This window comes from Neisseria flava (assembly GCF_982712965.1).
In genome coordinates this window covers 57,421-108,819 of the sequence record NZ_CEXQBZ010000109.1, presented here as the reverse complement: position 1 = coordinate 108,819, position 51,399 = coordinate 57,421, and the positions used below count along the sequence as shown (strand labels likewise).

Here is a 51,399-nt window from a genome sequence, read left to right as displayed (position 1 = left end):
GCAAACAAAATGCGCCGCTGCACGGGCTTTTGACCGTCTGAAACTTCAGGCAGCGCGCGGCCTTTGACCACGCTCATGGCGTATTCGAGATAGGCGCGTTCGGCGTACTGGCCTAACAGCAGGTAGTCTTCGCCGACGGGAGAGGGGACGGAAACGTGTTCGTTCATAAGGAAGCTGGAATGAAAGATAAAGGGCGATATTGTAAAATAAAAATGGGGTTTCTGTTAGAGAAGGACAGTTCGTACTGAGTTTTGATTGGGTATCGGCGGGAAGTTTGTAGAATTTTAGACATTAAGGGTCGTCTGAAAATTTTCAGACGACCCTTAATGTACAGTAGTAGTCAGTATTTCAGTACGGGTCAAACCGGTTTGTTAGCTTCGTGTCCGTATGTTTGGATGTAAATGCTTTGTTGGATTGGAGAAAGTATTTTCAGATGACATAGAAGGTCGTCTGAAAAGCTTTGGTTTGTTGTAAAAAGTAGGTGTCGGTATTCTATAAACCTGCATAGTTTCGAACATGCAACAGTTATTCGTACACAATGCCTGCAATTATCTCATGTTCGTTTAGTCCGCCGTATTGTTGTTCCCAATCGTGTGAGGCTTCGAGTGTATCGCATTCTTGGGCAACGGATAATTGGATACCGTCCATTTTGTCGGAGGCCATTCCGCTAAGGCGGTCGCACATCTCGGCAGAGAGATTTTGTTCGGAAGATTGATGGGCTTCTGAATAACTGAAAGGAAATGCCAAAAATCCTAAAACGAAGGCAGCAACGGCGAGCCATGCATTTTTACGGTAACGGTTCATTATATCCTCCAATCAAATAAAACTAAGATTTTTCTTACTTGCTTGTGTCAAACAGTCTTTGCTTCATGAAAATCTGATTACAATCATCGTAATGCGAGCCATGTTTTTACCTGATTATGGCTGAAGAAGGTTTGGTTTGTTTGAAGCGTTGGAAGAATCATACTAAGCAAAAACAAAAAATGCAATACTTTTTCTTAATTCAACTAATATTTTTCTTACATTTTTAATAAAACTAAGGTAAAATAAACTCAAGTGCTTCATTGTAGGAGGCGCATTTCAGCTTGAGGATTGATATGGATACATTTAAAGACAGATTGGTGTTTTTGTGGAAAGACGAGGCGCGTCAAGCCAAAATTGCCGCAGACATTGATATGACTATTGCGGGATTTAGTAGGATTTGGAACGAAGGTGGATTGCCGAAATCGGAAACTCTAAAAAAAATCAAACAACTGAAAGGTTGCAGTATTGACTGGCTGTTGACTGGGGAGGGGAGTCCGTTCCCTAATGCGCAAGTTCCGTCTTCTACTGCAGTTGCTTATGATACATTGGGCAATCCGGTTGATATCGACGAGTTTGTCTTCGTTCCTCGTTATGATATTCAGGCTGCCGCCGGACATGGGCGGTTAGTAGGTGATGAAAAACCTGTTTTTACCATGGCATTCCGTCGGTATTGGGTAGAAAATTATGTTACCCGTGATACTAAAAACCTTTCCGTTATTTCGGTCAAGGGGGATTCTATGGAAGGGGTTTTGAATGATGGGGATACTATTTTAATCAATCATGCTGAGACTGCGCCGAAGGATGGGCTGTACGTTTTGAGGCTTAATGAGAATTTGTTGGTAAAACGATTACAGCTGATGCCAGGCGGGGTGGTGAATGTGATTTCCGCCAATGAGGCTTATCCGACTTTTGAAATTGATTTGAATAATTTGACTGACGATGTTGCCATTATCGGGCGTGTCGAGTGGTTCGGGCGAAATATTTGAATGGTGTAGTCCTTGTATTTTCAGACGACTTGTTAAGTAGTGGTTTATGGTTTTTATCTCTATTGATAAATATAGAAGTGGACTCCATCTTGCATGGAGAAGTCCGTGAAGCTGCAACTCTTGATGCCGGTCAATCTGAGGGCAGACTTGCTTTAGGTTAAGGTTTGCAGGACAATATCGAAAATATTCATATAAAAGGAAACACATCATGTCAGACGAAAGTCCAATTATTTTCACTGATAGCTGCTGTACCAAGGTTGCCGATTTGATTGCAGAAGAAAACAATCCCGATTTGAAATTACGCGTGTTTGTTAATGGCGGAGGTTGTTCGGGATTCCAGTATGGTTTTACTTTTGATGAAATCAAAAATGATGACGATTTTGAAATTCAGAAAAACGGCCTGACTTTCTTGGTGGACCCGATGAGCTACCAATATTTGGTTGGTGCGGAAATTGATTACACTGAAAGTTTGCAAGGATCGCAATTTGTTATTCGTAATCCGAATGCGGAAACGACTTGCGGTTGTGGTTCATCCTTCTCAGTTTGAACCATATGTAGATAAAAAAAGGCCGTTTGTTTATACAAACGGCCTTTCGTTTGTAATTGCTTTCCAATAAAAATCATCTGTCTTATAATCTATAATTCCCTTTGGGAATATTTACTCATGTACTATTATGTTGTCTGTTATTTGATTTGCATCTGGTTTTTTGCCGATAGGGTTGTTTATCTAAAGGGATAACTATCAGATATTTGAGTAATTTAATAAATTTCGGGAGTGGTGTCTAAGTCAGATGATAAGTTGACGGATCGCTGCCGTGTATTATGGTATAGGAAAATCAAGCCGGTTTCCGTGAATGGGATTAAAAGTTCGGTTTGTTCTAGGATAACAATGAAAAACTCTGACAAACTTTACGATGTCTATGTTTCTTATCCGCCAGATGTCGATCATGAGCGTATCAATGCATGCCTATATGATAACTTGCCGGAAAAAGAAGCAGAAGATTTGGTTCAGGCACTTTCTGAACGTCCGCAAGCGATTATTGCCGAGAATTGTACACAGGACGAGCGCGAGAATGCGCAGCAGTATTTCAACTACTTGGGGCTTGATGTTATTGTGCGTCAATCCATGGAGTTGCAGGTAAGCGAGACTGAAGGTGACAATGAGGAGACCTCTTTAAAGCAATGTCCCGTTTGTATGACGATTACTGAGGATGTGGCAGCGGATGAATGTGCCGTCTGCCATTTCCATTTTGCCAGTGCAACCGAACAAATTATCCAACGCAAACGCATAGAATGGCAGGAAAAGGTTGCGTTCGAACATAAAAAACAAGCTGAAATCGCTCATAAATTGCAACTTGAAAAAGAGCGGGAAGAGAAGTTGATGCGGAAAGAGATCCGTGCCGAACTTGAAAGCAAATTGCGGCAGGAGTTGGGACAGGATCCTAGACTGGAGGCCCTTACTTCCAAGCGCAACATGATTGTTCTAGTTTCTGTTTTGGGTGTGTTGGCTATATTCGGCTTGGTAGCGGCAGGATATTTGGCAGCTAAATACCTTTGATGAATGCTTTAAATTTGAATATATCGTAGACCGGATTTCATTTTGAAATCCGGTTTTTATTATTGTGATGTCCTGCTATGAAGAGTTGTATTGATTTTGTGGGGATACTGTATCGTGTCTATTGAAACGGATTGTCCAATGTACCATAATCCGACTGTTCTATTCCTATTAAAACAATAAAGGTCAAAATTATGTGCCAACTGCTCGGCATGAACTGTAATACCCCAACGGACATTATGTTTTCCTTCGAGGGTTTCCGCCGCCGCGGCGGCATTACCGACCATCACGCCGATGGATTCGGTATCGGTTTCTTTGAAGGGAAAGGTGTACGATTGTTTCACGATGATAAGCCCAGCGCAAATTCTCCGGTTGCCGACTTGGTTCGCGCCTATCAAATTAAATCTGAAAACGTCATCGCCCACATCCGTAAAGCCTCGCAAGGGCAGACTTCTTTGGCCAATACCCATCCTTTTATGCGCGAAATGTGGGGCGAATATTGGCTCTTTGCGCATAACGGGCATTTGATTGATTTTTATCCGGAACAAGGCGAGTATTACCATGCTGTCGGTACGACCGACTCCGAACGTGCATTTTGTTATATCCTCAACCGGCTTCGCAGCCGTTTTGCTGAGAAACCTGATTCCGATACTTTGTTTGATGCCGTTGCTGCGCTAACTCACGAAATTCGCCGCTTTGGATTGTTCAATTTTGTGATGTCCAACGGCGACTGCCTGTTTGCACATGCCAGCACGCTGCTGCACTATATCGTGCGCAAAGCTCCTTTCGGCAAGGCACGGCTTTTGGATGATGACGTGATGGTCGATTTTTCCGCAGTTACCACCCCGAATGACAAAGTCTCCGTTATTGCCACACTGCCCTTGACCCGAGACGAAACTTGGTCGCAATTAGCTGTTGATGAATTAGTCATGTTCCGAGACGGCGATATTGTCCGCAGCGACCGCCCTGAAAGCCCTGTTTACATGAGCGCGGAAGAGGGGTTGGCAATTGCCCGCGCAGTCGGCGTGTCCGTATAAATATGAAAGGTCGTCTGAAAAATGTTCAGACGACCTTTTTCATGCTGGTCGTATCAATAATTGGTCGAGCAGAACTGCTCACGCTTGTCCGCATCGGCGGCATAACACGTCAAGCCCATGCCTGCCGCGTTGCTGTTGTTCGCCTTCGCTCCCGGTTTTTTGTTCACCAAAACTTTGCCGTTTTTCCCGATTTCCACGGTTACGCCTTTACCGTTTTTCAGCTTCCATTTCAACACCTGCGCATCGGCATTCTGACACTTGTTGACCGAACAGCCGCCTTCAGTCGCCACATTGCCGTTTTTATAAATCACACACTGCTGCTGGCTGTCGGCGCAAGCCGCATAGGCAGCAACGGAAAAACAGGAAATCAGTGCGGCAAACAAAACAGGTTTCATAGTTTGGACTCCTTGGGTGGTGATGATGGGTTTGCAATATCTCAAACTATACGCTTGTTCGTATCGATAAGCCATCGGGCGTCAGGTAAGCAATATATTGATTCGATATTGGGTAAGTTTCAAATGTTATTAATCAGTTGGTAATAAAATATTCATCAGCGCGATATTGATATAGTAGTTGCTTCTGCCTATCTTTTCTTTGTGCAGGAATCCGCCTTCTGTCAGTTCGTCCAGGTATTTGGCGGCACTGGGGCGGGAAACTTTCAGCGTTTTCATCAGGAAATCGATTTTTGTGTAGGGATGATTGAACAGGTGGTTAATCAGGTCTTGGCTGTAGAAGTTGAAGTTTTCCCTGATGCGGTGTTTGTAGTCCAGCATCGCCTGATGGATCTGCTGCACGGTATCGATGCCGTCCTTGGCGGTTTGTTCCACAGCTTCCAGCATATACAGCAGCCAGCCTTCCCATTCACCCGTATCGCGTACGTGTTGCAGCAGGCGGTAATATTCGCTTTTGTTCCGTACTAGATAGCGGCTGAGGTATAAGACTGGAATATCCAGCAATCCGGTTAAAACCAGATACAGCACATTGATAATCCTGCCTGTTCTGCCGTTGCCGTCGTAAAACGGGTGAATGCTTTCAAACTGGTGATGGAGCAGCGCCATGCGGATAAGCGGGTCGATAGGTTTTTCCGTGTTGTCGTCGTTGATAAATGCTTCCAATCTGCTCATCAGGCGGATGATGTCGTCCGTATGTTGCGGCGGCGTATAGACGGTTTCGCCGGTACGGTCGTTTCTCAGCATCGTCCCCGACTGTTTACGGAATCCGGCACGGTTCTTTTCCAACTCGGCCTGTATCGTCAAAATATGATTGTTGGTCAGCATTCCGTGTTTTTGGATAAGGTCGAAGCCGCAATGCAGCGCTGAAGCATAATTTTGCACTTCTTTGATGGTAGGACTGGATGGACTTGCCGATATTCCTGCACGGAACAGTTCGTCATGGGTGGTAATGATATTTTCGATTTCCGAACTGTCTTTGGCTTCCTGCAAAGACAGCGTGTTAATCAGAATGCCTTGGTTGGGAATGTTGCGGCAGATACCTTTTAATTCGGCCAGATAACGATGTGCGGAATTCAGTTTTTTCAAGACAGGGACCGTTTCGAGGTCTGCTTCGGGAGGGAATTGTTCGATCGAGTACATTTTAGGTTTTCGGTTAATTAATAAAAAAATCCCATTTTTTTGCTATATCGCTTCGATATGATAAAAAAACGGGATTTTTTTTACAATTTAATTTTATTTATTTGTTTCAAAACGGTTTTACTTTAAATAGCACTTCAGACTAATGTTACCGCTTCAACTTCGCAAACGCATCCGCCATCGCCGAATTGGTCGGGGTGCGGTCGTTGCGTTGGGGTTTGCGGTCGCGGCGTTCCTGATGTCGGGTTTCAGACGACCTGTTGCCTTTGGTTGCGCCGCCTGGTTCGTCATCCAAGCGCATGGTGAGCGCGATACGTTTTCTGGCGGCATCGACTTCCAGCACTTTCACTTTCACCACGTCGCCGGCTTTCACCACTTCGCGCGGGTCTTGGACAAATTTATTAGACAGGGCGGAGATGTGCACCAAGCCGTCCTGATGGACGCCGATGTCCACGAATGCGCCGAAGTTGGCGACGTTGGAAACTACGCCTTCGAGTATCATGCCGACTTGCAAGTCGCTGATTTCGTGGATGCCTTCGGCGAAGGAGGCTGTCTGAAACTCGCCGCGCGGGTCGCGGCCGGGTTTTTCCAGTTCGGACAGGATGTCCAAAATGGTCGGCAGGCCGAAGCGTTCGTCGGTAAAGTCGGACGCTTTGATTTGCTTCACGCGCTCGCGGTTGCCGATGAGTTCGGCGGCGGTAATGCCTTGTTGCGCCAGCATTTTGGCGACGACGGGATAGGCTTCGGGGTGGACGGCGCTTGCGTCCAGCGGCTCTTTGCCGCCGTTAATCCGCAAAAAGCCCGCCGCCTGCTCGAAGGTTTTTTCGCCCAAACGCGGTACTTTCAGCAATTTTTTGCGGCTGTCGAACGCGCCGTTTTCATCGCGGTAGGCGACGATGTTTTGGGCAAGGGTTTGATTCAAACCGGAAATCCGCGCCAAGAGCGGGGCGGAGGCGGTGTTCACGTCCACGCCGACGGCATTCACGCAGTCTTCGACCACCGCGTCCAGTGATTTGGCGAGCTGGCTTTGGTTCACGTCGTGCTGATACTGGCCCACGCCGATGGATTTGGGGTCGATTTTGACCAGTTCGGCGAGCGGGTCTTGCAGCCTGCGGGCGATGGACACCGCGCCGCGCAGGGAAACGTCCAAGTCTGGGAACTCGCGTGCCGCCAGTTCGGACGCGGAATAAATCGACGCGCCGGCTTCGGACACGACGATTTTGTGCAGCCCCATTTCCGGCATTCCGCGCACCAGTTCGCCCGCGATTTTGTCGGTTTCGCGGCTGGCGGTGCCATTGCCGATGGCGATGAGCTTCACGCCGTGCTGTTTAATCAGGCGCGACAGTGTTGCCAACATATTGTTTTCTTGGTGTAAATAGACGATGACGGTATCCAGCAGCTTGCCCGTGTCATCTACCACGGCGCATTTCACGCCGTTGCGGTAGCCCGGGTCGAGACCCAAAGTGGTCAGCCGTCCGGCAGGCGCAGCGAGCAGCAAGTCTTTGAGATTGCGGGCGAACACGGTAATCGCGTCGGTGTCGGCGGCTTCTTTCAGACGACCTAAGGCTTCAAGTTCCAGCGACAAAAAGATTTTTGCACGCCAAGTCAGGCGCACGGTGTCGCGCAGCCATTTGTGGCCGTCTGAAACCTTGAAACGGCGGGCGATGAGTTGCTCGTATTCGCTTTGCTGCGTAATCGGCGTGTCGTCGGGCTGGTATTTGAGCGCGATGTTCAACACGCCTTCGTTGCGGCCGCGCAAAACCGCCAGCGCGCGGTGGCTGGGCATGGCGCGGACGGGTTCGCGGTGGTCGAAATAATCGCTGAATTTTTCGCCTTCGGTTTCTTTGCCTTCAACGACTTGCGCGTGGATTTCGGCTTCGTTCCACAGCTTGTCGCGCAGCGTGCCGATGAGTTCCGCGTCTTCGGCAAACTGCTCCATCAGAATCGCGCGCGCGCCGTCCAATGCGGCTTTGGCGTCGGGGACGTTTTCGTTCAGGTAACCTTGCGCGGCGGCTTCCACGTTCTGTGGCTGCTCGGCAAGCAACACGTCTGCCAGCGGCTGCAACCCGTGTTCGCGCGCGATTTGCGCCTTGGTGCGGCGTTTGGGCTTGTAGGGCAGATACAGGTCTTCCAGCGCGGTTTTGTTGTCGGCGGCTTCGATTTGCGCCCTGAGGTCGTCTGAAAGTTTGCCTTGCTCTTCAATGCTTTTTAAAACAACGGCTTTGCGCTCTTCCAGCTCGCGCAGGTATTGCAGCCGCTCGGCAAGCTGGCGCAACTGCGTATCGTCCAGCCCGCCCGTGGCTTCTTTGCGGTAACGGGCGATAAACGGCACGGTCGCACCGTCGTCCAAAAGGTCGACGGCGGCGGTGATTTGGGCGGCGGTGGCGGAGAGTTCTTGAGAGAGGATTTGGGTGATGTTCATGAGGAAAGGTCGTCTGAAAAAGTGATCATTATATCAATGGAAGAGGAGGGAGGAGGAGGCGTCTGAAAATGGAAATCGGTTTGAAATACATGTCAAATCGGTTTCAGACAACTTTTATTGTGAGGCATTAGGCTGTCGTTTTCTTTTTCTGTTTTTTTAGCCAGTTCTTTCCTAACAAGATGCCGATGGTGGCGCAGAAGAGGGCGGCAAACCACAGGTAGAATGAATGTGGGTTGGCTTGAATATGTTACAAAACGTCGTCTGAAAACCCTCAATACAGTTTTCAGACGACGTTTTATTTTTACTTGCCTTAAATCTCACTGCCACCGACGGTCAGTCCCGAATCAATCCGCAAGGTCGGTTGCCCGACGCCGACAGGAACACTCTGCCCATCTTTGCCGCACACGCCGACACCGCTATCCAACGCAGTATCGTTACCTATCATGGAGACGTGTTTCAACACTTCAGGGCCGTTGCCGATGATGGTTGCGCCTTTGACGGGATATTGCAGTTTGCCGCCTTCGACCCACCACGCTTCGGATGCGCTGAAGACGAATTTGCCACTGGTGATGTCCACCTGTCCGCCGCCGAAATTGACGGCGTAAATGCCTTTGTCGATAGACGCGATGATTTCGTCGGGTTCGTAGCCGCCGTTTTCCATGAAAGTATTGGTCATGCGCGGCATGGGGGCGGAGGCGTAACTTTCGCGGCGGCCGTTGCCAGTGGATTGCGTACCCATCAGGCGAGCGTTGGTTTCGTCCTGCATATAGCCGACCAAGATGCCGTCTTCAATCAATACGGTGCGGCGTGTTTCGTTGCCTTCGTCGTCGATATTGAGCGAACCGCGTCTGTCGGCGATGTCGCCTTGGTCAACGACGGTCACGCCTTTGGCGGCAACGCGCTCGCCGATTCTACCTGAAAAGACACTGGTTTCTTTGCGGTTGAAATCGCCTTCCAAGCCGTGTCCGACGGCTTCATGCAGCAACACGCCCGGCCAGCCGTTGCCCAAGACAACGGTCATTTCGCCCGCGGGTGCAGGGCGGGATTCAAGATTAATCAGGGCTTGTTTGACGGCTGAATCGACAAACTGCCGCACCAAAGTTTCATCGAAATAAGCCAAGTCATAGCGTCCGCCACCGCCCGCGCTGCCCTGTTCGCGCCTGTCGCCCTGTTTGGCGATGACGGTAACGTTCAGGCGTACCATCGGACGGATGTCGGCGGCGTGTCGGCCGTCGAGGCGGGCGATGTAAATCATGTCGTATTCGCAGGTCAGCCCCGCCATCACTTGCACAATGCGCGGATCGGCGGCTTTGGCAAGCGTTTCTACTTTGTTTAACAAAGCAACTTTGGCAGCGGAGTCGAGACCGATAATGGGATTCAGCGTCGCATGAACGGATTTGCCGTATGCAGCGGACGGTACTTTGACAGAAGCTTCGCCGCCTGCCGCACCGATAACGCGGACGGCTTGGGCGGAACGGTTGATCGAATCGATACACAAACTGTCCGCATAGGCAAAAGCGGTTTTTTCGCCCGAAACAGCGCGCACGCCCACACCCTGATCGATTTGGAAACTGCCCGATTTGACGATACCCTCTTCCAAGTGCCAGCTTTCAAAAGCAGTGCGCTGGCAGTAGATGTCGGCGTAATCGACGTGATGCGCGCCGATGATGCTCAGGCTTTTGGCGAGCAGCTCGGGAGAAAGGTGATTGGCTTCGAGCAAATCGCGCTGTACGGTAGCGTAAGTTGAGTGCATGGTTTTCAGACGACCTTCAGGGCTGGGGAAACTTGGGGCTTGATTATACGGCATTTGTTATGACTTTGGATATGTCGATTGTTTGTATTTATAAGGGGTTAGGGTCGTCTGAAAACAAGGGGCGGATAGGGATGATTGCTCAGATGGGCCGGTATTTACATAATTAAACTGTTTTGAACATTGCATCTTGTCATTTCATTCTGTACATTTGTATTCAAATGAATACAAAACAAATCAAACGAATATGAATGCGACAAACCGTATCCCCGTTAGCGTGCGAATCACTCAGGAAGACGCTGATTTTATTGCCGAATTAAAAATCGAAGGCGCGAATACGCCGTCTGAAAAAATCCGCGAGCTGCTCAAGCAGGCGCGTTTGGCGCATACGCAGACGCGCGATTACGGTTCCGCGCTGACGGCGCAGGAGCAGTTTTTCCAAGCGGCGAAACATGATGTATTGCACGCGGAAAAGCAGGCGGGGGCGCATTCGCATATCGTGGCGCGTTTGTTTGAGCAGCTGCCCGACTTAGGCGCGACGCTCGCCGCCGACCTGCCCGAAGAAGCCGACCTCGACGATTTGAAAAAATACGAACGCGAACTGATGTGGCGCATCGTCCGCCTGACCGACAGCATCTTGCAGCTCGCCGTAACCGGCAAAGGCGCGGCATACGACGATACCGTACTGCAACAGCTTGAGAACACTTTGAAACTGGCGAAAATTGTGCAGCAGGCGGGTGAGGTTTAAAGCTTGAGCGAAAGGCTGACTGAAATATGGGGTACAGATGACATGGTTTTAATGAGTAAATTTGATTATCAAGAAGCTGTCTGACATCTCTTTTCAGGCTACTGTTCCCATTTTTAAGGAATACTTAATGAAACCCTACCCCTATTTGTTATTTTTTTCCCTATTTTTGTCAGCCTGCACGCAGGTTGAACCCAAACCGTCCGGCAGCGTCCCTGTTTCCGTCCGCAGCGTCAATTACAACGCCGATAGGGGCGTTACCTTCAGCCTTTATTACGTGGGCGGTAAAGCTGATCCGCAAATCAAGGAGAATTCGAACAGTCCCATCTATATGGACGGTTATTATCCTGTTGGCGGTGATAACCTGACCGCACTTGCGGGAGGCGGCATTAATTGTTGCGCGAACCTTCCCGTCAAGTGGCATCCGGATCTGAAATATACCGTTTTATGGCAGGAGGGGTCGGGGGCGATTGACGACGAGACGACGTACCGTTATACGGCGCAGTTGCCTGAATATACGAAACCCGAAGACATTACGGTGGCGTTTTATCCGAACCATCAGGTGGAATTCGTATTAGGTAGCGCAATGGCTGGCGGGGCAGGATGGAAAGGGCGTGAGAAGGCAGATCCGTTGACGGCATGTATGGCAAAGAACGAGAAGAAGTTCTGCTATATGTATTTGCCACATTATGAGAATGTGGATGATCAGTTTGTAGAATGGATTAGGAAAGATTGTCGCCATGTATTAGAGGGTCACCCGGAAAAAGTAGTTACTGTTTCTTCAAGTAAACAGGAATGTTTAGACTGGGAGAAAAAATGTTTGGCAGGTCTTGAATATCCAGAAGTTTCCAATAAGGAAATGTGTAGAATCAACTGGCGTTCGCCTGAATATGGAGAGTAAAACCAGATGGCAAAAATGGCTGAGAAATGCAGAGAGCAACCTTTTGTATTAAGACCAAATGAGTTAAAGAATATCAATACATGAAGCGTAAATAAAAGGCTGATTGAAAAATGAAAATCCACCATTGGCTTCTGACCGGTATGTTCATCTATCCTTCTTTGGCTGCGAGCGCGGACGGCGGCGCACAACCTGTTACCGAGCAACAAGTCCTGCGGCTGACCGAAATTTATGTGACGCAGCATTACGGTGAACAAACCGCTCAAGCGCAAAAGCCGTATCGGGTGAAAAAAGACGGGGAACATTGGATTATCAGCGGCAAACCACCTAAAGCATTGGGCGGCAATTTCCGCGCCGTTATTGGAGCAAACGGTCGGCTGGAAGAAATCACGCATAGCAAGTAGTGTAAGGTTTGAGGTCGTCTGAAACCCGCTTCCCTTTCATTCCTAAACATTCATATCGGACATCAAAGACAGAGGCAAACAGATGGAAAAATGGATAGCAGAAGCATACGAACTATTTGCACCTTACAGCGTGCGCTTCCCGCTGAATATCTGCACTTGCAATAGCTGCTCTCCCGAAGATTTCCAACAGGCGTTGTTGGAATATCCGTTGCGCGAGATTCCTACCGATATGTTGCAGGCGTATTTGGGCAGCGTGCCTTTGGACAAAGGAGCTGCGACGGCTTTAGACATGAAACATTTTCTGCCGCGTATTTTGCAGGCTTTGGTCAACGAGGAAGATGTCCGATCGCTTGATGAAACGTTGCTCGATAAGTTGCGTTGCAATTTGCCTGAATGCTGGAAAAAAGAAGAAATCGATTGGTTAAAACGTTTCGCCGCCGCTTGGTTTGACTCGCAACTGACCGCGCCACGCTATGAAGGCTGCTTGGTCGTTTGGCTGAATATGTTTCAATTCGCCGGATTGGATGTTGTCGACGAACTGCTGGCAGTGTGGACGGAGCAGGCGGATAAAACGGCAGCTTTACGCGAATTTGTCGACTTGTATTTAGAAATTCCGTATGGAAGCGACGAGCCGGATTGGCACAAAGTCTGCTATCTGCCCGAGCATTGTCCGAATAGAACGCAATTCGCTGCCCGACTGTCGGCTTGGTTTGCCCACCTGGATACCCGCGCCACATTCAGACGAGCTTTAGAACAAGCCCTGCTGGAAGGCAAAGAAGACGAAAACGAAACATTGTCATGGGAGCAATGTTACGACTGGTTGGCACAATCAAATGCCCGCTAAACACAATATTTCTCATGATTTTATAAAGAAAGGAAAATCCAAATGAGCGAAACCCTATCCCGCAGAGTGGGCCGTCTGGTAAGCGGCGGTTTTCATGCCCTGATTGATGCGGCGGAGAACCTTGCGCCCGAAGCAGTAATGAACGAGAGCATCCGCGAAATCGAGCGGGCGGTGGACGAAGTGCGTGCCGAATTGGGCAAAGTGTTGGCGCAGAAACACCTTGCCGCCAAGAAAATGGCGGACGAGAGCAACCGCCACGAAGCCATCGATGCCAACCTGCAAGCCGCCGTAGCGGCGGGGCGCGACGATCTTGCCGAGGCGGGTATCGCCGAACAAATGGACATCGAAGCGCGTCTGCCTGTTTTGGAAAACACCATCGCCGACTGCGCCGCGCAGGAAAAAGAACTTGAAGGCTTTATCGCCGCATTGCAGGCGAAAAAACGCGAGATGCAGCAGCAGTTGCAAGACTGGCGTGCCGCGCAGCAAAGCACGGGCGCAGGCAAAGCGGCAGGTGGCAGCGACCTCAACCGCATCGCCCGTGATGCCGAAAAAAGCGGCAACGCTTTCGACCGCGTGATGGGTCGTCAAAACGCGGTACACAGCAGTACCGATGCGGCGCAGTTGGCAAAATTGAAGGAATTGGAAGACTTGAGCCGCAACAACCGTATTGCTGAAAGATTGGCGGCGTTGAAGGCTGGAAAATAAGTTTTCAGACGACCTCCTTTGTCGGAAAGGTCGTCTGAAAAGAAAAACGCCGCGCGAAGCTTGTCCTTGCGGCGTGTGGCGGAACGGATTAATCGAATTAATAGTCGATGTGTTCGCTGATGATGCGCAAATCCGGCCATGAGAAAACGATGTCGTATTCGCGTCCGTTTTTGAAGGCTTCAGCTTTCAATACGGGGCGGCCGCGGCGGTCATCGGCTTCGATTTCGTGAACTTGGTAGCCGCGTCGTTCGAGAATCCGCATCACTTGTGCGCGTTTTTGCTCGAAAGACGGATCGCTGTAAATTTGGTGTTCGATGTAGTCGTCATCGTAATACTTGCCGTCGCGGTAACGGTAGTCGTCATAACGGTCGTCATCGCGATCATAACGATCATCATAACGATCATCATAGCGGTCATCGTAACGGTCATAACGCTGCTCGTAGCGGTCGGTACGATAGTCGTCATCGTAATAGTCGTAAGGATAAGGGGCGGCGCATGCGGTCAGTGCGATACTGCCTAAGAGTAATGCCGGTAAGAGTTTTTTCATGTCGTATCCTTTCGGGACGTGGGGTAAGTCAAATCAAGAATATTTGGAAGCGGATTATAAATCGACGCGTTCTACGAGAATGTTCAAATCGGGATAAGACATCACGATTTTGTATTCCAAGCTGCCTTTGTAGGCCTCAAATTCCAAAACGGGTCTTGCCCAATGCAGGTCGGTGTCGGAATCGTGGACTTCGTAGCCTCTGCTGTGCAGGATGGACAAAGCACGGTCGTGGTGTTGTGCGAACGCCGGGTCTGTCTCCATACGGTATTGGGCGTAGTCTTCGTAAAGGTCGAAACCTTCTGCTGCAAGAAAAATGGCGCAAACAGCGGCGACAGGAAGCAGCAATTTTTTCAAAAGCGGTTTGGGCGGTTTTGTATATTGCGACTGAGAATGTTTCATTTCGTTCCCTTTGCGTCTGTTGTCGGTATAGACATTTAAACACGCAGGACTTAGGGAAAAGTTAGGAGCGGTTTCAGACGACCTTTCTTTACGATACGCACAGGTCGTCTGAAAAACAGGGGATTTTGATGATTTTTGCCATTTTGATCGGCTTGCTAACCGCCGTCTTGCTTTACTTTGTGATGTTTAAGGATTGGGAAGAATTTGTCGAATGCGTCGAATTCTGTTGCACACCCGACATTATCAGCGCGCTGCGGGGGCGGTATTGGGATGACGTATGGGCGGAGACCAAAATCCTGCTGTGGCTGAGCATCAGCGTGATGGCTGGCGTATCTGCCTATTTCTGGCTCAACTAGAACCAGCGTTTTAAGGCGGATACCGTCTTTATTGCCGCGAACAGTAAATGATTGAAAGGAATGTCAAAATGAGCAAAAAACACACTTACCGCACCACTACAACATGGACGGGCAATCTCGGCAAAGGCACATCATCCTACACCGCTTATTTGCGCAACTTTACCGTTTCCGCCGAGGGCAAGCCCGACTTACACGGTTCCGCTGACCCGGCTTTCCGCGGCGATGCGGGCCGCTGGAACCCCGAAGAAATGCTGCTGGCCGCCGTTTCTGCCTGCCACAAACTATGGTACCTGCACCTGTGTGCCGACGCGGGCATCTGCGTTACCGCCTACACCGATCATGCCGAAGCGGTGATGGACGAAGGCGGGAATGGGAGCGCGGGGCGTTTCGTCTCCGCCGTGTTGAAGCCGCGCGTTACCATCGCCGCAGGAGGCGACCACGCCAGGGCTTTGGAACTGCATCACGAAGCGCACCGCCTGTGTTTCATCGCCAACTCGGTCAACTTTCCGATTGAATGTCGCGCCGAAATTGAGAGCGGAGAGGTCGTCTGAAAACCGAATGTCTGTTTGGGATGCACGGATAGGTCAAATTCAAATAAGGCATACCTAATGCCGTCATTCCCGCGCAGGCGGGAATCCAGACCTCGATTCTTCAGAAGTATTATTTGAAGATTGCCGTAATCGCAAACTTCTGGATTCCCACCTGCGCGGGAATGACGGCAGTCAAACATTCAAATTTTCGCAAGCAGTCTACTTAAGGTCGTCTGAAAGTTGACAGAACAAGGAACGGAATATGTGGAATTTAATCAACGCCCCCGAGACGGAAATCTTCGGCATCGCCATCGCGCTGATGGTTTTGCTCGGCGTATTGGAAGTCATCTCTATGCTGGCGGGCGGCATCAGCGACTGGCTGGACAACCTGCTGCCCGACAGCCTGACCGAAACCGCGCATACCGAAGTCGGGCTGGACGCGGCGGACGCAGGCGTGTTCGTCAGGTTTCTGAGCTGGCTGTATGTCGGACGCGTGCCGGTGTTGATGCTGATGGTCGTGTTCCTTGCCGTGTACGGACTGACGGGCTATCTCTTTCAGACGACCTTTGCCGCCGTGTTCGGCAGCTATCTGAATGGATGGCTGGCGGCAGTCGCCGTGTGGTTCATTTCGCTGCCGCTGGTGCGCCTGACGGCGGGCGGACTGTACAAAATCATGCCCAAAGACGAAACCACCGCCGTTTCGCAGGAAAGCCTAATCGGACGCATCGGCACAGTGGTGCTGGGCGAGGCGCGGGCAGGCAGCGCGGCGCAGGTGCGGGTGAAGGATGTGTATGGTCAACAGCATTATGTGATGGCAGAACCGGATTCTGACGAAGTGTTGAAACAGGGCGACTCGGTGTTGCTGGTGTCGCTGGAGGGAAATACGTTTAAGGCAATTTTGAATCCGAGCGGGAGCTTGGTGGATTGAGGTCGTCTGAAAAGATAAACGCCGGTTTGCAATGAATCACCATTTATCAATTAATTAGAAAAACAAAACGGGGATAGATATGGATTATTTGGCGCAGTCCGAGCGCGATATGCAATCCCGCATCGAAGCGTTGAAAAACAAGCTGCCACGAGGAGTCATCGTTGTCGGCGACGGACTACTGTTTCAGCATTCGTTATTCAGAGGTTTGTTGTTTCAACCCTTGGTTGCTTTCTTGTTCGGTCTCATCGGCGTAGGCGGTCTCTGGTCGAAGATGGTGAAATGGATGGATCCATCGTTTTCAAGCAATATGACTTGGCTGCTGGCTATTATGCTCACGCTGTTTTGGTTGTGGCGCGTGGAACGTTGGTGGTGCGGGCTGACGACCCGGAAATCGATTTATATTGATCGCGAAAAATTGATTATTTACGGTGCATTCGGACGCATCCGTTATCAAGGCGGACATGACGGGGCTTACAGGAAGTTTGACCGTATACATATGCGGGACATCGTCGGAGTCAGTCTGATTACCGAACGCAGAGGAACAACAGTCATCGGCGGGTTGCTGGGCTTAGGAAGACACAATATTTGTACAACAGCTTCCCAAAACGAATTTATTGAATTAACAGGTTGGCAGTGGAATTCAAGGTAAGATACCCAGCTATCAGACTGCGAAAAAAGAAACACCCAAGAATATTGATAAAACACAAAACAATAATCAAGAAAACAAATTTGTATGGATAACTCTCTTAACAACGAGCCAAGTTTGGAAAAGTCCAACTCGGCAGCATTATGGCTGAAATGGACAGCGGCCTTAATATTGTGGCTTGCCGCGTTTCTGTCGGGTGTAACGGCTTTGTATGGTCTGACCAGAGCGGGCAGTGAACCTGCAAATCTGATACTCGTCGCCTTATTGTCGGCAGGGGCGTGGTACGGTATCTATTTCGGCGGACGACTGACAGGCTGGTTCAGGTCGTCTGAAAACCCGCAAATCCGCTACCCCGCCATTCATTGGGCAATATGGACGCTTGAAACATTTTTCGCCTTATTTTTTGCAAGCATCATTTTTGATAAACAAAACATAGGATTGGTGGTTTTTTGCCTGATTTTTAGCGGCTTGGCGGGCGTGTCTGCATATTTGCGCGGCAAACGGCTGATTGCCGATTACCGGCTACGGAAAAATACCGAAGTCCGTGCAACGGTATGGCGGCTGATATGGAGCTTTATTTTTGCACTGTTATGGTCGGCAACCATCTTGCTCTGCCTGTATGCGCTTCTGCGCCAAATGGCATTGCCTGAAGGAATTGAGCCTGCTACTTTCTGCTTTATCTTCATCCTAACCGTACTGTCGGGATGTGCTGCATATTACTGCTGGAATGGGTTGGCAAAATTGTTCCAAAAATATGCACAACAACAGAAAACGTGGTAGGTCAGATTCAAGAATCCGACGAATCGTTCCGCTTCAAGCCGTATTGCACATAACCCAAATTGTCGGATTCAAGAATCCGAGTACCTTTAAAACCCCAGATTTTTAACCTTTTCAGACGACCCCAAACCCTAAAAAAACCGTCTGAACCCACGCCCCTCAAGGATATATCGACAACAAGAAAGGAAAACCCATGAACTTAGTTTCCATCGGCATCATCGCCGGCGTCATACTCGTCGCGCTGTTCGTACTCGGCCTTATCCTCACCCGCCTGTACCGCCGCGCCAGCAAAGAAGTCTCCTTCGTCCGCACCGGCTTCGGCGGCGAAAAAGTCATCATGAACGGCGGCGCGATGGTGCTGCCCGTGCTGCACGAAATCATTCCCGTTAACATGAACACATTGCGTCTCGAAGTGCGCCGCGCGGCGCAGCAGGCGTTGATTACCCGCGACCGGATGCGCGTTGACGTGATGGCGGAGTTTTATGTCCGTGTCAAACCCAGCGCCGAGAGCATTGCCACCGCCGCGCAAACGCTGGGTATGAAAACCATGTCGCCCGACGAATTGAAAGACCTCGTCGAAGGTAAATTCGTCGATGCCCTGCGCGCCGTCGCCGCCGAAATGGCGATGGAAGAGCTGCACGAAAAACGTGTTGATTTCGTTCAGAAAGTGCAACAAGTCGTGAGCGAAGATTTGTTTAAAAACGGCCTCGAACTCGAAACCGTCTCCCTGACCGGCCTCGACCAAACCAGCTTCGAGTTTTTCAACCCGCAAAACGCCTTTGACGCGGAAGGTCTGACCAAACTGACCGAAACCATCGAAGGCCGCCGCAAAAAACGCAACGAAATCGAACAAGACACCGATTTGGCGATTAAAACCAAAAACCTCGAAGCCGAGCAGCAACGCCTGAAAATCTCGCGCGAAGAAGAATACGCCAAACTCGAGCAAGAACGAGAAATCGCCGTGCGCCGCGCCGAACAGGAAGCTAGCATCGCCGAGCAGGAAGCACAGAAAAAACGCGAAGCGGAAGAAGCCAAAATCGCCGCCGAGCGCGAAGTGGATTTGAAACGCATTGCCGCCGAACGCGACATTAAAAACGAAGACATCCGCAAAGCCCAAGCCGTCGAGCAGGCGGAGGTCGAGCGCCGCAAAGCTATCGAGCTTGCCGAACAAGACCGCGCCATTGCCGTTGCCGAGAAATCGCGTGCCGAATCCGAAGCCAAAGCCGAGGCCGACAAAGCCCGTGCCGCCGCCGTGCGTGAAGAAGAGAGCGTGATTACCGTACGCGAAACCGAACGCGCCGAGCGTGCCAAAGCGGTTGAACTGATTGCCGCCGAAGAAGCCGCACAAAAAGACGCGATTTCGCTCACCGTCGCCGCCGAAGCCGAGAAACAGGCCGCGCAAGACCGCGCCGAAGCCGTGCGCATCGCCGCGGAAGCCGAAGCCGAGAAACAACGCCTGCAAGCCAAAGGTGAAGCCGATGCCAAAGTCCTGTTGGCACAAGCGCAAGAGCAGCAATACAAAGTCGATGCCGAAGGTACCCGCGCCGTCAACGAAGCCGCCAACGTCCTGAGCGTCGAGCAAGTCGAAATGCAAGTGCGCCTCGCCCTGTTGAAACACCTGCCCGACATCATCCGCGAATCCGTGCGCCCGATGGAAAACATCGACGACATCAAGATTCTGCAAGTCAACGGCTTGGGCGGGTTCAGCGGCGCTGCCAACAGCTCCGAAGGCGTGTCGGACGGCCAAACCACACAAGCCAGCCTCGCCGACCAAATGGTCAACAGCGCCCTGCGCTACCGCAGCCAAGCCCCGCTGGTTGACGGTCTCTTGAAAGAATTGGGTCTGAACGGCGGCGACATCAACGGTCTGACGCAAGGGCTGGATAAAGGCATCGGCAAAGAATAAGCCGCGCCGTTAAGAAAGTCTGAAAGCAAAGGTCGTCTGAAACCTCGAAACAGGGTTTCAGACGACCTTTTGTCAGATGTTTTAGTATAAAATCCCACTTTATTTTTTTTCTCCCCGTCCTTATCCCATGCGCCTGACCCACATCAAACTCTCCGGCTTCAAATCTTTTACCGATCCGACCACGATTCATGTTCCGGGGCAGCTTGTTGCGGTTATCGGGCCGAACGGCTGCGGCAAGTCGAATGTGATTGACGCGGTGCGTTGGGTGTTGGGCGAGGCTTCAGCGAAGCAGCTTCGCGGTGAGAGTATGCAGGACGTGATTTTTAACGGTGCGGCGACGCGCCGTCCTGCGCCGAGGGCTTCGGTGGAGCTGGTGTTTGACAACAGCGACCACAGTTTGCAGGGGGCGTGGGGGCAGTATGCCGAGGTGAGTATCAAGCGGCAGCTGACGCGTCAGGGCGAATCGACGTATTTCATCAACAATCAGACCGTGCGCCGCCGCGACATTACCGATTTGTTTCTGGGTACGGGCGTGGGCGCGCGCGGTTATGCCGTTATCGAGCAGGGGATGATTTCGCGCATCATTGAAGCGCGGCCGGAGGAGTTGCGCGCCTATATCGAGGAGGCGGCGGGCGTGTCCAAATATAAGGAACGCCGCAAGGAGACGGAAGGTCGTCTGAAAGACACGCGCGAGCATTTGCAGCGTTTGGGCGATTTGCAGAATGAGTTGGCGCGTCAGGTGGAAAAGCTGGAGAAACAGGCGGAAACCGCCGAACGCTACAAATCCCTGACCGCGCAGTTGAACCAACAACAGGATTTGCTCGATTACGCCCAATGGCAGCAATCGCTTGCCGCCGCCGATAAAGCGACCGCGCAGCATCAATCTTTGCAGGCGCAACAGGACGAAACTGCTGCACAAGTTCAGGCGTTAAACGACGAAATACACGCCTTGCAGACCGCCGAGCAGTCGCAGCAGCAGGCGGTGCACGAACTGAGCAACAAACGCGGCGTGTTGCGCGAACAGATTGCCCGTTTGGAAGAGCAAATCCGCCATCAGCAAAACCTGCACCAACGCATCGAACGCGACAAGCAGGCGGCACAGGCGCAGATGCAGCGCATCCATCAGGAGCAGCAGCAAATCCGCGTGCAGCTTGAAGAAAACGAGTTGCAGGCCGAAGAAAAACAAACCGAATTGGCGGAATGGGCGATGCAGGTTGCCGAACACGAAGAGCGCCTGCCCGAATTGGAAGAAGCCCAAGCCACGCTTAACGCCGCCTTCCAAACCCAGCAGGACGAAGCAAACCGCATCCGCCGCGAACTGGCGTTGAAGCAGCAGCAGCTTGCCCATGCCGAACAAACCGTTGCCAAGCATGAAGAGCGCAAAGGTCGTCTGAAACAGGAAAACCAAGCCCTGAACCTGCCCGACGAAGCCGAAACCGCCGCCGCGCAGGAAGCCGCCGCCTTGTTGCAAAGCCAGCAAGAGCATTACGAAGAACAAATCATCGCCGCCGAAGAAGCCTTACACGCCGCCCGCGAGGCGTTTCAGACGGCCTCAAACCGCTTCCAAAGCCTGAAGCAACAACACATCACCTTGCAGGCGCAGCAGCAGGCGTTGTCGCAAATCCTGTCTCAACAGCAGGAAGCCGCCGACTTCTGGCAGGCAACCGACCACGCCGCCGCGCCGCAACTGTGGCAACACATCACCGCGCCCGCCGAGTGGCAGCACGCCTTGTCCGTCATCCTTGCCGAACGCCTGCACGCCCGCGCTGTGCCGCAAGGCTTCGTTCCCCCCGCGCCTTTGCCGCAGGGGCAGGCAGCATGGCTTTCAGACGACCTCTCCGGCGGCATCAAAAAATCCCTGCCCGTACAGGCATTGCTGAACCAAATCCAAGCGCAGCCGCCGTTTCAGACGGCATTGCACCACTGGCTCGACGGCGTATTGTGCGCACCCGATTTGAGCTACGCCCTCGCGCATCAAAGCGATTTGGGCGCACACCAAATCTGGCTCACGCCCGAAGGCCATCAGGTCGATAAAGTCAGCGTCCTGCTCTATGCAAAACCCGCGCAGGAAAGCTTGATTGCCCAAAAAGCGCGCCTCGACGGCATCGCGTCCGAACTGGAAAACCTCGCTCCCGAACTCTCCGCCGCCGAAGCTGCGTTCAAACAGGCGGAGGCTGCCGTGCGCTCGTCCGAAGTGCAACATAAAAACCTGATGCAGCAGCAACAGCAGCACACGCGCCAATACAGCCAGGCGCAACAACGCGCCGCCGAACTTCTGGCACGCACCAACCAAGGGCAAATCCGCCGCGAACACATCGAGCGCGAACTGGCGCAGTTGGCGGAAGAACAGACCGTGTTGCAACACACGTCCGACGGGCTTTCAGACGACATCGCTACTTTGCAGGAAGCCGCCGCCGAACTCGAACACCAGCAGCAAACCACCGCGCACAGCCGCCAAGAACAGCAAGGTCGTCTGAAACAGGCGCAGCTTGCCCTGTTGGAAGCCAACCGCCAATACGGGCTGGCCGAAGTCGCCGTCCACAAGCTCAACCAGCAAAAACAAAACTACCAGCAGCAAATCGCCCGGCTCGAACAGCAAACCCTAGACTGGCAGGAACGCCAGCAAGAGCTTGCCCTCGCCTATGAAACCGAGTTCCAAAACGACGAGCAGCACATCAAGCTCGACGAGCTGACCGAAGCCGTGCACACGCTGGACGAAGAATACATCGCCGTGCAGGAAAAACTCGCGCAGATTCAGGAGCAGGGCAGGGAACAATACGCCCGCGTACAAGCCCTGCAAACCAAGCTGCCGCAGCTTCAGGCCGCCACCCAAACCGCCCTGCTGCAACAGCAGGAAGCCCTGATTAACGCCAAACGCTACCATCAAAACCTGACCGAACGCGCCGCCGATTTGGACGCGCTCGAAGCGTTGGCGAAAGAATCGCCGAAAGTATTAAACAGCAGCATCGGCAGCCTCACCCAGCAAATCGAAGCCCTCGGCGCCGTCAACCTCGCCGCCCTGCAAGAACTCGAAGAAGCGCGCGAACGCGACGGCTACTACCGCAGCCAGAGCGAAGACGTGCAGGCCGCCATCACCCTTTTGGAAGAAGCCATCGCCCAAATCGACGACAAAACCAAAGAGCGTTTCAAAGAAACCTTCGACGCCGTCAACGGCAAAGTCCAAACCTTCTTCCCGACCCTCTTCGGCGGCGGCGAAGCCACCCTCAAAATGATAGGCGACGACCTCCTGACCGCCGGCGTGTCCATCATGGCGCGTCCGCCCGGCAAGAAAAACAGCACCATCCACCTCCTCTCCGGCGGCGAAAAAGCCCTCACCGCCATGAGCCTCGTGTTTGCCCTGTTCAGCCTCAACCCCGCCCCCTTCTGCCTTCTGGACGAAGTCGACGCCCCGCTGGACGACGCCAACACCTCGCGCTTCTGCAACCTGGTCAAAGAAATGTCGGCGCAAACCCAGTTCCTCTACATCTCCCACAACCGCCTGACCATGGAAATGGCAGAGCAGCTCGTCGGCGTAACCATGCAGGAAAAAGGCGTCTCGCGCGTCGTCGCCGTAGACATCAAGCAGGCGTTGGAAATGGCGGAACCGTGATGAAGTGGTGGAGTTTTGCTTGTTTGAATTTGAAATAGGAAAGGTCGTCTGAAAGTGTATTTTCAGACGACCTTTTTTTAAGATATACAGGCTGCGCGTTTAATCATCGTTGTAATCGTAGTAATCATTGTACCAGTCGCGGTATTTACGATAGTGGTGTTTATGTCTTTTGTAGCGTGCCTCACTGTAGTAAGGATCGTCATAGTCGTAACCATCACGATCGTAGCGGTAGTCGCGGTAACGGCGGTCGTACCAATAGCTGTCGTTGTCTTTCTGGTTCATTTTTTTATTTCGATAGGCGTATGCATTACCTGCCAAACCACCTGCTACCGCGCCAATGAACGCGCTTTGTTCATCGTTACCCAACAGTCCGCCTAAAGCTGCGCCTGCTGCTGCACCGATAAGGGTAGCTTTTCTTTGGTTGTCAGTGCCCCTAGCTTCCACATTGATGGAGGGGAGGCTGAGGCTGGCGGCGAGCAATACCGCCATAAGTGGTTTTATAGTCATTGTTTCGTCCTTTCGTGAAACACGGCAGGTGCCGGAGAATGGTCAGCATTATAGTCATTCTTTTGTTCGCCGTTCATTTTTCTGTAGAAAATTAGCGTAAACAAATGTTGTTTGTTGAGGCACGATTGCTTGGTTGATGGATTGGAAGTCTTAACTATATTGGATTTAGCGGTAACAAAACGCCCCGAAGCCGGTATGCGGTTTCGGGGTGTTTGGGTTTCAGACGACCTGTGCGGTGTCTGCAACACTTGTTGGAAAAAGCCTATTCTTCAGGCAGCCGCCATACGGACAGAATGAATCCGCCCCAGATGACGACGAGTGCGATAATCATCATGATGATGGCTGAGGTACTCATTCTTTGTCTCCTTGTTCATGTTCGTGTTCGTCTTTGACGTTGAAGTTTTGACCATGTTTCCAAGGCAGAAGCGACAGCAACACAGCGATGACAATCAGACCGATCGACATACCCCAGCCGAAGATATTGAGGAAATCGTCGGGATATTTCGAGTAGTTTTCTTTAAGCAGGCCAATTGTGTCTTGGTACAACATATAGCCGAGCATGGCAACGGTAAAGATGACGCAGGCAGTCCAAATCGCGCCGACGCGGACGGAAGAGAGCGCATTCAGGTGGTTGCGCAGCTCGGGCAGTTTGCGCAGGGCGATGATGGCCAAAACGTAGACGAAGCCGGCGGCAACGATGCCGTAGGTGTTGACGAATTTGTCCATGACATCCAAAACGGGCAGACCGGTAGTCGTGCCGAAGAGCAGGGTGGAGATAATGCCCATCGGAATGCAGACGAGCAGGGTGGCGTTGACACGGCCGATGTTCAATTTGTCCTGAATGGCGGCAACGATGACCTCGACGATGGAAATCATCGAGGTAATGCCTGCGAATACCAGCGAACCGAAGAACAATATGCCGATGATTGCGCCCATAGTGCCGGCTTGGTTGATGATGGTTGGGAAGGCGATGAATGCCAAGCCGATGCCGCTGGAAGCCACTTCGCTGACGGCTTGTCCTTTGGCTTGCGCCATAAAGCCCAGCGCGGCGAATACGCCGATACCGGCGAGCAATTCAAAGCTGCTGTTGGCAAAGCCGACGACCAAGCCGGTACCGCCCAAGTCGGTTTTTTTCTTCAGATAGGAAGAGTAAGTCACCATGATGCCAAAGCAGATGGAGAGCGAGAAGAAAATCTGACCGTATGCGGCAACCCAGACTTTCGGATCAGAAAGTTTCGACCAGTCGGGCGTAAACAGTGCATCCAAGCCCTTAGCCGCGCCCGGCAGCGTCAGCGAGATGCCGACCATGATGATGAACATAATCAACAGCAGCGGCATGAAAAACGAAGATGCGCCTGCCACGCCTTTTTGTACGCCCAAAGCCATGATGATGCAGGTAAACAGCCATACGCCGATCAGCGGGCCGACGACTTTGCCGACAAAATCCAAGCCCAAAGCTTCAGGACCTGCCATGTTCAAAAAGTCTTTAAAGAAAAACGCCTGCGGATCTGCGCCCCATGCCGCGTTCAGCGAGTAATACGCATAGCTTGCCGACCAGCCGATGATAACCGCGTAGTAGATACAGATGATGACGTTGGTCATGACGTTCCACCAGCCCACAGGCTCGAACCAGCGGCCGAGGCGGCGGAAAGCCAGCGGAGCGGAGCCGCGGTAGCGGTGGCCGATGGCGTAGTCGAGCAGCAGCAGCGGGATGCCCGCAGTCAAGAGCGCGACCAGATAAGGGAGGAGAAATGCGCCGCCGCCGTTTTCGAAGGCGATGTAGGGGAAACGCCAGATATTGCCCAAGCCGACGGCAGAGCCGATGGCGGCAATCATAAACGCGCGGCGGTTGCTAAACGTCGCGCGTTCGTTTGTTTTGGAATCAGACACTTTGATACCTCTTGCTTTGATGTGGTATGAAAACAGCCGCTTGGCGGCTTACGGTTATAGAAATGAAGTCTGACAGGGGTAATGTCGTCTGAAAAACAATCGGCTTGTGACCTTTTGTTTACAATCTATGGCTGTATCGTAAAAAAATTTAACAGGCTTGGCAAGCGGAAAACAGATTTAAGTTGCGTTTTGGGCAACTCTGGGAATTTCAGATGACCTTGCATTGCCCAAGGGCGGGGTGAATTTGCCGGATGCGGACGTTATTGTTTTTGGCGTTAAGGCTTGTTGCGCAATTCGGTATGAATCCGAATACACATTCCTTTTTAAGGAATGACGTAAAAAATAAAAGGTCGTCTGAAAACCGATTTCAAAGTTTCAGGCGACCTTCTATCTTTTCCGGAAAACCTAGCTTACCCTCTGCGCAATACGGCGTTGTTGACGTATTTTTGGATGCCGGTGGCGATGGCATCGGCGCATTGGCGGCGGAAGGAGTCGCTGCCGAGCAACCGCTCTTCGGTCGGGTTGGACAGGAAGGCGGTTTCGACAAGGATAGACGGAATATCAGGCGCGCGCAGGACGGCGAAATTGGCTTCGTCAACGCGGCCTTTGTGGAGCTGGTTGAGTTTGCCCAATTCGGTCAGGACGGAGTGTCCGAGTATGCGGCTGTCGCGCATGGTGGCGGTTTGGGTCATGTCGAGAATGGCGTTATCGACGCTGCGGTTGCCGCTTTTAAGGACGCCGCCGATGGCGTCGGCGTTGTTTTGGGTTTGGGCGAGGAATTTAGCGGCGGAGCTGGTCGCGCCTTTGGTGTTGAGCATGTAAACGCCGGTACCGCGCGCAGACGGGCTGGTGAAGGCGTCGGCGTGGATGGAGACGAACACGTCGGCATTGCGTGCGCGGGCTTTGGCGACGCGTACGGCCAACGGGATGAAGATGTCTTCGTTGCGGGTCATGTAAACGGTGTAGCCTATGCCTTCGAGGCGTTTTTTGGCTTCGCGGGCGATGGAGAGGACGACGTTTTTCTCTTTCAAGCCGCTGGGACCGATCGCGCCGGGGTCTTCGCCGCCATGACCGGGGTCTATCATGACGACAGGACGGCGGCCTCCGCGGTTGGAACGCGCAGGCGCATCTTGGGCAATGTTCGTGCGCTCGGCAGGACGTTGCGTTTGCATGCGTTTCGGCGGATTGCCGTTGAGCAGCGCCATCATCGGGTCGTTGGCATCGACGCCGTGCGGATAAAGGTCGATCACGAGGCGGTTTTTAAAGCCGCCGACAGGGGCAAGCGAGAAGACTTGCGGATGAGTGTTTTGCTTGAGGTCGATCACAACGCGCACAGTCGTCGGGGTGTTTTGTCCGGCGCGGATGCTGCGGATATAGGGGTCGTCGGGCAGGACTTTGCCGGAAATGCCTTGCAGGACGCTGTTGATGTTGGCGTTTTGGATGTCGACGACGAGCCTGCCGGGGTTTTCCAGGGCGAAATGCTGATATTGCAGCGCGCGCGAGCTTTCGATGGTGATGCGGGTATAGGCGTGCGAAGGCCAAATACGGGCGGCGACGAATTGGGCGGGCGGCGCGGCTTTGGCGAGGGCGGAGGCAATCGGCGTGAGGGTGAACAACAGTCCGGCAGTTTGGCGGACGACTTGTCTTCGTGTCAGTTTGAATTTAACCATGCTTCTAAACTTTTTTGTCCGTTGGCAGTGTGTGCGGTAGCGGTGCAGGCCCTGCCCTGCGCGGCGTGATTCAGGGATACGGTGATGTCTGCGGGCGGCGTGAACGCGCCGCCCTGTTGCGGCCATTCGATGATGCAGACGCTGTCAGGGGAGAACAGGTCGTCCAGACCCGCATCTTCCCATTCTTCGGGCGAGGCAAAGCGGTAAAGGTCGAAATGATGGAGCGTGAACGCTTCCAGCGGGTAGGATTCGACGATGGCGTAGGTCGGGCTTTTGACCGCGCCGGTGTGTCCGAGTCCGCGCAGGATGCCGCGTGTGAACGTGGTTTTTCCCGCGCCCAAATCGCCTTGCAGATGGATGACCAATGGCGCGCGCAACGATTTTGCCCAACTTCCGCCCAGCTCGAGTGTGGACTCTTCGTCGGGAAGCTGGCGGGAAAAGGTTACGCCCTCGCTCATGAAATCAGCCTTATCGTATTCTAAAAACCTTAATTATGCTGGATTTACGGGCATTTGCAAACATAAGGGAGGATAAAGTTAGATAAAGATGTTCCATATTTAACCGGTTTTTGCTTGTGAATGCTGCTTTGCTATTTATTCATTAACCTTTATACGACAATTTTATTTTTAATCTTTAAAAATGTTAAAGCACTAATTAAATTGCTTGGGGCATTTGCGGCTTTTTCGATTTTAAGTACGTTCACTATAAAAAACTTTACATTTACCTCAAACAGGTTTAAAACTCTTCCTTTTCCCCTATTCAGAAATTTGTTAACAATTTCCCCCTAAGGAGCTCAACATGAAAGTAGGTTTCGTCGGCTGGCGCGGCATGGTCGGTTCGGTTTTGATGCAGCGTATGCAAGAAGAAAACGACTTCGCCCACATTCCCGAAGCGTTCTTCTTCACCACATCCAACGCCGGCGGCGCGGCACCTGATTTCGGTCAGGCGGCTAAAACATTATTGGACGCGAACGATGTTGCCGAACTGGCGAAAATGGACATCATCGTAACCTGCCAAGGCGGCGATTACACCAAATCCGTATTCCAACCCCTGCGCGACAGCGGCTGGAACGGCTACTGGATTGACGCGGCGTCCTCCCTGCGCATGAAAGACGACGCGATTATCGTCCTCGACCCTGTCAACCGCAACGTCATCGACAACGGCCTCAAAAACGGCGTGAAAAACTACATTGGCGGCAACTGTACCGTCTCCCTGATGCTGATGGCGCTGGGCGGCCTGTTCCAAAACGATTTGGTCGAATGGGCGACCAGCATGACCTACCAAGCCGCATCCGGCGCGGGCGCGAAAAACATGCGCGAACTCATCAGCGGCATGGGCGCGATTCACGCCAAAGTGGCGGACGAGCTTGCCGATCCTTCCAGCGCGATTCTCGACATCGACCGCAAAGTGTCCGATTTCCTGCGCAGCGAAGACTATCCGAAAGCCAACTTCGGCGTACCGCTCGCCGGCAGCCTGATTCCGTGGATTGATGTAGATTTGGGCAACGGTCAGTCCAAAGAAGAATGGAAAGGCGGCGTGGAAACCAACAAAATCCTCGGTCGCAGCGACAATCCGACCGTAATCGACGGCTTGTGCGTCCGCATCGGCTCTATGCGCTGCCACAGCCAAGCCATCACCCTGAAGCTGAAAAAAGACCTGCCCGTTTCTGAAATCGAAGCGATTTTGGCAGGCGCAAACGACTGGGTGAAAGTCATCCCCAATGAAAAAGAAGCCAGCATCCACGAGCTGACGCCCGCCAAAGTAACCGGTACGCTGTCCGTTCCTGTCGGACGCATCCGCAAACTGGGCATGGGCGGCGAATACATCAGCGCGTTCACCGTCGGCGACCAGCTCTTGTGGGGCGCAGCCGAACCTCTGCGCCGCGTATTGCGCATCGTGTTGGGCAGTTTGTAAGATTTGCAGGTCAAACAAAAAAGCAACGGTTTATCCGTTGCTTTTTTATCAAGGTCGTCTGAAAGTAGCAGGGTGGACGGATTTTTGAATTTGACGGTTTATAGTGATTTACATAGAAACCTTATGCCGTCATTTCCGTGCAGGCGGGAATCTAGAGATTTGACATCATGGCAACTTTGTAAATCTTTCTGAAGCTCCGAAATCTAGATTCCCTCCCGCGTGGGAATGACGGCATGGGCAAATTTTCAAACTTCGCTTGTGCAATACCTCCAAGGTCGTCTGAACGTCCTTTCAGACGACCCCTTCTTACATTTTCAGCTAAAATACGCGCCATTAAAGGACAAAGCCATGATGACGCCCGAAACCCAGAAACAGCTCAAAATCACCGACGTTTCCGCCAAGAAGCTCGACAAACTCAACCTCCATACCGCGTGGGATTTGGTTTTGCATCTGCCGCTGCGTTATGAGGACGAGACGCACATCATGCCGATTAAGGACGCGCCGATCGGCGTACCGTGTCAGGTCGAGGGCGAAGTTATCCATCAGGAAGTAACGTTCAAACCGCGCAAGCAGCTGATTGTCCAAATCGCCGACGATTCCGGCAGCGTCCTTTTTTTGCGCTTCATCCACTTTTACGCCAGCCATCAGAAACAGATGGCGGCCGGCAAACGCATCCGCGCCGTGGGCGAAATCAAACACGGGTTTTACGGCGATGAGATGATTCATCCCAAAATCCGCGATGCCGAGAGCAGCGGTTTGGCGGAAAGCCTCACGCCTGTCTATCCGACTGTAAACGGTTTGAACCAGCCCACTTTGCGCCGCATCATTCAGACGGCGTTGGACGTTACGCCGCTGCACGACACGCTGCCCGATGCCTTATTGGGTCGTCTGAAACTGCCGCACCTCGCCGAAAGCCTGCGCCTTTTGCATTCGCCGCCGCCGAGTTTTACCATCCACCAGCTTTCCGACGGCGCGCTTCCTGCATGGCAGCGGCTCAAATTCGACGAACTTTTGGCGCAACAGCTTTCCATGCGGCTGGCGCGGCAGAAGCGCGTCAGCGGCACGGCGGCGGCATTGGGCGGCGACGGCACGTTGACCCAAGCCCTGCGCCACGCCTTACCGTTTGCCCTGACCGATGCCCAAGAAAGAGTCGTGTCCGAAATCCGCCGCGACATGGCGCAAACCCATCCCATGCACCGCCTGCTGCAAGGCGATGTCGGCAGTGGCAAAACCATTGTCGCCGCCTTGTCCGCGCTGACCGCCATCGAATCCGGCGCGCAGGCGGCTGTGATGGCGCCGACCGAAATCCTTGCCGAACAGCATTTCATCAAGTTCAAACAATGGCTCGAACCTTTAGGACTCGAAGTCGTCTGGCTTTCCGGCAGCCAGCGTAAAAAAGCCAAAGACGAAGCCAAAGCCAAACTCGCCGACGGCACCGTCAAAATCGCCGTCGGCACGCACGCCCTGTTTTCAGACGACGTCGAGTTCCAAAATCTGGGCTTGGTGATTGTGGACGAACAACACCGCTTTGGTGTCGCCCAACGCCTCGCCCTCAAAAACAAAGGGCGCGACGTCCACCAGTTGATGATGTCCGCCACGCCCATCCCGCGCACGCTCGCCATGAGTTTTTTCGCCGACTTGGACGTATCCGTTATCGACAAATTGCCGCCCGGGCGCACCCCGATTAAAACCCGTCTCGTCAACAACGTCCGCCGCGCCGAAGTCGAAGGCTTCGTCCTCAACATCTGCCGCAAAGGGCAGCAGGCATACTGGGTCTGCCCGCTGATTGAAGAAAGTGAAACCCTGCAACTGCAAACCGCTACCGAAACTCTCGAGCAGCTTCAGGCGGCATTGCCCGAACTCAACATCGGCTTGGTACACGGGCGCATGAAAGCCGCCGAAAAAGCCGAAGTCATGGCTCAATTTGCCGCAGGCCGTCTGAACGTCTTGGTTGCCACCACCGTTATCGAAGTAGGCGTAGATGTGCCCAACGCCGCCCTGATGGTTATCGAACACGCCGAGCGCATGGGCTTAGCGCAGCTACACCAATTACGAGGTCGGGTAGGGCGCGGCGCAGCAGAAAGCGTGTGCGTCCTCCTGTTTGCCGAGCCCTTGAGCGAACTCGCCAAAGCACGGCTGAAAGTGATTTACGAATACACCGACGGCTTCGAAATCGCCCGCCAAGACCTCAACATCCGCGGCCCCGGCGAATTTCTCGGCGCGCGCCAAAGCGGCATCCCCATGCTGCGCTTCGCCAACCTTGAAGAAGACTTACACCTTTTAGAACAAGCGCGCGAAATCGCCCCGATGCTGATTGAACAAAACCCCGAAATCGTCGAGGCGCATCTGGCAAGATGGCTTGCCAGCAGGGAAGGATATTTGGGCGTGTAAGGTCGTCTGAAAAACAATCCCGCCATTTTTACCTAATGCGCCGTCATTCCCGCGTAGGCGGGAATCCAGACCTCTTTTTCAGAGATATTCAACGATTACCGCAGTATGGACTTTACCCACAGATATGGTTTGCAGAAATATCAGTTGCGGCGGGTCTTTATATATTCTCGCGGGCAAAGCCCACGCTACGGCAGCCGCTTGCAGATACCCGCAAGTCATCTGAAAAAACAGTTCCTACATCCCTGCCTGCTTCGCCGTCATTCCCGCGCAGGCGGGAATCCAGACCTCTGATTTTCAGAAATATAGTGGATTAAATTTAAATCAGGACAAGGCGACGAAGCCGCAGACAGTACAGATAGTACGGCAAGGCGAGGCAACGCCGTACTGGTTTAAAGTTAATCCACTATATTCAACGATTACCGCAGTATGGACGTTGCCCACGGATGCAGTTTGCAGAAATATTGGTCTTGGCAGGGCGTTTATGTTTTACCGGCGAAACCCGCCATATTTTCAGACGACGTTTTTAGTCAAATCAAACGTTCAAAAATAAACTAAATATCTATAATTACCTTTTAAGTATGACCGTTTATCCGAATTAAAATCCGCTTATCAAATTCGTATAAAAAATCAATATAAAATCATCGAATTAAAAATATATAAAACTTAAAAATACCGCTTGTCTAAAAACTATACCGCTTATCATATCTATTTCAATATTATTAAAATAGGTATGAAAGTGACGAAATACGTCATATGACATAAAACGTTTCCCTTTTTTTCTCAAAAATGACAAAACACGTCATGTCCCCCCAAAAAATCCCACGTCATAAAAAAGCCCAAATCTGCCCGAAAAATCCTTCAAAACAAATTTAAACCTATTAAAAACATAAAATTACAAAATATTTTCACAAAAAATCCAAAAAAATCCAGACTTGGCACATCTCCTGCTTGATACATTACGTCCGGCAAGGAAATACAAGTAACGAAGTCCGAACCGGGAAGCTGTATATTCCTTCTACTTGATGGTTTTACTCATAAACAAGCAGAGCCAAACACATTACGGTTTTTTAACAACAAACATTTTTATTCACAACACTTTTTAAACTGGAGTTTATTAAATGAAAGCAATCCAAAAAGGTTTCACCCTGATCGAATTGATGATCGTAATCGCAATTATCGGTATTCTGGCAGTTATCGCTCTGCCTGCTTACCAAGACTACACTGGTCGTGCGCAAGTTTCTGAAGCGATTTCTTTGGCTGAAGGACAAAAGTCGGCAATTATCGAATACTACGCTGATAAAGGCGCATGGCCTTCTGATAATGCTGCCGCAGGTGTTGCTGCAGCCTCTAAGATTACTGGTAAATATGTAAAAAGCATGGAAGTAAAAGATGGTGTGATCATTGCAACTATGAAATCTAGTGGTGTGAACGCTGATGTCGCAGGTAAAACAGTATCTCTGTCTCCTGAGAAAGGCACCGATAACAAAAAAGCTTTGTCTGAAGGTTCCTTCACTTGGAAATGTACTGCCGGTACCGTTCCGACTAAATTCCTGCCTTCTTCTTGCCGCTAATATCCTAGCGTAAGAAACGTAAACCAATAAAGCGGAAGGGCTTCCCTTCCGCTTTATTGCTAAGCAAATTTCCACAACAGCCATTTGCATCGCGATATGAAAAAAAGTTATCAAAAATATACCGTTAAGCCTCAAGGTTTTACATTGCTGGAATTAATGATTGTTATAGGGATTATCGGGATTCTCGGAATTATGGCGCTTCCCGCGTATCAGAATTATGTGGCGCGCGCGCAAGTCAGCGAAGGAATTATGCTTGCCGCCAGTATGAAGGCGGAAGTCGAGGAGGCTTTTGCCGATAAGGGAAGTCTGCCGATTAAGGTAACCGTTTCGCAAAAAGACAATGCCGGAAGTTATGTCAAAGTTGTCCGGATAGAAGATGATGGGACTATTGTTGCTGCAATAGGCAAAGAGGCAGCAGTGCCGATTAAGAATACTGAAATTTACCTGATTCCCAGCTTTGCCGTATCGGGAACGGGAACTAACCCAAAAGGCAATACCGTATGGTCTTGCAGCGGAACAATGGATGAATATTTTCTCCCTGTCTCCTGCAAAGGTGCCAAAAAACAAAAAACGCCATAGAACAAGCTGTGGCTCGTATTTCTGCCAGCAGCGTGTATGGCTGCACCTATACGGCTGCTGCGTTGCATGGGTGCGCGTGCCTTTTACAACGAAGCGGCGTAGCGTGGGCTTTGCCCACGGATGATACCGATGAAAAGGCGGTCTGAAATTTTCTGCATGATTCGTGGGCAAAGCCCACATTACAGTTGAGGTACTCGGATTAGATACTGCCCAACGAAATTTGAATATCTACAATGTTAGGTTTGGAAAGCTAATCTGCCTAAAGGTCGTCTGAATGTGTTTTCAGACGACCTTTTCCATGGTTGACGATGCTTCTTATTCCCTGTTTTATTGTTTGGCATGGCGTTTGCTTAGTTTTTTTCATCATTATTTATTTTTCTAGGGATTTGCTGATGGAGCCTTCTTCTCTTTTATCGAAGAAAATTAGATTGCCGTCGTTGCGGCTGAAGTATTTTGCTTATGCGCTATTGCTCGTTGTATTGCCGAATCTGCTTTTTTGGATTTTGGCAGGGCTTACAGGAACGGCGCGTCCAATTATCAATTTGGATTATATTGCGGCGGCGGCTTTGTTTGCGCTCGGATGGAAACCTGCAAAATGGGCGGGGGTGCTGCTTTTTTGGGCTGTGCTGCTTTTTGATGTGTTGATGCTGGTGATGCAGCAGTTCCCGTTTATGGACTTGCTGGGGGCTTTATACCTTGCCCCCTTTATTATGAAGGCGCCTTTGCTTTATCAGATATTGACGGGCAGTTTGCTACTGTATCTTTTACTGATGCCTTTGATCTTGTCCAAAACGGCGGAGAAGACTGATTTTTTCCATGTTTCGGTATTGGTCGTTCCGCTTTTGATTGCGGCTTATTTTACCGGGCATTTGCAGTATTACGAACGTTCGGCGCAGTTTAATCTTTTCGGGGCGAATAATTTTTATTATGCGAAAAGTCAGTATCTGCTTTATTCGAGCAGTCAGAATGCCGACTTTATTAAGCAGGGGTTTCAGAGTCCTGTGTTTATGCCTTTGAAGAATCAGCAAAGGGCGGCATCGCATTTGCTGAAGCCACAATCGGACAAGATTCTCATGATAGTTGCAGAATCTTGGGGGCAACCTGAGAAACAGGCTTTGCAGGATGCGGTACTTGCTAAATTGTCAGAGCAAAAAGACCGTTTTTCAGTTTGGGAAGGCGGCAGTTTTAATTTTATCGGAGCGACTGTAGAGGGCGAGATGCGGGAGCTTTGTTCTTACAGCAGGGTACATGGTTTTGGATTGCGACACGCGCCGGATGAGAAGTTTGCCCAATGCCTGCCTAATCTTCTGAAGAAAGAAGGCTATCGGACCTTTGCCCTGCATGGGGCGAGCAGCGCGCTTTATGACCGCTTCAGTTGGTACCCGAAAGCGGGTTTTGAGGAGGTAAAAACAGCCGAAAATATGATCGGTAAAAAGACTTGCTCGGCATTTGGTGGGGTATGCGACAGCGTGTTGTTCGATGAGGTTTCATCATTCTTTGGAAAATATAACAAAGGGTTATTCTATTGGATGACGCTGACCAGCCATGCGGATTATCCTGAATCGGATTTGTTTGACCATCGTTTGCAGTGTGAGCAATATGGTCTGCCTACCGATACGGACTTATGCCGCAATTTCAGTTTGCATACTCAATTTTTCGATGGCTTGGCAGAATTGGTCAAGCGCCCGGAGATGAGGGGTGTAGAAGTCATCGTTGTCGGCGACCATCCGCCTCCTGTAAAGAATATTGGTGAAACAATGAAATATTTGGAACAGGGGCAGGTTGCCTGGTTGCATTTTAAAGTGAAGGATTGAGTTGTTTAATGGGATATGAGAAAGGTCGTCTGAAACGAGTTTTCAGACGACCTTTGTCATTTATTAAGGTTTATTTCCAAACCAAGAGCGCGTGGTTGCGTTTGCCGCGCCGTACGATGGTGTATTTGCCGAAGCGTTTGTGTGCGTCGGTCAGCAGATAGGCATCGTCGGGGCGTTCGGCGGCGTGGTTCGGGTTGTTCAGTTCGGCGGCTTGTCCGTTGAGCAATACCGCTTTGCTGTTCACAAAACCGCGCGCTTCTTTGTTGGAAGATGCCAAGCCGGTTTTGACTAAGGCTTCAACGACGTTAAGGCCGTCTGAAACTTCAAATGCGGGCAGGCCGTCGAGGGCGAGCTGCTCGAAGTCGCTTTCGGTCAGGCTGCTTTGGTCTTCGGCAAACAGGCTTTCGGAAATGCGCTGCGCGGCTTGCAGGGCGGCTTCGCCGTGAATCAGGCGGGTCATTTCTTCGGCAAGGATGCGTTGCGCTTCGGGCTTAGTGCCGCTGGCTTGGTCTTTCGCTTCGATGGCGTCGATTTCTTCGATAGACAGGAAGGTGAAGTATTTCAGGAATTTATACACATCGGCATCGGCAACTTTCAGCCAGAACTGGTAGAACTGATACGGCGAGGTTTTCTTCGCGTTCAGCCATACCGCGCCGCCTTCGGTTTTGCCGAATTTGGTACCGTCGGATTTGGTTACCAGCGGCAGGGTTAGACCGAATACTTGTTTTTGGTTCAGACGGCGGGTCAGGTCGATACCGGCGGTGATGTTGCCCCATTGGTCGGAGCCGCCGATTTCCAAAACCGCGCCATGGCGTTTGTTCAATTCGGCAAAGTCGTAGCCTTGCAGCAGGGAGTAGGCGAACTCGGTGAAGGAAATGCCGACGTCGTCGCGCTCGATACGCTGTTTGACGGATTCCTTGTTCAACATGGCGTTGACGGAGAAATGCTTGCCGATGTCGCGCAGGAAGTCGAGGCAGTTCATGCTGCCGAACCAGTCGGCATTGTTCGCCATAATGGCGGCGTTTTCGCCTTCAAAGCTCAAAAACGGTTTCAGTTGGTTGCGGATGCTTTCTACCCAGCCGGCAACGGTTTCGGCGGAATTCAAGCTGCGCTCCACCGCTTTGAAGCTGGGGTCGCCGATCATACCGGTTGCGCCGCCCACCAAAGCAATCGGCGTATGACCCGCCTGTTGGAAACGGCGCAATGCCAACACGGGCAACAAGTGGCCGATATGCAGGCTGTCGGCGGTCGGGTCGAAACCGCAGTAGAGGGCGATTTTTTGTTCGTTCAACAAAGCGTCTAAGGCTTCGATGTCGGTAGTTTGCGCGATAAGGCCGCGCGATTGTAGGTCTTGAATGACGCTCATCGGTATCTTTCAAAAAAATTAGCGGTTTTGCAAACCGCTAATTGTAACAAATTTAATCGGATCAATGGCTATGGTGCGTATCGAGGAGTTTATTCTCTTCGGAAAAAAGTTTCGCCAATTCTATTCCGCCGTAAGGGTTGATATGGTCGTTATCCGAGTAAACCGGTAATCCATTGATTTTAAAGTTTTCTGGGATATAGGCGGCGGCATCGATGATATGGACATTAGGATATTTGGCTGCCAGTTCTTTAATGCGGTTATTGCCTTTCGTGGTCGCTTCATCGTTTGAATGCAGGTTTTGGCTATAACCCGGTATACGGGAGGACAGCATATAGGCGCGCAGGGCGTTGTAAGACAAGGTTTGGTTGTCCGTCATGAGGTAAACAATTTGTTTCTCAGAGGATAGTGTTTGTAGCATGATGTCGAATTTTTTAAAGAAATCATTATCATAAGAAAGAGAATTGCTGTTTTCCGGCATTTGGCTTCCCCAACGCATCGCCAAAAGCACTTTTGAATATCGAGGCAGATGCTCTTTTGCGTACTGATAAACGGCGCGGCAGGAAGCATTTTTTTTGAACACTCGGGCTGAGTAGCCTTCTACATAGGCGCAACTGTCGGCAGAGACCATAGTTGCGGACCATTTTTCTTTTTTACCCACGCTATCGAAGAATGTTTTGTATTGGTCGGCGTGAGAGTCGCCCAAAATCAGTAATTCCGGCTGTTTTTCCATATCGCCCCAAAGGCATTGTTTGTCGGTATTGTTATGGCAGGAGGTGTAGGAACGTGCCAATCCCATACGGTCATATTGCGCCATAAATGGCAGTTTCATCGCGAAAAAAGAGCCCACGGTCAAAATCAGCATGGGGAGGGCGTAAATCCATGAGACAGATTGTACAAACGAACCTTTCCAATTTTTAAACGGTTTTTCTATGCAGTAATAAGAAATCAAGGAAAGTACCACCATCAGGACGATCGCTGCCGCTGTTGAATAAGGAGGTAGGTTGTCCGGACCGATATAGTGCATAAAAGCCAATATAGGCCAATGCCACAGATAAAGTGAATAGGAAATCAAGCCGATGGCAACGGTAATTTTCCATTGGAAAAATTTTTTAAGCGGGTGTTCGAAATGATTGAAATAAATCAGTGCTGCCGAAGCCAGGCAAGGAATCAAAGCGGCAGGGCCTGGAAAATAAGCGGTTTGTTCCGTGTAGGCAAACAGACAGACGAACAGTATGCACACGGAAAATAAAGCACCTGCGGCAGCATATTGCTTACCGATACAAAGTTTCTGCTGTTGTTGATATTGCATCCACACGGCTGTCAGCGATCCGATCAGCATTTCGCAGGCACGCAGATGGGGGAGGTAATATTTATCCAGTGAAGAAGGCATAAAGGAAGCGGCGAGACTTAAGGCACATAGAGTAATCAGGAAACCGAATTGAACACGCCAGCTTTTGCGGACGACGAGCAGCAGCAATATCGGAAAGATAAAGTAGTATTGTTCTTCGACCGATAAAGACCAGATATGGAGCAGAGGTTTTTCTTCCTGTGCCGGATCGAAATAGCCTTGTCCTTTTGCGAAATACAGATTGGATGCGAAACCTAAAGCAGCCAGTGCGGACTTCCATAAAAGAAAGAAATCATCTTTGGTGAATAAAAGAAAGCCGCCTATTAACGTTACCGTTAATACGGCAAAAAATGCGGGCAAAATCCGTTTGATGCGGCGGATATAAAACGTTTTAAAAGAGAAAATTCCCTGGCTCATTTCACGATGGATAATCATCGTAATCAAAAAGCCTGAAATCACGAAGAAAATATCGACACCGAGAAAACCGCCCGGCAACCAGTTTTTTTCGATATGAAAGGCTACGACGGATAAGACGGCAATGGCGCGTAATGTATCAATATCAGGACGGTAAGATAAGACTTTACTCATAATATTTTTTACTTTAAATAGAGCCAGCAATGCAGAGGTCGTCTGAAAGATAATTTTATAAGGGTTAATGCTTGTTCAAATCGGGTATAGGGTATGTGGGTGGGCTGCTTTAGAATAATTGTTGATAGTGTCGGTTTGATTGGGTAGTTAGATTGAGAACTCAGGTGATAGTTTTAAGATGTGGATTTAATATTTTATTTTTATAATTAATGAGATAGGATTTAATCGGGTTTGAGTGTTTACACGCTTCGATTTCCGTGACGAGGTGAGCCCGAACAATTGTTAAGAACAGGTTTCAGACGACCTTACCCGATTCAAAAAGTATCGGGAGGTCGTCTGAAAACCTGTTGCATTGGGTTTATACGTTGAACAAGAAGTGCATCACATCGCCGTCTTGCACGACATATTCCTTGCCTTCTACGCGCATTTTGCCGGCTTCTTTGGCTTTGGCTTCGCCGCCGAGCGAGACAAAGTCGTCGTAGGAAATGACTTGGGCACGGATGAAGCCGCGTTCGAAGTCGGTGTGGATGACGCCGGCGGCTTGAGGGGCGGTGTCGCCTTTGTGGATGGTCCAGGCGCGGACTTCTTTGACGCCGGCGGTGAAGTAAGTTTGCAGGCCCAAGAGGTCGTAGCCGGCGCGGATCAGGCGGTTCAGGCCGGGTTCTTCCAAGCCCATTTCGGCGAGGAACTCGGCTTTTTCGTCGTCTTCCAACTCGGCGATTTCGCTCTCCATCGCGGCGCAAACGGCAACGACGGGGGCGTTTTCTTTTTCAGCCAATTCTTTCAGGCGGTCAAGGTGCGGATTGTTTTCAAAACCGTCTTCAGCAACGTTGCCGACATACATGGCGGGTTTGGCGGTGAGCAGGAACAGCGGTTTGAGCATGGCGAGTTCTTCCGCGTCCAAACCGAAGGAGCGGACGGGTTTGCCTTCGTCCAGATGCGGCAGCAGTTTTTTGCACAGTTCGACCAGTTTTTGCGCGTCTTTGTCGCCTGAGCGGGCGCGTTTTTCTTCGCGGACGATGGCTTTTTCGACGCTGGCGAGGTCGGCAAGTGCCAATTCGGTGCCGATGGTTTCGATGTCGGCAATCGGATCGACTTTGCCGGAAACGTGGACGATATTGTCGTCGTCAAAGCAGCGCACGACGTTGACGATGGCGTCGGTTTCGCGGATGTTGGCGAGGAACTGGTTGCCCAAGCCTTCGCCTTTGCTCGCGCCTGCAACCAAACCGGCAATGTCGACAAACTCGACGATGGCGGGCTGCATTTTTTGTGGGTTGACGATTTTCGCCAGCTCCGCCATGCGCGGGTCGGGCACTTCGACGATGCCGACGTTGGGTTCGATGGTGCAGAAGGGATAGTTCGCCGCTTCAATGCCCGATTGGGTCAGCGCGTTAAAGAGGGTGGATTTGCCGACGTTGGGCAGGCCGACGATACCGCATTTCAAGCTCATGTTTTTTCCTGAAAAGATAAAAGTTTAACGGCGGATTATAGCATATCGGGAATGACTCAAAAACTGTAAAGGTCGTCTGAAAAGCGCGGTTTCCACACGCCTCCCCCTTTCAGACGACCTCCGTCCCTGTTAAGCCTTGCGCCGAACGTGTACAATCGCCCCATCATACCTAATCCGTACAAACCGCATCATGACTATCAGCAAACAACGTCCCATCGGCGTTTTCGATTCCGGCGTCGGCGGCCTGACCAACGTCCGCGCCCTGATGGAACGCCTGCCGATGGAAAACATCATCTACTTCGGCGACACCGCCCGCGTTCCCTACGGCACCAAATCCCGCGCCACCATCGAAACCTTCGCCATGCAGATTGTCGATTTCCTGCTGGAAAACGATGTTAAGGCACTCGTCATCGCGTGCAACACCATCGCCGCCGTTGCCGGACAGAAAATCCGCCAAAAAGCAGGCAATATGCCGGTGTTGGACGTGATTTCCGCCGGTGCGCAGGCGGCTTTGAACACCACGCGCAACAACAAAATCGGCATCATCGCCACCAACACCACCGTCAACAGCAACGCCTACGCCCGCGCCATCCACGCCCAAAACCCGGACACGCTCGTGCGTACGCAGGCGACGCCGCTACTCGTGCCGCTGGTGGAAGAAGGCTGGCTCGACCACGAAGTAACCCGCCTGACCGTGCGCGAATATCTCAAACCGCTCTTGGTGGACGACATCGACACACTCGTCCTCGGCTGTACCCACTTTCCGCTGCTCAAGCCCCTGATCGGCAAAGAAGCGCAAAACGTCGCCTTGGTCGACTCTGCCATCACCACCGCCGAAGCCACCGCCCAAGCACTCGCCCAAGCAGGGTTGCTCAACACGGAAAACGACAGTCCCGACTACCGCTTCTACGTCAGCGACATCCCCCTGCGCTTCCGCACCATAGGCGAACGCTTCCTCGGACGCAGCATGGAACAAATCGAAATGGTCTCGCTGGGATAAGGCATATCCTGCCTGCCGAAATGAGAGGTCGTCTGAAAACCCGTGTTTCGAGTTTTCAGACGACCTTTTTGAATGAAGCGAATCAAAGCTATTGCCAATCCTGATCCGCTTATTTCATCGTTCAAGCATTTCTCTGATGATCAAGGGAATAAAATCCAAATTGCTGTCCACAGAGGCGGATAGCTTTTCGGGTAGGCTGGGAACTGCATCGCGGTGAAAACAGGCAAGATTGAGATCTATGCCCGATAGGCTTTCGGGGCGGCGGAAGAAGTTGTCTTCCTGATAGCGGTGGGAAGCAAACCAATAGCAACGATAATCCATGTGCTCAAAATGGCGGATTAAATCGAGGCAGTTGTCAGGCTGCGCCTCTGCAAAAATGATTGGTTTATGCTGTTCAATCAGGCGTTTTGCGCCGTTGAGTACATGGCTTTCAAAGCCTTCCGCATCGATTTTCAGCAAATCCAGCGTATTGAGTTTTTGAAGCTCGGGATGTCGGTCTAATGCAGTAAGGCGTATGGTTTCGTTGTAGCGGATACCGTTAAAGCCGGATTCGGTATCAAAACCCTTGTCCAAAGAAAAACTACCGTAATTCCATTCTGTTTCATAATCTGAAGGGGGAATCTCCAGCCAAGCGTTTTCATCACCCACGCCTTCTTGATAGGCGTAAACATTGGTCAGGCTGTTGAGTGATATATTGGCACACGGGGTTTGGAAAATCACCCGCTGCGGCTCGAAACAGAATAGTTTGCCGAGCTCGATATGTCGGGCGATGGGAATTGCGTGCATACCGATATTTGAGCCGACTTCGACGACATTGCTGTCGGCACGAAGATTGTTCAGAAGAAAACGGACTTCCAAATCCGACCATTCGCCATAAGCCTGCGCGTATCGGCTGATGAAGTCGCCTTCGATTAAGTTAAACATGCCCCTTTTGAGCATATGTAAAGACGTCCGCATGATGATGCCCTTTAAAAAATAATGGATTGATTTGATTCGATACTTTGAAAATTATTTTCTTGATGCGTGTATCAGGCTGCTCCGCCGGGACTTAAATTTTGCCTATCGAATCAAGCCCGACAGTGTAGTCGAGTTAAGTCGAAGCCGACAAACCATCGGTATTCTAATAGAAAAGGTCGTCTGAAATTAAGTTTTCAGACGACCTTTTTAGTGTGTCAAACCGCTGTTAGGAAACCACTTCGCCTTGGGCGCGTTGTTTGTCGATGCTGCGGTTGATATGCCATTGTTGGGCGATGGTCAGGAGGTTGTTGACTACCCAGTACAATACCAGACCGGCAGGGAAGAAGAAGAACATGGCTGAGAAAACCAGCGGCATGATTTTCATCATTTTTGCCTGCATCGGGTCGGTCGGCGGCGGATTGAGGAATGTTTGGGCAAACATGGTGACCGCCATAATCAGGGGCAGGATGTAGTAGGGGTCGGGACGGCTAAGGTCGGTAATCCAGCCCAGCCAAGGTGCCTGACGCAATTCTACGGAAGCGAACAATGCCCAGTACAAGCCGATGAAGACGGGGATTTGCAACAGCATAGGCAGACAGCCGCCCAGCGGGTTGATTTTTTCGTCTTTGTAAAGCTGCATCATGGCTTGCTGTTGTGCCATACGGTCATCGCCATATTTGTCTTTGATGGCTTGCAGTTTGGGCGCTGCGGCGCGCATTTTTGCCATCGAGCGGTAGGACGCGTTGGTCAGCGGGTAGAGTACGGCTTTGACGATGATGGTCAAAACGACGATTGCCCAGCCCCAGTTGCCGATAATGTTGTGCAGTTGGTTCAGGAGCCAGAAGAGCGGCGATGCGAACCAGTGTACTTTGCCGTAGTCTTTTGCCAGTTGCAGGTTGTCGGCGATGTTTGCGATGACGGATGTGGTCTGCGGGCCGGCGTAGAGGTTGATGGATGTTTCGGCTTTCGCGCCGTTTTGGATGGCGGCAAGGGGAACGCTGACGCTGGTGCTGTACAGGTTGTCATTGCGGCGTTTGATATCGATACGGCAGTCGCCTGCGGCGCAAACGCTTTGTCCGCCTTTAGGCTGGAGGATCCAGGTGGACATGAAGTGGTGTTCAATCATGCCGAGCCAGCCGGTTTGGGTTTTGCGGGCGTATTCGGCTTCGTTTTTGCCTGATTTGGCATCGTCGTCCAAGTCGGAGAAGCTGACTTTTTGGAATTTGTCTTCAGGAGTGTAAACGACGGGGCCGACGAAAGAGCGGGTAAAGTAACCTTGACCTTCAGGTTCGCTGTGGTCGCGTACGATGCGGTAGTCCGCGCTCAGGTTGGCGGGCTTGCCGCTGGTGTTAGTGATGTCGAAACGGACGTTGACGAGGTAGCTGTCTTTGGTAAAGGTATAGACTTTGTCGATTTTCAGTCCGTTTGTTTCAGGCGCGCTCAGGCGGACTTCGACTTTGTCGCCGTTGAGGCTGTATTGTTTTTGCGCTGCGGTAAAGTTGACACCTTTCAGAATGTTGTTGCCTTGTGCATCCAAAAGCTCGGATTGGGCGACGTAGGTGTATTCTTTGCTGTCGTTAAACAGGGTGAAGGGTTTGTTTTCGTCGCCATTTGCTTTGTATTTGAGCAGGGTCATTTGACGCAGGTCGCCGCTTTTTTCGTCGATGACGGCTTTGACTGTGTCGGTCGTTACGGTAATCGGCGTTGCGGGGGCGAGTGTGGCTTCAGCGGCAGCGGTTGCGGCGGTTTGCTGCTGTTGCTGCTGAGCGGCTTGTTGTGCCGGATTAGGTTTGGGGCTGGGGAAGAAATGTTCCCAGCCGGCAAAGATTGCCAGCGAGATGGCAAAAAATGCCACTAGTCTTTTAAAATCCATAAGAGATTCCTGGAATTGACGGGTATGTAATGGAGATGAAAACTGCTTCAGACGGCATTATATAGAAACCGACGGGAAATTAAAGGAAATCGAGTTATCCGAATGATTTGGATTACGGGACGGGGTCGTGTCCGTGTCCGCCGAAAGGGTGGCAGCGGGCGATGCGTTTGACGGCAAGCCAGCCGCCTTTGAACGCGCCGTATTTTTTGACTGCCTCGACTGCATATTGCGAACAGGTCGGGGTATAGCGGCAGCGCGGCGGTATCAGCGGGCTGATGGCGTATTGGTAAAAACGGATCAGCGCGAGGATGAATTTGGACAATAGGGTATTCATCAGCGTTTGCGCATGAGTTGCGTCAATTGGTTTCGGGCTTCGGCAGCGTTTTGCCGATTGAATGCCAGACGGACGCGTACGACGAAATCATGCGGCGGCAGGCTGTTTTTGTTCAGTCTGAACCAATCGCGGATGACGCGCTTCATATAGTTGCGGTCATGCGCGCGTTTCGCTGTTTTTTTGCTGACGACTAAGCCGAGCCGCGGATGGTTTAATCCGTTGTCGGCAGATTGGGAGACTTGCAGCAAATCGCGGCTGCGCCGGTTTTTGAACGCAAAAACGGATGAAAAATCATCCGTTTTTAATAAGCGGTACTGCTTTCCGAAGCGGTAGTCCAAAATTACACTGCCAAGCGTTTGCGGCCTTTGGCGCGACGGGCTGCCAATACTGCGCGACCACCGCGGGTTTTGGAGCGAACCAGGAAGCCGTGGGTGCGTTTGCGTTTGGTAACGGAAGGTTGATAAGTGCGTTTCATGATGTTTCCTAAAAAATCGGTAGATAAATAAACCGTGAATTACACTCTAATTTTCATCTTTTGTCAATCTCGGTTGAGTAAATGGATATGGCGCGTGGGATGATTTGGTTTGCGGATTTTTGCGGCTCTTTGTGGATAAAATTTCCGGCGGGTTGTGGATAAAGTTGGTCGGAGTGGGTATAATCGGCAATTCCTGTCCCTTTGCCGGGCGATAGGTCGTCTGAAAATGTTGATATGGATTTATCGTGATGATTTTCCGAAAATAATTCAATTGTATTTTCAGACGACGTTCGGTTTGGCGGATAGGGTTTGTGCGGTATTTGCGACACTTTTCCCGTCGGGCTGAAACCGCATTTTCAAAGGCTGCAATTTCCGACGGTTTCTCTCCGTTTCTTTCCAACGATTTCCACGACTCGAGCTTATTCATGACGCTAGCAGAATTTTGGCCGCAGTGCCTCCGCCGACTTCACGATATTTTGCCTGCCGGGCAGTTCGCACAATGGATTGCGCCCTTGACCGTGGGCGAGGAAAACGGCGTGTGGGTGGTTTACGGTAAAAACCAGTTTGCCTGCAATATGCTCAAAAGCCAGTTTGCCGCCAAAATCGAAGTGGTGCGTTCGGAATTGGCTCCGCTGCAGGCGGCTTTTGCGTTTAAGGCAGGCGTGGGGCAGCATTATGAAATGGCGGAAAATGCGGGGGCGGTTGCGCCTGAACAAGCTGCGTTGACGGAAGAAATGCCGAAAGCTGACGCGCAAGAATATTTTTCAGACGAGACCTCGTCTGAAAACGCAGACAAACCCTCTGTCGCGAAAACAGCGGCGGACATTTTGGCGCAGCGCATGAAAAATCTGCCGCACGAAAACAAGCAGCCTGCCGCCGCGCCTGCAGAATCGAAAGTCGTTGCGAAAGCCAAAACGGAAGCGCAGCGCGATGCGGAAGAAGCGCGTTACGAACAGACCAATCTGTCGCGCGACTACACATTCGATACCTTGGTCGAAGGTAAGGGCAACCGCCTTGCCGCCGCCGCCGCCCAAGCCATCGCTGAGAACCCGGGGCAGGGCTATAACCCGTTTTTCCTGTACGGCAGCACGGGTTTGGGTAAAACCCACTTGGTGCAGGCCATCGGCAACGAACTGCTGAAAAACCGTCCTGATGCCAAAGTGCGCTATATGCATTCAGACGACTATATCCGCAGCTTTATGAAGGCGGTGCGCAACAATACTTACGATGTGTTCAAGCAGCAATACAAACAATACGACCTGCTGATTATCGACGACATCCAGTTCATCAAAGGCAAAGACCGTACGATGGAAGAATTTTTCTATCTGTACAACCATTTCCACAACGAGAAAAAACAGCTCATCCTCACTTGCGATGTGTTGCCTGCCAAAATCGAAGGTATGGACGACCGCCTTAAATCGCGTTTCTCATGGGGTTTGACTTTGGAACTCGAGCCGCCCGAGCTGGAAATGCGCGTGGCGATTTTGCAGAAAAAGGCAGAAGCGGCAGGTATCAGCATTGAAGACGAAGCCGCATTGTTTGTTGCCAACCTGATTCGTTCCAACGTGCGCGAACTGGAAGGCGCGTTCAACCGCGTCAGTGCCAGCAGCCGCTTCATGAACCGCCCCGTTATCGACATGGATTTGGCGCGCACGGCTTTGCAGGACATTATCGCCGAAAAACACAAAATCATTACCGCCGACACCATTATCGACGCGACTGCCAAATATTACCGTATTAAAATCAGCGATATACTCGGCAAAAAACGCACGCGCAACATTGCCCGTCCGCGTCAGGTCGCCATGAGCCTGACCAAGGAGTTGACCACCCTCAGCCTGCCATCCATCGGCGACGCGTTCGGCGGACGCGACCACACGACCGTCATGCACGGCGTGAAAGCCGTCGCAAAACTGCGCGAAGAAGATCCCGAGTTGGCGCAAGATTACGAAAAACTCCTGATTCTGATTCAAAACTGAGTCAGAAACGGCTTTCAGACGACCCCTCTCTTAAAAGGTCGTCTGAAAACGCAAATACACATTGATTTTAACGGCGGCGAATCAACCATCGCGTCCGCCGAACCTGATTCAAAAACACCCGAAATAACCGATTCAAAAGGAATTGACCATGCTGATTTTACAAGCCGACCGCGACAGTCTGCTCAAGCCGCTGCAAGCCGTTACCGGTATCGTCGAACGCCGCCATACCCTGCCCATCCTCTCTAACGTCCTGCTCGAAAGCAGAGACGGTCAAACCAAACTTCTGGCGACCGACTTGGAAATCCAAATCAACACAGCCGGTCCGGAAAGTCAGGCAGGCGATTTCCGCATCACCACCAACGCCAAAAAATTCCAAGACATCCTGCGCGCCTTGCCCGACAGCGCCATCGTTTCGCTCGACTGGGCGGACAACCGCCTGACCCTGCGTGCAGGCAAATCACGCTTCGCCCTGCAAACCCTGCCTGCCGAAGACTTCCCGCTGATGAGCGTTGGCGAAGACATTAGCGCAGCGTTTTCCCTGTCGCAAGAAACCTTCAAAACCATGCTTTCGCAAGTCCAATACAGCATGGCAGTACAAGACATCCGCTACTACCTCAACGGCTTGCTGATGCAGGTTGAAGGCAACCAACTGCGCCTCGTCGCCACCGACGGCCACCGCCTTGCCTATGCCGCCAGCCAAATCGAAGCCGAATTGCCCAAAACCGAAGTCATCCTGCCGCGCAAAACCGTTTTGGAACTCTTCAAGCTGCTGAACAACCCGTCCGAACCCATCAGCGTCGAGCTACTCAACAACCAAGTGCGCTTCCAATGCAACGGTACGACCATCGTCAGCAAAGTCATTGACGGCAAATTCCCCGATTTTAACCGCGTTATTCCGCTGGACAACGACAAAATCTTCCTCGTTTCACGCACCCAACTTTTGGGCGCGCTTGAACGTGCCGCCATCCTTGCCAACGAAAAATTCCGCGGCGCGCGCCTGTTCCTGCAACCCGGTCTCTTGAGCGTTGTGTGCAGCAACAACGAGCAGGAAGAAGCCCGCGAAGAACTCGAAATCGCCTACCAAGGCGGCGAACTCGAAGTCGGCTTCAACATCGGCTATCTGATGGACGTATTGCGCAATATCCATTCCGACGATATGCAGCTTGCCTTCGGCGATGCCAACCGTTCGACCTTGTTTACCGTGCCGAATAATCCGAACTTCAAATACATCGTGATGCCGATGCGCATCTGATGCGACGGTTGTTTTGAAATGAATAAAAAGGTCGTCTGAAAACCTGTTTGGTTTTCAGACGACCTTTTTATGTAGTTGCACGGCAGTGAAACCATCAGTTTTCGGATGCTTCCTGTTTCAAATCGACCAATCGCGTTCCCGCCAGGAAATCGTATAAAAACTGCTGGTCGGGATTCAGCAGGGCAAAGCCCCAAGGCAGGATGAGCCAGATAAGGGCGGCACCAAAGGCGGGCACAGGTGGGATGGCGAGCAGGTGGCGCAAGCCTGCGTAGGCGAGCAGGGGGATGAAGACGACGAAGATACACGACCAAATAAAGCGGATGCGCAGTTGCGACAATGGCGGCAGCGTACCGTTTCTGCCGTGCAACCCGATTTTCCAAGTTTGCATGGCGAGGGTGCGGCCGGTTTTCGTCCAGTTGGTTTTGAAGTAGAGCCACCAGCTTCCTACAAAGATAACGCAGGTAACCAAGCTGGAAAGGAGCTGGGAGACGGGGTTGAGGAAAATCGCGGCGATTCCGGCAAGGATGGCGGCGATGGCGGTCACGGCGCCGGTCAGCAGCAATTCGTACATCAGGGCGGCAAGGCGGCGTTTGACGGGGGCGGGGGGAAGGGCGGTCATGACGGTCTGCTCGGTAAAAAGGTCGTCTGAAAAACGGAATGCTTGGTTTGGGCGAAACCGCCGCATCCGTTTTCAGACGACCTTTGTGTGGGAGGAATCAGCGGTGGGGGCGTTTTTGTCCGCGCGCCTGCTGGGCTGCCATCTGGTTCATTTCCTGACGGGTCGGGCGTTTTTTGAACATGGCGTGCGCTTCGTCGGCCGAACATTTTTGCGACAGGCAGACCAACGTTATCGCATCTTTTTGGTGTTGTCCGCCACTGTGGTACATACGGCGCAGGTTGGCTTCGTTGATGCGGCCTTTTTCGGGGTCGATGTCGAATTTTTTCAGGCGTTCGAGAAACTGGCGCTGCTGGCGGCGCGAAGTCCAGACAAAGCCGCCGGCGGCTGCGGCGACGATGATGACGGCAAGCAGGATGGCGAGCGGCCACGAATCGACGATTAAGACGATAATCAGGCTTAAAACGGCGGTGGTCAGCACAAGCAGGCCGCCGATGCGGAGTTTGGTTTGGTTGTCCATGAAGTTGTGGTTCCTTATTAAGGGTGGGAGGTCGTCTGAAAAACGGAGGCTGGTTTCGGAGAACCTGCCGCGTCGGTTTTCAGACGACCTTGAATCTCGTAATTAACGCTATTTTACAGTATTTTCGGAATTTGGTGGGAAGGTGGCGGCAGGCGGATCTTCCTGTCGCAAAGTCAAAGAAAACGATATTGTTTGTTTGCCGTTATTCCCATTCGAACAGAAATAACGGCAAACCATGCTTTTATGATTTCAATTCCTTATTATTACCACACCGCACGTTCCCTCATATCTTCCACCGCTTGCACCAACGCCGCTGCCAAGGGCGGGTCAAACGACGAGTGTCCCGCCTGAATCACGCGCAATTCGGCTTCGGGCAGCGCCTGCGAGAGTTCCCACGCGCTTTGCATGGGGGTGCATAAATCATAGCGGCCTTGCACGATGATGGTCGGGATATGTCGGATTTTGTCCGTGTTTGCCAAAATCGCTTTATCGCCCTTCAGCCAGCCTTCGTTGACGAAATAATGGTTTTCCAAGCGGGCGATGGCGAGCGATTGGTAGGCGTCTTCATCGACGTCTTGCGGCTCGAAGCGGATCAGGTAGCTTTCCCAGTCCGCCCATGCTTTGGCGGCTTTCAGACGACCTGCTTCGTCTTCGCCGAACAGCATTTCGTGATACGCCGCAATCAGGCTGCCGCGTTTTTCTTCGGCGACGGGGGCGAGGAATTTCTGCCATTGCGCGGGATAAATCTGGCTGACGCCGCCCGCTTCGTCGAGCCACGCCATTTCGGACGGACGGCACAGGAATATCCCGCGCAATACGAGTCCGGCAACGCGTTCGGGATGGGTTTCGGCATACGCGAGCGACAAGGTGCTGCCCCACGAGCCGCCGAACACCAGCCATTTTCGGATGCCCAGCATTTCGCGGACTTTTTCGATGTCGGCAACCAAGTCCCAAGTCGTGTTGTCGTCGGTGCAGGCGTAAGGCAGCGAACGGCCGCAGCCGCGCTGGTCGATGATGACGATGCGGAACACGTCGGGATTGAAAAAGCCGCGGCAGGCAGGCGATGCGCCCGCGCCCGGGCCGCCGTGCAGGAAGATGACGGGCAGGCCGTCGGGATTGCCGGATTCTTCCCAGTAGATTTGATGGATGTCCGATACGGGCAGCAGGCCGCTGCGGATGGGTTCACGGATGGGATTCATGATGTTTCTCCTGTTGTCTGACGTTTGGATTGTACCCATCGTGCCGGTAAACGACAAACGGCAAGGGGTCGTCTGAAATCCGCTTCCGCCGCCGCGTTTCCCGACCGCCCGACTATCCGCTATAATTCCCCGATACCCGCGCAACAGAAAGAATGAAATGAACAAAATCCTGATGACCGCCGCCGTGTTGCTTCTGTCCGCCTGCGGCTTCCACCTCAAAGGCATGGGCGGCACAGCACGCACGCTGCCGTATCCCGCTTGGCACATCCAAAACGCCTCCGTCATGCAAAAGGCTTTGGAAAACGCCCTGCGCCGCGCCGACGGCAAACCCGTTTCCGCCGCCGAAGCGCAAATGACTTTGTACATCAAGAACATTGAAACCCGTCAGGACATCTACACCATCACCCGCGCCGCGCTGGTCAACGAATACCTGCTGACCCTGCGCGTCGAAGCTCAAGCCATGCGCAACGGCGAGCCTGTGGGCGAACCGATGACCATCCTCGTCAACCGCACGATGGATTACAACGACAGCGAAGTGTTGGGCAAACAGGAAGAAAGCGAAACCATCTGGGCAGAAATGCGCGCCGACGCCGCCGACCAAATCGTCCGCCGCCTCACGTTCCTGAAAGCGTATTGATGGCGGTCATGAATATCGAACAGGTCAGCGCGGA

50 protein-coding genes and 1 pseudogene (1 of these 51 only partly in view) are annotated in these 51,399 nt (G+C 51.7%); 27 read left to right on the top strand and 24 right to left on the bottom strand.

Annotation, left to right across the window (positions count from 1 at the left end; genetic code table 11):
* Positions 1 to 525 precede the first annotated feature (525 nt).
* Complete coding sequence (locus AC5M9B_RS05385; protein WP_003743692.1) at positions 526 to 804, bottom strand: hypothetical protein; 279 nt, start codon at positions 802 to 804, stop codon at positions 526 to 528.
* A gap of 293 nt (positions 805 to 1,097) precedes the next feature.
* Between AC5M9B_RS05385 and AC5M9B_RS05380 the strand changes: the two genes are divergently transcribed.
* The 4 genes from AC5M9B_RS05380 to AC5M9B_RS05365 all read left to right on the top strand — a co-directional run bounded on the left by AC5M9B_RS05380 (position 1,098) and on the right by AC5M9B_RS05365 (position 4,382).
* Positions 1,098 to 1,790 (top strand): S24 family peptidase, encoded by a 693-nt coding sequence (locus AC5M9B_RS05380; protein ID WP_049226590.1) that lies wholly within the window; start codon positions 1,098 to 1,100, stop codon positions 1,788 to 1,790.
* Positions 1,791 to 1,998: 208 nt separating this feature from the next.
* Positions 1,999 to 2,337: an iron-sulfur cluster insertion protein ErpA gene (gene erpA, locus AC5M9B_RS05375; RefSeq protein WP_003680162.1), complete on the top strand. Its 339-nt coding sequence runs from the start codon at positions 1,999 to 2,001 to the stop codon at positions 2,335 to 2,337.
* Between the two features lie 342 nt (positions 2,338 to 2,679).
* Positions 2,680 to 3,348: a hypothetical protein gene (locus tag AC5M9B_RS05370; RefSeq protein WP_070654723.1), complete on the top strand. Its 669-nt coding sequence runs from the start codon at positions 2,680 to 2,682 to the stop codon at positions 3,346 to 3,348.
* A gap of 191 nt (positions 3,349 to 3,539) precedes the next feature.
* A complete protein-coding gene (locus AC5M9B_RS05365; RefSeq protein ID WP_049226585.1) occupies positions 3,540 to 4,382 on the top strand; it encodes a class II glutamine amidotransferase in 843 nt (280 codons plus the stop codon).
* A 53-nt stretch (positions 4,383 to 4,435) separates the two neighbouring features.
* Here the strand turns inward: AC5M9B_RS05365 and AC5M9B_RS05360 are convergent, their stop codons facing one another.
* From AC5M9B_RS05360 to tldD, 4 genes are all read right to left on the bottom strand, one after another.
* Entirely contained in the window at positions 4,436 to 4,777 is a 342-nt protein-coding gene (locus tag AC5M9B_RS05360; RefSeq protein ID WP_045072473.1) for a hypothetical protein, read from the bottom strand.
* Positions 4,778 to 4,906: 129 nt separating this feature from the next.
* Positions 4,907 to 5,974 (bottom strand): Fic family protein, encoded by a 1,068-nt coding sequence (locus tag AC5M9B_RS05355; RefSeq protein WP_070654724.1) that lies wholly within the window; start codon positions 5,972 to 5,974, stop codon positions 4,907 to 4,909.
* A gap of 145 nt (positions 5,975 to 6,119) precedes the next feature.
* A complete protein-coding gene (locus AC5M9B_RS05350; protein WP_070654726.1) occupies positions 6,120 to 8,393 on the bottom strand; it encodes a Tex family protein in 2,274 nt (757 codons plus the stop codon).
* Positions 8,394 to 8,703: 310 nt separating this feature from the next.
* Positions 8,704 to 10,200, bottom strand: coding sequence for a metalloprotease TldD (gene tldD, locus AC5M9B_RS05345; protein ID WP_209283077.1), 1,497 nt, complete (start codon positions 10,198 to 10,200; stop codon positions 8,704 to 8,706).
* Positions 10,201 to 10,390: 190 nt separating this feature from the next.
* Between tldD and AC5M9B_RS05340 the strand changes: the two genes are divergently transcribed.
* From AC5M9B_RS05340 to AC5M9B_RS05320, 5 genes are all read left to right on the top strand, one after another.
* Positions 10,391 to 10,891 carry a hypothetical protein gene (locus AC5M9B_RS05340; protein ID WP_016687483.1) on the top strand — a complete coding sequence of 167 codons (501 nt, stop codon included), beginning with the start codon at positions 10,391 to 10,393 and terminating at the stop codon, positions 10,889 to 10,891.
* 127 nt (positions 10,892 to 11,018) lie between these two features.
* Positions 11,019 to 11,789 (top strand): DUF3304 domain-containing protein, encoded by a 771-nt coding sequence (locus tag AC5M9B_RS05335; RefSeq protein ID WP_070654728.1) that lies wholly within the window; start codon positions 11,019 to 11,021, stop codon positions 11,787 to 11,789.
* A gap of 110 nt (positions 11,790 to 11,899) precedes the next feature.
* On the top strand, positions 11,900 to 12,190 hold the full coding sequence (locus AC5M9B_RS05330; RefSeq protein ID WP_070654730.1) for an NTF2 fold immunity protein: 291 nt from the start codon (positions 11,900 to 11,902) through the stop codon (positions 12,188 to 12,190).
* A gap of 82 nt (positions 12,191 to 12,272) precedes the next feature.
* The gene (locus tag AC5M9B_RS05325; protein WP_487648336.1) at positions 12,273 to 13,034 is read left to right on the top strand and encodes a hypothetical protein; all 762 of its coding nucleotides are present in this window, start codon (positions 12,273 to 12,275) and stop codon (positions 13,032 to 13,034) included.
* Positions 13,035 to 13,076: 42 nt separating this feature from the next.
* Positions 13,077 to 13,739 (top strand): PspA/IM30 family protein, encoded by a 663-nt coding sequence (locus AC5M9B_RS05320; RefSeq protein ID WP_049222777.1) that lies wholly within the window; start codon positions 13,077 to 13,079, stop codon positions 13,737 to 13,739.
* 97 nt (positions 13,740 to 13,836) lie between these two features.
* On the opposite strand, the gene AC5M9B_RS05315 is transcribed toward AC5M9B_RS05320, so the two are convergent.
* Together AC5M9B_RS05315 and AC5M9B_RS05310 are read right to left on the bottom strand one after the other, a co-directional pair.
* Positions 13,837 to 14,286 (bottom strand): PepSY domain-containing protein, encoded by a 450-nt coding sequence (locus AC5M9B_RS05315; protein WP_070654734.1) that lies wholly within the window; start codon positions 14,284 to 14,286, stop codon positions 13,837 to 13,839.
* 54 nt (positions 14,287 to 14,340) lie between these two features.
* Positions 14,341 to 14,685, bottom strand: a complete 345-nt coding sequence (locus AC5M9B_RS05310; RefSeq protein ID WP_070654736.1) for a hypothetical protein — start codon at positions 14,683 to 14,685, stop codon at positions 14,341 to 14,343.
* A 128-nt stretch (positions 14,686 to 14,813) separates the two neighbouring features.
* Here AC5M9B_RS05310 and AC5M9B_RS05305 point away from each other — a divergent pair, with 128 nt between their 5' ends.
* The 7 genes from AC5M9B_RS05305 (at position 14,814) to smc (ending at position 23,438) form a co-directional block, all read left to right on the top strand.
* Positions 14,814 to 15,041 carry a hypothetical protein gene (locus tag AC5M9B_RS05305; RefSeq protein WP_070654738.1) on the top strand — a complete coding sequence of 76 codons (228 nt, stop codon included), beginning with the start codon at positions 14,814 to 14,816 and terminating at the stop codon, positions 15,039 to 15,041.
* A gap of 68 nt (positions 15,042 to 15,109) precedes the next feature.
* Positions 15,110 to 15,592, top strand: a complete 483-nt coding sequence (locus AC5M9B_RS05300) for an OsmC family protein (RefSeq protein ID WP_070654740.1) — start codon at positions 15,110 to 15,112, stop codon at positions 15,590 to 15,592.
* A gap of 241 nt (positions 15,593 to 15,833) precedes the next feature.
* Positions 15,834 to 16,499, top strand: coding sequence for a YqiJ family protein (locus AC5M9B_RS05295; RefSeq protein ID WP_070654742.1), 666 nt, complete (start codon positions 15,834 to 15,836; stop codon positions 16,497 to 16,499).
* Between the two features lie 79 nt (positions 16,500 to 16,578).
* On the top strand, positions 16,579 to 17,148 hold the full coding sequence (locus tag AC5M9B_RS05290) for a hypothetical protein (protein ID WP_070654744.1): 570 nt from the start codon (positions 16,579 to 16,581) through the stop codon (positions 17,146 to 17,148).
* Positions 17,149 to 17,232: 84 nt separating this feature from the next.
* The gene (locus tag AC5M9B_RS05285; protein ID WP_070654746.1) at positions 17,233 to 17,925 is read left to right on the top strand and encodes a transglycosylase; all 693 of its coding nucleotides are present in this window, start codon (positions 17,233 to 17,235) and stop codon (positions 17,923 to 17,925) included.
* A gap of 190 nt (positions 17,926 to 18,115) precedes the next feature.
* Complete coding sequence (locus tag AC5M9B_RS05280) at positions 18,116 to 19,828, top strand: flotillin family protein (RefSeq protein WP_070654748.1); 1,713 nt, start codon at positions 18,116 to 18,118, stop codon at positions 19,826 to 19,828.
* Positions 19,829 to 19,955: 127 nt separating this feature from the next.
* Positions 19,956 to 23,438 (top strand): chromosome segregation protein SMC, encoded by a 3,483-nt coding sequence (gene smc / locus AC5M9B_RS05275; RefSeq protein WP_487648335.1) that lies wholly within the window; start codon positions 19,956 to 19,958, stop codon positions 23,436 to 23,438.
* Positions 23,439 to 23,537: 99 nt separating this feature from the next.
* On the opposite strand, the gene AC5M9B_RS05270 is transcribed toward smc, so the two are convergent.
* The 5 genes from AC5M9B_RS05270 to tsaE form a co-directional block, all read right to left on the bottom strand.
* Positions 23,538 to 23,945, bottom strand: a complete 408-nt coding sequence (locus AC5M9B_RS05270; RefSeq protein ID WP_070654752.1) for a YMGG-like glycine zipper-containing protein — start codon at positions 23,943 to 23,945, stop codon at positions 23,538 to 23,540.
* 262 nt (positions 23,946 to 24,207) lie between these two features.
* Entirely contained in the window at positions 24,208 to 24,300 is a 93-nt protein-coding gene (locus tag AC5M9B_RS05265) for a methionine/alanine import family NSS transporter small subunit (protein WP_016687493.1), read from the bottom strand.
* Complete coding sequence (locus AC5M9B_RS05260) at positions 24,297 to 25,835, bottom strand: sodium-dependent transporter (RefSeq protein ID WP_070654753.1); 1,539 nt, start codon at positions 25,833 to 25,835, stop codon at positions 24,297 to 24,299. The genes AC5M9B_RS05265 and AC5M9B_RS05260 overlap by 4 nt, the downstream gene beginning before the upstream one ends.
* Before the next feature lie 410 nt (positions 25,836 to 26,245).
* Complete coding sequence (locus AC5M9B_RS05255) at positions 26,246 to 27,505, bottom strand: N-acetylmuramoyl-L-alanine amidase (protein ID WP_019271522.1); 1,260 nt, start codon at positions 27,503 to 27,505, stop codon at positions 26,246 to 26,248.
* The gene (tsaE, locus tag AC5M9B_RS05250; RefSeq protein WP_070654756.1) at positions 27,487 to 27,963 is read right to left on the bottom strand and encodes a tRNA (adenosine(37)-N6)-threonylcarbamoyltransferase complex ATPase subunit type 1 TsaE; all 477 of its coding nucleotides are present in this window, start codon (positions 27,961 to 27,963) and stop codon (positions 27,487 to 27,489) included. The genes AC5M9B_RS05255 and tsaE overlap by 19 nt, the downstream gene beginning before the upstream one ends.
* A 340-nt stretch (positions 27,964 to 28,303) precedes the next feature.
* Between tsaE and asd the strand changes: the two genes are divergently transcribed.
* The 6 genes and pseudogenes from asd (at position 28,304) to AC5M9B_RS05220 (ending at position 35,774) form a co-directional block, all read left to right on the top strand.
* Positions 28,304 to 29,419, top strand: a complete 1,116-nt coding sequence (gene asd, locus AC5M9B_RS05245; RefSeq protein WP_070654758.1) for an aspartate-semialdehyde dehydrogenase — start codon at positions 28,304 to 28,306, stop codon at positions 29,417 to 29,419.
* A 348-nt stretch (positions 29,420 to 29,767) separates the two neighbouring features.
* Positions 29,768 to 31,810, top strand: a complete 2,043-nt coding sequence (recG, locus tag AC5M9B_RS05240; RefSeq protein ID WP_487648339.1) for an ATP-dependent DNA helicase RecG — start codon at positions 29,768 to 29,770, stop codon at positions 31,808 to 31,810.
* Between the two features lie 298 nt (positions 31,811 to 32,108).
* Positions 32,109 to 32,246, top strand: a pseudogene (locus AC5M9B_RS05235) (IS5/IS1182 family transposase); the annotation flags it as partial.
* Positions 32,247 to 32,928: 682 nt separating this feature from the next.
* The gene (locus AC5M9B_RS05230) at positions 32,929 to 33,381 is read left to right on the top strand and encodes a pilin (RefSeq protein WP_487648334.1); all 453 of its coding nucleotides are present in this window, start codon (positions 32,929 to 32,931) and stop codon (positions 33,379 to 33,381) included.
* 96 nt (positions 33,382 to 33,477) lie between these two features.
* Positions 33,478 to 33,960 carry a pilin gene (locus AC5M9B_RS05225; RefSeq protein ID WP_487648333.1) on the top strand — a complete coding sequence of 161 codons (483 nt, stop codon included), beginning with the start codon at positions 33,478 to 33,480 and terminating at the stop codon, positions 33,958 to 33,960.
* Between the two features lie 392 nt (positions 33,961 to 34,352).
* Positions 34,353 to 35,774 (top strand): sulfatase-like hydrolase/transferase, encoded by a 1,422-nt coding sequence (locus AC5M9B_RS05220; RefSeq protein WP_487648332.1) that lies wholly within the window; start codon positions 34,353 to 34,355, stop codon positions 35,772 to 35,774.
* Between the two features lie 70 nt (positions 35,775 to 35,844).
* On the opposite strand, the gene tyrS is transcribed toward AC5M9B_RS05220, so the two are convergent.
* From tyrS to ychF, 3 genes are all read right to left on the bottom strand, one after another.
* Complete coding sequence (gene tyrS / locus AC5M9B_RS05215) at positions 35,845 to 37,140, bottom strand: tyrosine--tRNA ligase (RefSeq protein ID WP_487648331.1); 1,296 nt, start codon at positions 37,138 to 37,140, stop codon at positions 35,845 to 35,847.
* A gap of 61 nt (positions 37,141 to 37,201) precedes the next feature.
* Entirely contained in the window at positions 37,202 to 39,076 is a 1,875-nt protein-coding gene (locus tag AC5M9B_RS05210; RefSeq protein ID WP_487648330.1) for an acyltransferase family protein, read from the bottom strand.
* 358 nt (positions 39,077 to 39,434) lie between these two features.
* Positions 39,435 to 40,526 carry a redox-regulated ATPase YchF gene (gene ychF / locus AC5M9B_RS05205; RefSeq protein ID WP_003777024.1) on the bottom strand — a complete coding sequence of 364 codons (1,092 nt, stop codon included), beginning with the start codon at positions 40,524 to 40,526 and terminating at the stop codon, positions 39,435 to 39,437.
* A 190-nt stretch (positions 40,527 to 40,716) separates the two neighbouring features.
* Between ychF and murI the strand changes: the two genes are divergently transcribed.
* Positions 40,717 to 41,526 carry a glutamate racemase gene (gene murI / locus AC5M9B_RS05200; RefSeq protein ID WP_003779418.1) on the top strand — a complete coding sequence of 270 codons (810 nt, stop codon included), beginning with the start codon at positions 40,717 to 40,719 and terminating at the stop codon, positions 41,524 to 41,526.
* A 114-nt stretch (positions 41,527 to 41,640) separates the two neighbouring features.
* Here murI and AC5M9B_RS05195 read toward each other — a convergent pair whose 3' ends face one another.
* The 6 genes from AC5M9B_RS05195 to AC5M9B_RS05170 all read right to left on the bottom strand — a co-directional run bounded on the left by AC5M9B_RS05195 (position 41,641) and on the right by AC5M9B_RS05170 (position 45,592).
* A complete protein-coding gene (locus AC5M9B_RS05195) occupies positions 41,641 to 42,450 on the bottom strand; it encodes an FkbM family methyltransferase (protein ID WP_244969489.1) in 810 nt (269 codons plus the stop codon).
* Between the two features lie 259 nt (positions 42,451 to 42,709).
* Entirely contained in the window at positions 42,710 to 44,356 is a 1,647-nt protein-coding gene (gene yidC / locus AC5M9B_RS05190) for a membrane protein insertase YidC (RefSeq protein WP_070654788.1), read from the bottom strand.
* Between the two features lie 112 nt (positions 44,357 to 44,468).
* Positions 44,469 to 44,690: a membrane protein insertion efficiency factor YidD gene (gene yidD / locus AC5M9B_RS05185; RefSeq protein ID WP_003741200.1), complete on the bottom strand. Its 222-nt coding sequence runs from the start codon at positions 44,688 to 44,690 to the stop codon at positions 44,469 to 44,471.
* On the bottom strand, positions 44,690 to 45,028 hold the full coding sequence (gene rnpA, locus AC5M9B_RS05180; RefSeq protein ID WP_019271508.1) for a ribonuclease P protein component: 339 nt from the start codon (positions 45,026 to 45,028) through the stop codon (positions 44,690 to 44,692). Before rnpA ends, yidD begins: the two co-directional genes overlap by 1 nt.
* Positions 45,029 to 45,030: 2 nt before the next feature.
* Positions 45,031 to 45,165 (bottom strand): 50S ribosomal protein L34, encoded by a 135-nt coding sequence (rpmH, locus tag AC5M9B_RS05175; RefSeq protein WP_002214728.1) that lies wholly within the window; start codon positions 45,163 to 45,165, stop codon positions 45,031 to 45,033.
* Between the two features lie 46 nt (positions 45,166 to 45,211).
* Positions 45,212 to 45,592, bottom strand: a complete 381-nt coding sequence (locus AC5M9B_RS05170) for a hypothetical protein (RefSeq protein WP_186805556.1) — start codon at positions 45,590 to 45,592, stop codon at positions 45,212 to 45,214.
* On the opposite strand from AC5M9B_RS05170, the gene dnaA reads away from it, so the two are divergent.
* Complete coding sequence (dnaA, locus tag AC5M9B_RS05165) at positions 45,591 to 47,141, top strand: chromosomal replication initiator protein DnaA (protein ID WP_019271507.1); 1,551 nt, start codon at positions 45,591 to 45,593, stop codon at positions 47,139 to 47,141. The genes AC5M9B_RS05170 and dnaA overlap by 2 nt on opposite strands.
* Before the next feature lie 148 nt (positions 47,142 to 47,289).
* Positions 47,290 to 48,393 (top strand): DNA polymerase III subunit beta, encoded by a 1,104-nt coding sequence (dnaN, locus tag AC5M9B_RS05160; protein ID WP_070654792.1) that lies wholly within the window; start codon positions 47,290 to 47,292, stop codon positions 48,391 to 48,393.
* Between the two features lie 94 nt (positions 48,394 to 48,487).
* On the opposite strand, the gene AC5M9B_RS05155 is transcribed toward dnaN, so the two are convergent.
* The 3 genes from AC5M9B_RS05155 to pip form a co-directional block, all read right to left on the bottom strand.
* Complete coding sequence (locus AC5M9B_RS05155) at positions 48,488 to 49,012, bottom strand: RDD family protein (protein ID WP_070654868.1); 525 nt, start codon at positions 49,010 to 49,012, stop codon at positions 48,488 to 48,490.
* Positions 49,013 to 49,109: 97 nt separating this feature from the next.
* The gene (locus tag AC5M9B_RS05150) at positions 49,110 to 49,529 is read right to left on the bottom strand and encodes a hypothetical protein (RefSeq protein ID WP_003767286.1); all 420 of its coding nucleotides are present in this window, start codon (positions 49,527 to 49,529) and stop codon (positions 49,110 to 49,112) included.
* A 263-nt stretch (positions 49,530 to 49,792) separates the two neighbouring features.
* A complete protein-coding gene (gene pip, locus AC5M9B_RS05145; protein ID WP_070654794.1) occupies positions 49,793 to 50,728 on the bottom strand; it encodes a prolyl aminopeptidase in 936 nt (311 codons plus the stop codon).
* A 157-nt stretch (positions 50,729 to 50,885) separates the two neighbouring features.
* Here pip and AC5M9B_RS05140 point away from each other — a divergent pair, with 157 nt between their 5' ends.
* Both AC5M9B_RS05140 and holA read left to right on the top strand, forming a co-directional pair.
* Positions 50,886 to 51,365 carry an LPS-assembly lipoprotein LptE gene (locus tag AC5M9B_RS05140; RefSeq protein ID WP_070654796.1) on the top strand — a complete coding sequence of 160 codons (480 nt, stop codon included), beginning with the start codon at positions 50,886 to 50,888 and terminating at the stop codon, positions 51,363 to 51,365.
* Positions 51,365 to 51,399, top strand: the beginning of a protein-coding gene (gene holA / locus AC5M9B_RS05135) for a DNA polymerase III subunit delta (protein ID WP_070654798.1). Its footprint extends 967 nt past the window's final position; the window shows 35 of its 1,002 coding nt (coding positions 1–35); its start codon is at positions 51,365 to 51,367; the stop codon falls past the right edge of the window. The genes AC5M9B_RS05140 and holA overlap by 1 nt, the downstream gene beginning before the upstream one ends.

Excerpts from the sequence above, each read along its gene's own strand:
- AC5M9B_RS05385 (WP_003743692.1), bottom strand. The coding sequence starts at position 804 with ATGAACCGTTACCGTAAAAATGCATGGCTCGCCGTTGCTGCCTTCGTT.
- AC5M9B_RS05380 (WP_049226590.1), top strand. The coding sequence starts at position 1,098 with ATGGATACATTTAAAGACAGATTGGTGTTTTTGTGGAAAGACGAGGCG.
- erpA (WP_003680162.1), top strand. The coding sequence starts at position 1,999 with ATGTCAGACGAAAGTCCAATTATTTTCACTGATAGCTGCTGTACCAAG.
- AC5M9B_RS05370 (WP_070654723.1), top strand. The coding sequence starts at position 2,680 with ATGAAAAACTCTGACAAACTTTACGATGTCTATGTTTCTTATCCGCCA.
- AC5M9B_RS05365 (WP_049226585.1), top strand. The coding sequence starts at position 3,540 with ATGTGCCAACTGCTCGGCATGAACTGTAATACCCCAACGGACATTATG.
- AC5M9B_RS05360 (WP_045072473.1), bottom strand. The coding sequence starts at position 4,777 with ATGAAACCTGTTTTGTTTGCCGCACTGATTTCCTGTTTTTCCGTTGCT.
- AC5M9B_RS05355 (WP_070654724.1), bottom strand. The coding sequence starts at position 5,974 with ATGTACTCGATCGAACAATTCCCTCCCGAAGCAGACCTCGAAACGGTC.
- AC5M9B_RS05350 (WP_070654726.1), bottom strand. The coding sequence starts at position 8,393 with ATGAACATCACCCAAATCCTCTCTCAAGAACTCTCCGCCACCGCCGCC.
- tldD (WP_209283077.1), bottom strand. The coding sequence starts at position 10,200 with ATGCCGTATAATCAAGCCCCAAGTTTCCCCAGCCCTGAAGGTCGTCTG.
- AC5M9B_RS05340 (WP_016687483.1), top strand. The coding sequence starts at position 10,391 with ATGAATGCGACAAACCGTATCCCCGTTAGCGTGCGAATCACTCAGGAA.
- AC5M9B_RS05335 (WP_070654728.1), top strand. The coding sequence starts at position 11,019 with ATGAAACCCTACCCCTATTTGTTATTTTTTTCCCTATTTTTGTCAGCC.
- AC5M9B_RS05330 (WP_070654730.1), top strand. The coding sequence starts at position 11,900 with ATGAAAATCCACCATTGGCTTCTGACCGGTATGTTCATCTATCCTTCT.
- AC5M9B_RS05325 (WP_487648336.1), top strand. The coding sequence starts at position 12,273 with ATGGAAAAATGGATAGCAGAAGCATACGAACTATTTGCACCTTACAGC.
- AC5M9B_RS05320 (WP_049222777.1), top strand. The coding sequence starts at position 13,077 with ATGAGCGAAACCCTATCCCGCAGAGTGGGCCGTCTGGTAAGCGGCGGT.
- AC5M9B_RS05315 (WP_070654734.1), bottom strand. The coding sequence starts at position 14,286 with ATGAAAAAACTCTTACCGGCATTACTCTTAGGCAGTATCGCACTGACC.
- AC5M9B_RS05310 (WP_070654736.1), bottom strand. The coding sequence starts at position 14,685 with ATGAAACATTCTCAGTCGCAATATACAAAACCGCCCAAACCGCTTTTG.
- AC5M9B_RS05305 (WP_070654738.1), top strand. The coding sequence starts at position 14,814 with ATGATTTTTGCCATTTTGATCGGCTTGCTAACCGCCGTCTTGCTTTAC.
- AC5M9B_RS05300 (WP_070654740.1), top strand. The coding sequence starts at position 15,110 with ATGAGCAAAAAACACACTTACCGCACCACTACAACATGGACGGGCAAT.
- AC5M9B_RS05295 (WP_070654742.1), top strand. The coding sequence starts at position 15,834 with ATGTGGAATTTAATCAACGCCCCCGAGACGGAAATCTTCGGCATCGCC.
- AC5M9B_RS05290 (WP_070654744.1), top strand. The coding sequence starts at position 16,579 with ATGGATTATTTGGCGCAGTCCGAGCGCGATATGCAATCCCGCATCGAA.
- AC5M9B_RS05285 (WP_070654746.1), top strand. The coding sequence starts at position 17,233 with ATGGATAACTCTCTTAACAACGAGCCAAGTTTGGAAAAGTCCAACTCG.
- AC5M9B_RS05280 (WP_070654748.1), top strand. The coding sequence starts at position 18,116 with ATGAACTTAGTTTCCATCGGCATCATCGCCGGCGTCATACTCGTCGCG.
- smc (WP_487648335.1), top strand. The coding sequence starts at position 19,956 with ATGCGCCTGACCCACATCAAACTCTCCGGCTTCAAATCTTTTACCGAT.
- AC5M9B_RS05270 (WP_070654752.1), bottom strand. The coding sequence starts at position 23,945 with ATGACTATAAAACCACTTATGGCGGTATTGCTCGCCGCCAGCCTCAGC.
- AC5M9B_RS05265 (WP_016687493.1), bottom strand. The coding sequence starts at position 24,300 with ATGAGTACCTCAGCCATCATCATGATGATTATCGCACTCGTCGTCATC.
- AC5M9B_RS05255 (WP_019271522.1), bottom strand. The coding sequence starts at position 27,505 with ATGGTTAAATTCAAACTGACACGAAGACAAGTCGTCCGCCAAACTGCC.
- tsaE (WP_070654756.1), bottom strand. The coding sequence starts at position 27,963 with ATGAGCGAGGGCGTAACCTTTTCCCGCCAGCTTCCCGACGAAGAGTCC.
- asd (WP_070654758.1), top strand. The coding sequence starts at position 28,304 with ATGAAAGTAGGTTTCGTCGGCTGGCGCGGCATGGTCGGTTCGGTTTTG.
- recG (WP_487648339.1), top strand. The coding sequence starts at position 29,768 with ATGATGACGCCCGAAACCCAGAAACAGCTCAAAATCACCGACGTTTCC.
- AC5M9B_RS05230 (WP_487648334.1), top strand. The coding sequence starts at position 32,929 with ATGAAAGCAATCCAAAAAGGTTTCACCCTGATCGAATTGATGATCGTA.
- AC5M9B_RS05225 (WP_487648333.1), top strand. The coding sequence starts at position 33,478 with ATGAAAAAAAGTTATCAAAAATATACCGTTAAGCCTCAAGGTTTTACA.
- AC5M9B_RS05220 (WP_487648332.1), top strand. The coding sequence starts at position 34,353 with ATGGAGCCTTCTTCTCTTTTATCGAAGAAAATTAGATTGCCGTCGTTG.
- tyrS (WP_487648331.1), bottom strand. The coding sequence starts at position 37,140 with ATGAGCGTCATTCAAGACCTACAATCGCGCGGCCTTATCGCGCAAACT.
- AC5M9B_RS05210 (WP_487648330.1), bottom strand. The coding sequence starts at position 39,076 with ATGAGTAAAGTCTTATCTTACCGTCCTGATATTGATACATTACGCGCC.
- ychF (WP_003777024.1), bottom strand. The coding sequence starts at position 40,526 with ATGAGCTTGAAATGCGGTATCGTCGGCCTGCCCAACGTCGGCAAATCC.
- murI (WP_003779418.1), top strand. The coding sequence starts at position 40,717 with ATGACTATCAGCAAACAACGTCCCATCGGCGTTTTCGATTCCGGCGTC.
- AC5M9B_RS05195 (WP_244969489.1), bottom strand. The coding sequence starts at position 42,450 with ATGTTTAACTTAATCGAAGGCGACTTCATCAGCCGATACGCGCAGGCT.
- yidC (WP_070654788.1), bottom strand. The coding sequence starts at position 44,356 with ATGGATTTTAAAAGACTAGTGGCATTTTTTGCCATCTCGCTGGCAATC.
- yidD (WP_003741200.1), bottom strand. The coding sequence starts at position 44,690 with ATGAATACCCTATTGTCCAAATTCATCCTCGCGCTGATCCGTTTTTAC.
- rpmH (WP_002214728.1), bottom strand. The coding sequence starts at position 45,165 with ATGAAACGCACTTATCAACCTTCCGTTACCAAACGCAAACGCACCCAC.
- dnaA (WP_019271507.1), top strand. The coding sequence starts at position 45,591 with ATGACGCTAGCAGAATTTTGGCCGCAGTGCCTCCGCCGACTTCACGAT.
- AC5M9B_RS05170 (WP_186805556.1), bottom strand. The coding sequence starts at position 45,592 with ATGAATAAGCTCGAGTCGTGGAAATCGTTGGAAAGAAACGGAGAGAAA.
- dnaN (WP_070654792.1), top strand. The coding sequence starts at position 47,290 with ATGCTGATTTTACAAGCCGACCGCGACAGTCTGCTCAAGCCGCTGCAA.
- AC5M9B_RS05155 (WP_070654868.1), bottom strand. The coding sequence starts at position 49,012 with ATGACCGCCCTTCCCCCCGCCCCCGTCAAACGCCGCCTTGCCGCCCTG.
- AC5M9B_RS05150 (WP_003767286.1), bottom strand. The coding sequence starts at position 49,529 with ATGGACAACCAAACCAAACTCCGCATCGGCGGCCTGCTTGTGCTGACC.
- pip (WP_070654794.1), bottom strand. The coding sequence starts at position 50,728 with ATGAATCCCATCCGTGAACCCATCCGCAGCGGCCTGCTGCCCGTATCG.
- AC5M9B_RS05140 (WP_070654796.1), top strand. The coding sequence starts at position 50,886 with ATGAACAAAATCCTGATGACCGCCGCCGTGTTGCTTCTGTCCGCCTGC.